40 protein-coding genes, 1 tRNA gene and 2 pseudogenes are annotated in these 45,946 nt (G+C 65.2%); 28 read left to right on the forward strand and 15 right to left on the reverse strand.

Going from position 1 to position 45,946, the window contains the following annotated elements; all coding sequences use genetic code 11:
• Positions 1–679 precede the first annotated feature (679 nt).
• The gene (locus AB4Y63_RS18715) at positions 680–3,253 is read left to right on the forward strand and encodes an ATP-dependent Clp protease ATP-binding subunit (protein WP_441792578.1); all 2,574 of its coding nucleotides are present in this window, start codon (positions 680–682) and stop codon (positions 3,251–3,253) included.
• Between the two features lie 138 nt (positions 3,254–3,391).
• Here the strand turns inward: AB4Y63_RS18715 and AB4Y63_RS18720 are convergent, their stop codons facing one another.
• Entirely contained in the window at positions 3,392–4,210 is an 819-nt protein-coding gene (locus AB4Y63_RS18720) for an inositol monophosphatase family protein (RefSeq protein ID WP_441792579.1), read from the reverse strand.
• A 121-nt stretch (positions 4,211–4,331) separates the two neighbouring features.
• Between AB4Y63_RS18720 and AB4Y63_RS18725 the strand changes: the two genes are divergently transcribed.
• From AB4Y63_RS18725 to AB4Y63_RS18755, 7 genes and pseudogenes are all read left to right on the forward strand, one after another.
• Positions 4,332–4,407, forward strand: a tRNA-Lys gene (locus AB4Y63_RS18725).
• Between the two features lie 48 nt (positions 4,408–4,455).
• Positions 4,456–4,779, forward strand: a complete 324-nt coding sequence (locus AB4Y63_RS18730) for a DUF1206 domain-containing protein (protein WP_441792580.1) — start codon at positions 4,456–4,458, stop codon at positions 4,777–4,779.
• Positions 4,780–4,868: 89 nt separating this feature from the next.
• Entirely contained in the window at positions 4,869–6,329 is a 1,461-nt protein-coding gene (locus tag AB4Y63_RS18735; RefSeq protein ID WP_441792581.1) for an NAD-dependent epimerase/dehydratase family protein, read from the forward strand.
• Positions 6,330–6,378: 49 nt separating this feature from the next.
• Positions 6,379–6,684, forward strand: coding sequence for a hypothetical protein (locus AB4Y63_RS18740; RefSeq protein WP_441792582.1), 306 nt, complete (start codon positions 6,379–6,381; stop codon positions 6,682–6,684).
• Positions 6,685–6,950: 266 nt separating this feature from the next.
• Positions 6,951–8,318: a quaternary amine ABC transporter ATP-binding protein gene (locus AB4Y63_RS18745; protein ID WP_441792583.1), complete on the forward strand. Its 1,368-nt coding sequence runs from the start codon at positions 6,951–6,953 to the stop codon at positions 8,316–8,318.
• Positions 8,315–9,133 (forward strand): annotated as a pseudogene (locus AB4Y63_RS18750) (ABC transporter permease); the annotation flags it as partial. The gene AB4Y63_RS18745 and the pseudogene AB4Y63_RS18750, both read left to right, overlap by 4 nt.
• Positions 9,125–10,111, forward strand: coding sequence for a glycine betaine ABC transporter substrate-binding protein (locus AB4Y63_RS18755; RefSeq protein WP_441792614.1), 987 nt, complete (start codon positions 9,125–9,127; stop codon positions 10,109–10,111). The pseudogene AB4Y63_RS18750 and the gene AB4Y63_RS18755, both read left to right, overlap by 9 nt.
• A 145-nt stretch (positions 10,112–10,256) precedes the next feature.
• On the opposite strand, the gene AB4Y63_RS18760 is transcribed toward AB4Y63_RS18755, so the two are convergent.
• The 7 genes from AB4Y63_RS18760 to AB4Y63_RS18790 form a co-directional block, all read right to left on the reverse strand.
• Entirely contained in the window at positions 10,257–10,481 is a 225-nt protein-coding gene (locus tag AB4Y63_RS18760) for a hypothetical protein (protein ID WP_441792584.1), read from the reverse strand.
• A gap of 104 nt (positions 10,482–10,585) precedes the next feature.
• A complete protein-coding gene (locus AB4Y63_RS18765) occupies positions 10,586–10,957 on the reverse strand; it encodes a VOC family protein (protein ID WP_441792585.1) in 372 nt (123 codons plus the stop codon).
• Positions 10,958–11,140: 183 nt separating this feature from the next.
• On the reverse strand, positions 11,141–12,145 hold the full coding sequence (locus AB4Y63_RS18770; RefSeq protein WP_441792586.1) for an FKBP-type peptidyl-prolyl cis-trans isomerase: 1,005 nt from the start codon (positions 12,143–12,145) through the stop codon (positions 11,141–11,143).
• 161 nt (positions 12,146–12,306) lie between these two features.
• Positions 12,307–12,900, reverse strand: coding sequence for an energy-coupling factor transporter transmembrane component T family protein (locus tag AB4Y63_RS18775; RefSeq protein WP_441792587.1), 594 nt, complete (start codon positions 12,898–12,900; stop codon positions 12,307–12,309).
• 10 nt (positions 12,901–12,910) lie between these two features.
• Positions 12,911–13,591 carry an energy-coupling factor ABC transporter ATP-binding protein gene (locus tag AB4Y63_RS18780; protein ID WP_441792588.1) on the reverse strand — a complete coding sequence of 227 codons (681 nt, stop codon included), beginning with the start codon at positions 13,589–13,591 and terminating at the stop codon, positions 12,911–12,913.
• A 3-nt stretch (positions 13,592–13,594) separates the two neighbouring features.
• Positions 13,595–14,299: a biotin transporter BioY gene (locus tag AB4Y63_RS18785; protein WP_441792589.1), complete on the reverse strand. Its 705-nt coding sequence runs from the start codon at positions 14,297–14,299 to the stop codon at positions 13,595–13,597.
• Positions 14,300–14,392: 93 nt separating this feature from the next.
• Positions 14,393–16,180, reverse strand: a complete 1,788-nt coding sequence (locus AB4Y63_RS18790; RefSeq protein WP_441792590.1) for a glycoside hydrolase family 15 protein — start codon at positions 16,178–16,180, stop codon at positions 14,393–14,395.
• A gap of 29 nt (positions 16,181–16,209) precedes the next feature.
• On the opposite strand from AB4Y63_RS18790, the gene AB4Y63_RS18795 reads away from it, so the two are divergent.
• Positions 16,210–17,586 carry a glucose-6-phosphate dehydrogenase gene (locus AB4Y63_RS18795; protein WP_441792591.1) on the forward strand — a complete coding sequence of 459 codons (1,377 nt, stop codon included), beginning with the start codon at positions 16,210–16,212 and terminating at the stop codon, positions 17,584–17,586.
• Between the two features lie 34 nt (positions 17,587–17,620).
• Here the strand turns inward: AB4Y63_RS18795 and AB4Y63_RS18800 are convergent, their stop codons facing one another.
• Positions 17,621–18,052 carry a hypothetical protein gene (locus tag AB4Y63_RS18800; protein ID WP_441792592.1) on the reverse strand — a complete coding sequence of 144 codons (432 nt, stop codon included), beginning with the start codon at positions 18,050–18,052 and terminating at the stop codon, positions 17,621–17,623.
• 86 nt (positions 18,053–18,138) lie between these two features.
• Positions 18,139–18,327 (reverse strand): hypothetical protein, encoded by a 189-nt coding sequence (locus AB4Y63_RS18805; protein ID WP_441792593.1) that lies wholly within the window; start codon positions 18,325–18,327, stop codon positions 18,139–18,141.
• Between the two features lie 162 nt (positions 18,328–18,489).
• On the opposite strand from AB4Y63_RS18805, the gene AB4Y63_RS18810 reads away from it, so the two are divergent.
• The 5 genes from AB4Y63_RS18810 to ilvC all read left to right on the forward strand — a co-directional run bounded on the left by AB4Y63_RS18810 (position 18,490) and on the right by ilvC (position 25,974).
• A complete protein-coding gene (locus AB4Y63_RS18810; RefSeq protein WP_441792615.1) occupies positions 18,490–20,730 on the forward strand; it encodes a bifunctional alpha,alpha-trehalose-phosphate synthase (UDP-forming)/trehalose-phosphatase in 2,241 nt (746 codons plus the stop codon).
• A 54-nt stretch (positions 20,731–20,784) separates the two neighbouring features.
• Entirely contained in the window at positions 20,785–22,479 is a 1,695-nt protein-coding gene (ilvD, locus tag AB4Y63_RS18815; RefSeq protein WP_441792594.1) for a dihydroxy-acid dehydratase, read from the forward strand.
• A gap of 43 nt (positions 22,480–22,522) precedes the next feature.
• Positions 22,523–24,337, forward strand: a complete 1,815-nt coding sequence (locus tag AB4Y63_RS18820; RefSeq protein WP_441792595.1) for an acetolactate synthase large subunit — start codon at positions 22,523–22,525, stop codon at positions 24,335–24,337.
• A gap of 2 nt (positions 24,338–24,339) precedes the next feature.
• Positions 24,340–24,849 carry an acetolactate synthase small subunit gene (ilvN, locus tag AB4Y63_RS18825; RefSeq protein WP_441792596.1) on the forward strand — a complete coding sequence of 170 codons (510 nt, stop codon included), beginning with the start codon at positions 24,340–24,342 and terminating at the stop codon, positions 24,847–24,849.
• A 96-nt stretch (positions 24,850–24,945) separates the two neighbouring features.
• Entirely contained in the window at positions 24,946–25,974 is a 1,029-nt protein-coding gene (ilvC, locus tag AB4Y63_RS18830; protein ID WP_441792597.1) for a ketol-acid reductoisomerase, read from the forward strand.
• 151 nt (positions 25,975–26,125) lie between these two features.
• On the opposite strand, the gene AB4Y63_RS18835 is transcribed toward ilvC, so the two are convergent.
• Genes AB4Y63_RS18835 through AB4Y63_RS18845 form a run of 3 tightly spaced genes read right to left on the reverse strand, consistent with a single transcriptional unit; the run spans position 26,126 to position 28,827 of the window.
• The gene (locus AB4Y63_RS18835) at positions 26,126–27,034 is read right to left on the reverse strand and encodes a cytochrome b/b6 domain-containing protein (RefSeq protein WP_441792598.1); all 909 of its coding nucleotides are present in this window, start codon (positions 27,032–27,034) and stop codon (positions 26,126–26,128) included.
• Positions 27,034–28,029, reverse strand: a complete 996-nt coding sequence (locus AB4Y63_RS18840; RefSeq protein ID WP_441792599.1) for an electron transfer flavoprotein subunit alpha/FixB family protein — start codon at positions 28,027–28,029, stop codon at positions 27,034–27,036. The genes AB4Y63_RS18835 and AB4Y63_RS18840 overlap by 1 nt, the downstream gene beginning before the upstream one ends.
• A 3-nt stretch (positions 28,030–28,032) precedes the next feature.
• Positions 28,033–28,827 carry an electron transfer flavoprotein subunit beta/FixA family protein gene (locus tag AB4Y63_RS18845; protein WP_441792600.1) on the reverse strand — a complete coding sequence of 265 codons (795 nt, stop codon included), beginning with the start codon at positions 28,825–28,827 and terminating at the stop codon, positions 28,033–28,035.
• Between the two features lie 167 nt (positions 28,828–28,994).
• On the opposite strand from AB4Y63_RS18845, the gene AB4Y63_RS18850 reads away from it, so the two are divergent.
• The 5 genes from AB4Y63_RS18850 (at position 28,995) to serA (ending at position 34,132) form a co-directional block, all read left to right on the forward strand.
• On the forward strand, positions 28,995–30,590 hold the full coding sequence (locus AB4Y63_RS18850) for a M81 family metallopeptidase (RefSeq protein ID WP_441792601.1): 1,596 nt from the start codon (positions 28,995–28,997) through the stop codon (positions 30,588–30,590).
• A 64-nt stretch (positions 30,591–30,654) separates the two neighbouring features.
• Positions 30,655–31,404, forward strand: a complete 750-nt coding sequence (locus AB4Y63_RS18855) for a copper homeostasis protein CutC (protein ID WP_441792602.1) — start codon at positions 30,655–30,657, stop codon at positions 31,402–31,404.
• Complete coding sequence (locus tag AB4Y63_RS18860; RefSeq protein WP_441792603.1) at positions 31,401–31,949, forward strand: DNA polymerase III subunit gamma/tau; 549 nt, start codon at positions 31,401–31,403, stop codon at positions 31,947–31,949. Before AB4Y63_RS18855 ends, AB4Y63_RS18860 begins: the two co-directional genes overlap by 4 nt.
• Positions 31,949–32,329 carry a bacitracin resistance protein gene (locus AB4Y63_RS18865; protein ID WP_441792604.1) on the forward strand — a complete coding sequence of 127 codons (381 nt, stop codon included), beginning with the start codon at positions 31,949–31,951 and terminating at the stop codon, positions 32,327–32,329. The genes AB4Y63_RS18860 and AB4Y63_RS18865 overlap by 1 nt, the downstream gene beginning before the upstream one ends.
• A 210-nt stretch (positions 32,330–32,539) precedes the next feature.
• Positions 32,540–34,132 (forward strand): phosphoglycerate dehydrogenase, encoded by a 1,593-nt coding sequence (gene serA, locus AB4Y63_RS18870; protein ID WP_441792616.1) that lies wholly within the window; start codon positions 32,540–32,542, stop codon positions 34,130–34,132.
• A 69-nt stretch (positions 34,133–34,201) separates the two neighbouring features.
• Here serA and AB4Y63_RS18875 read toward each other — a convergent pair whose 3' ends face one another.
• Entirely contained in the window at positions 34,202–34,756 is a 555-nt protein-coding gene (locus AB4Y63_RS18875) for a TetR/AcrR family transcriptional regulator (protein ID WP_441792605.1), read from the reverse strand.
• 98 nt (positions 34,757–34,854) lie between these two features.
• Here AB4Y63_RS18875 and AB4Y63_RS18880 point away from each other — a divergent pair, with 98 nt between their 5' ends.
• From AB4Y63_RS18880 to AB4Y63_RS18895, 4 genes are all read left to right on the forward strand, one after another.
• Positions 34,855–36,402, forward strand: a complete 1,548-nt coding sequence (locus AB4Y63_RS18880) for an MFS transporter (RefSeq protein WP_441792606.1) — start codon at positions 34,855–34,857, stop codon at positions 36,400–36,402.
• Between the two features lie 56 nt (positions 36,403–36,458).
• On the forward strand, positions 36,459–37,529 hold the full coding sequence (locus AB4Y63_RS18885; RefSeq protein WP_441792607.1) for a 3-isopropylmalate dehydrogenase: 1,071 nt from the start codon (positions 36,459–36,461) through the stop codon (positions 37,527–37,529).
• Between the two features lie 74 nt (positions 37,530–37,603).
• On the forward strand, positions 37,604–38,731 hold the full coding sequence (locus AB4Y63_RS18890; RefSeq protein ID WP_441792608.1) for a branched-chain amino acid aminotransferase: 1,128 nt from the start codon (positions 37,604–37,606) through the stop codon (positions 38,729–38,731).
• 91 nt (positions 38,732–38,822) lie between these two features.
• On the forward strand, positions 38,823–39,587 hold the full coding sequence (locus AB4Y63_RS18895; RefSeq protein WP_441792609.1) for a fumarylacetoacetate hydrolase family protein: 765 nt from the start codon (positions 38,823–38,825) through the stop codon (positions 39,585–39,587).
• A 140-nt stretch (positions 39,588–39,727) separates the two neighbouring features.
• On the opposite strand, the gene AB4Y63_RS18900 is transcribed toward AB4Y63_RS18895, so the two are convergent.
• Positions 39,728–40,801 (reverse strand): aminotransferase class V-fold PLP-dependent enzyme, encoded by a 1,074-nt coding sequence (locus AB4Y63_RS18900; RefSeq protein ID WP_441792610.1) that lies wholly within the window; start codon positions 40,799–40,801, stop codon positions 39,728–39,730.
• 219 nt (positions 40,802–41,020) lie between these two features.
• Here AB4Y63_RS18900 and AB4Y63_RS18905 point away from each other — a divergent pair, with 219 nt between their 5' ends.
• The 5 genes and pseudogenes from AB4Y63_RS18905 to AB4Y63_RS18925 form a co-directional block, all read left to right on the forward strand.
• On the forward strand, positions 41,021–41,926 hold the full coding sequence (locus AB4Y63_RS18905) for a LysR family transcriptional regulator (protein WP_441792617.1): 906 nt from the start codon (positions 41,021–41,023) through the stop codon (positions 41,924–41,926).
• 95 nt (positions 41,927–42,021) lie between these two features.
• Positions 42,022–42,597, forward strand: coding sequence for a DUF2510 domain-containing protein (locus AB4Y63_RS18910; protein ID WP_441792611.1), 576 nt, complete (start codon positions 42,022–42,024; stop codon positions 42,595–42,597).
• Positions 42,598–42,647: 50 nt separating this feature from the next.
• A complete protein-coding gene (gene gltX, locus AB4Y63_RS18915) occupies positions 42,648–44,162 on the forward strand; it encodes a glutamate--tRNA ligase (protein WP_441792612.1) in 1,515 nt (504 codons plus the stop codon).
• 2 nt (positions 44,163–44,164) lie between these two features.
• On the forward strand, positions 44,165–45,169 hold the full coding sequence (locus AB4Y63_RS18920) for an NAD(P)/FAD-dependent oxidoreductase (protein ID WP_441792613.1): 1,005 nt from the start codon (positions 44,165–44,167) through the stop codon (positions 45,167–45,169).
• Between the two features lie 334 nt (positions 45,170–45,503).
• Positions 45,504–45,946, forward strand: a pseudogene (locus AB4Y63_RS18925) (hypothetical protein); the annotation flags it as partial.

Below are 45,946 nucleotides of genomic sequence, written 5' to 3' on the forward strand. Positions count from 1 at the left end.
GCCCAGCGCTGCCGCAGGGTCGACTCGGTGACCGGGAGCGTGGTCAGGTTCTCACTGAGCTGCCGCGCCCGGTCGATGGCGACGGCGGTCTCGGCGGCCAGCACGGCCTGCCTGCGGTGCAATTCGGCGACGAGATCGACCTGTTCGCCGAGACGATCCAACAGCGGGTTCATACCTGAAGTCTTCCAGGCACCACCGACATCGCACTGACACGAAAGGCCTGTTGACCAGGGGTTGTGGACAACTCTGCGGACCGGCGCCTGTGGAGGGCGGGTCGGCGAGAGGGCCGAGTCTGAAGGCTGGGTCACGGGGTCTCGACAGGCTCGACCACCGTCACGGCACGTGCTTGAAAGGGCCGCGCGGTCGTGATGTCGGCGTGGGAAATCCCGCTGGGCGTGGGGAATGGCGCACGCCGACCGGGATTCCCCACGCCCGGGTCGAGTCGCGGCGCCGAGGCTCCGCGCCGCCGAGGCTCCGCGCCGCTCCAAGGGCACTACCCGGACAACACGCCGCCACTCCTGATGTCGGTAGCGCGGAACTCGGCACGGTACGGGATCCCGATGGTTTCGCCAACCGCGAAATGATCGCGAAGCGACAGGGCCATCTGAACGGACCGGGAATGAAATGGGCACACCGACGTTAACTTGAGTCGAAGGCACTCAAGTTTCTAGGAGGACAGATGCCCACTTTCTTCGGCGCAGATGGTTCCGGCAGCGGTTCGTTCGACGAATTTCTTGCTCGCTACCTGAAGAGCCAGCGCGCGGCCCAGCCCGTGCGACCCATTGATCTCACCCGGATGCTCAGTCGCCGCACGCACGAAGTGCTCGCGCAAGCTGCCGAGTTCGCCGTCAGCCACGGCCATTCCCACGTTGACGCGCTGCACATTCTGCGCGTGATGCTGACGCTTCCGGCCGCGACCGCAGCGCTCACCAACGCAGGACTCGACCCCGAAGCGATCGTGAAGGCTGTCGAACAGCGGCTTCCGGAATCCTCGGAGGAGCGCGCCACGACACCGCCGGCCTTCACGCCGTCGGCTCAGCGCGCTCTGCTTGACGCCCACCAGGTGGCACGCTCGTTCGGCTCGACCTACGTCGACCCCGAGCACCTCTTCTTCGCCTTCATGGTGAATCAGGATGCCCCCACCGGCCAGATACTCGCCGCCGCCGGTGTCACCCCGGCTGCGTTGCAGGCCGGGGCGGAAAGCGCGGCGCAGGCAGCCGCGACCGCGGCGGCGAACCCGGGCCAGGCATCCGCTGATTCTGACACCCCGATGCTGGACCTCTACGGAACCGACCTGACCGAGAGTGCCCGAGCGGGCCGGCTCGACCCCGTGATCGGGCGTGCCGAGGAGATCGATCAGACGGTCGAGATCTTGTCGCGGCGCACCAAGAACAACCCGGTTCTGATCGGTGAGCCCGGCGTCGGAAAGACGGCGATTGTCGACGGCCTCGCGCAGGCGATCGTCGACGGTCACGTGCCCGAGCAGCTGCGAGGCAAGCGTGTGATCTCGCTCGATCTGGCCGCCATGCTCGCCGGAACCCGTTTCCGCGGCGACTTCGAAGAGCGGTTGACCAAGACGATGGATGAAATCAGTGCGCGCTCGAGCGAATTGATCATCTTCATCGACGAACTTCACTCCGTGGTCGGTGCCGGTGCGGCCGGTGACGGCGGCATGGACGCCGGAAACATTCTCAAGCCGCGCCTCGCGCGCGGCGAGCTGCACCTCGTCGGCGCGACCACACTCAAGGAGTACCGCAAGGTCGAGAAGGACCCCGCTCTCGAGCGCCGTTTCCAGCCGGTGACGGTGGGGGAGCCGAGCATCGAAGATGCCGTGCAGATTCTCGACGGATTGAAAGACCGCTACGAAGAGCACCACAACGTGACCTACACCGACGCGGCGATTCGCACCGCCGTCGAGATGTCGGCGCGGTACATCACCGACCGGTTCCTTCCCGATAAGGCGATCGACCTGATCGACCAGGCAGGTGCACGAATGCGCCTGAAACTGGGCTCTGTTGTCGACTTGAGTGCGTTGCGCGAGCAGATTGCCGCTCTCGAGGGGCAGAAGTCCGCCGCAGTCGACGCCGAGCAGTATGAGGAGGCGTCGCGTCTGCGCGACGAGATCGACGCCGTTGAGGCGCAGATCGCGTCGGCCACCACAGCACCGGGTGCGGAATCCACGTCGGCCACGTCGGCCGTCATCGACGAACCCGAAATCGCCGAGATCATCGCGCGAGCGACGGGCATCCCTGCCAGTCGTGTGACCGCTACCGACCGTGACCGGCTCGCGCGGCTAGAAGACGACCTGCACCAGCGTCTTGTTGGCCAGAATGACGCGGTGAACGTGATCGCCAAGGCCGTGAGGCGCAACCGCACCGGCATGGGTGACGCTGGTCGACCGGTCGGAAGCTTCCTGTTCCTCGGCCCGACCGGTGTCGGCAAGACCGAACTGGCGAAAGCTCTGGCCGAGTCGCTCTTCGGCGATGAGAAGGCCATGCTGCGCTTCGACATGAGCGAGTTCAGCGAACGGCACACCGCCAGCCGACTCGTCGGAGCCCCTCCCGGCTACGTCGGCTACGACGAGGCCGGACAGCTCACGGAGCGGGTGCGGCGCAATCCGTACTCCGTCATCCTGCTCGACGAGATCGAGAAGGCCCACCCCGACGTCTTCAACCTGCTGCTGCAGGTGCTCGACGACGGACGCCTGACCGACGGTCAGGGGCGCACGGTCGACTTCCGCAACACGGTGATCATCATGACCTCGAACCTCGGCTCGGAGTTTCTGGCCAGCCGCAGCGGAGCGTTGGGCTTCATCGCTGAAACGGATGGCGCCGGTAACGGGTTCGGGTCGGAGAAGGCTCTCCGCGACCGGGTGATGGGCAAACTGCGTGAGGCGATGCGACCGGAGTTCCTCAACCGTATCGATGAGATCGTGCTCTTCCAGAAGCTGGACCAGGTGGAGCTCCGCCAGATCGTGCGACTGCTACTGAACCAGACCGAGCGTCGACTGCACGCGCAGGACATGACCCTCGTCATCAGCGAGGATGCGATCGACTGGATCGTCCAGCGTGGCTACGAGCCTGAGTATGGGGCTCGGCCGCTGCGCCGCGTCATTCAGCGGGAGGTCGATGACCGTATCGCAGACCTGCTGGTGGCGTCGTCGGTGCTGCCCGGTGGGGTGGTCTCGGTGTCGGTCGACGGCGACGCGCTCGTCGTCGGCCCGGCTCAAGCCGAAGTGCCGATGGCCGCCTAGCAGCGGCGACTGCGCGCTGGCGCGGAGCACTGTGGCGTGGGGAATCCCGGTGGGCGTGCGCGATGGTGCACGCCCACCGGGATTTCGCACGCCCAAGTGTCGGGCGCCAGTGAGACCCGGCGGGTCGGCCCGCGCGAGCTAGTGTGTCGTCGCAGTGCCGAGCGCGGCGAGAGTTGCGTCGTGGAGCAAGCCGTTGGTGGCCAGCGCGCTGCCGTGCCACGGGCCATCCTGGCCATCGACCGACGTGAAACGTCCGCCGGCCTCCTGGATGATCGGCACGAGCGCAGCCATGTCGTACGGTTTGAGGTCGAACTCACCGGCTATGTCGAGCAGGCCCTCGGCGAGCATCATGTACGACCACATCTCGCCGTAGGCGCGTGTGCGCCAGACCTGGCGGGAGAGGGCGATGAGCGGTTCCAAGTGACCGGCGACATCCCACTGCTGGATGCTGTTGTAGCTGAGCGAGGCGTCGGCGAGATCGGAGACGGCCGACACCTGCAGGCGTACGGGAGCGGCATCCGGTGTGCGCTCGTCGGTCATCCACGCGCCACCGCCGGTCGTCGCCCACCAGCGCTTGCCGAGAGCCGGCGCGCTGACGACGCCGACCACGGGCACGCCGTCGACGGCGAGTGAGATCAGTGAGGCCCAGATCGGCACACCGCGCAAGAAGTTGGCTGTGCCGTCGATCGGGTCGATGATCCACTGGCGCTGCGTCGAGCCCTCTGCGCCATATTCCTCACCGAGAATGCCATCCTCGGGGCGCGCTTCGGCGAGGCCTTCACGGATGGCCCGCTCGACGGCCTGGTCGGCATCCGTCACCGGCGTGCGGTCGGGCTTGGTCGTGACGACCAAATCCATCGCGGTGAAGCGCGAACGCGAGATCGCATCTGCTGCATCCGCCAGCTTCAGTGCAAGCGCGAGGTCGTCGGACAGGGAGAAATTGGTGGGTTCAGTCACACCCACCACGATAGTGATTCAGGCGTGACGCGCCCGGCATTTCGCCGATTTGGTATCTGACGTATGCCTGATGTTATTGTTGATCTCGGTTCGGACAGCGCAAGCTGAAAGAAACCAACACGCACCTCTAGCTCAATTGGCAGAGCAACTGACTCTTAATCAGTGGGTTCCCGGTTCAAGTCCGGGGGGGTGCACCACAAACCCCCGGCAGATGCAAATCTGGCCGGGGGTTCTTTCGTTTCCGGGTGTCTTTCCCGAACTCTCACTCAAGCACGGGGTTGCTGCCGGCCCCGTGTCGACGACGCGGCCCGGGAGTCATCGGCACGATCATCACGACCGTGGGGATGCTGGGCTACATCGCCAAGGGGGTCGCCCTCGGCATGGTCGGAATACTCTTTGTCGCCGCGGCGGTGACCTTCGATCCCAGCAAGGCCACCGGGCTTGACGGGGCACTGAAATCACTCGTCGCGTTGCCGTACGGCGCCGTGATTCTGACGCTCGTCGGTATCGGGCTTATTGCCTATGGGGCCTATTGCTGTGCGCGGGCGCGCTTCGCTCGATTGTCCTGAATTCGAGCGCGCCAGAATGGTGGAATTAGAAACCGAATGCCGTAAGCTTTTCGCAGTTTCGAACTCTCCCTCGCAACGAACGGAAAGCAATGACGATCTCCGAGCCACAGTCACGCACGACCGTGTTTCTCACCGGCGCCACGGGCAACTGGGGCCGCGCCACGCTGCGAGAGTTCCGGTCCCGGGCCGACCGCATTGACGTCGTTGCTCTTGTACTGCCGACCGAGCGGGACCGCGAAGCCCTCGTCGAGTTCGCGGACATGCAGAACCTGGAGGTCGTGTTCGGCGACCTCACCGACTACGCCGCCGTCGAGTCGTGCGTGCGACGCGCTGACATTGTGCTCCACGTCGGCGCTATCGTGTCGCCGCTGGCGGACGAGAACCCGGTGCTCGCGCACAAAGTGAATATCGGCAGCATGGAGAACATCATCCGCGCTGTCGCCGCGCAGCCTGACCCGAGCCGCATCGGCGTGGTCGGCATCGGCTCCGTCGCTGAAACCGGCGATCGCAACCCTCCGCACCACTGGGGGCGTATCGGAGATCCCATCCGCGTCTCGCAATTCGACGAATACGGCCAGAGCAAAGTCATCGCCGAGAAGCTGCTTGTCGACTCCGGACTGCCCAAGTGGGCCTGGTTGCGTCAGACCGGCATCTTCCACCCGGGCCTCTTCGAAATGCACGACCCGATCATGACCCACACCCCCTTCGCCGGGGTTCTGGAGTGGGTGTCGGCCGAAGATGCCGCCCGCCTGCTCGCTCATCTCTGCGACCCGCAGGTGCCCGCGGAGTTCTGGGGCGGCATCTACAACATCGGCGGCGGCGAGGGATGGCGCATCACCAATTGGGAGCTTCAGACCAGAATCAGCGCCGCAGTCGGCGTGAAGGATGTGCGGGGCTGGTACGACCGCAACTGGTTTGCGCTCAAGAATTTCCACGGTCAGTGGTACACCGACAGTGATCGACTGGAGCAACTCGTGCCGTTCCGACGCGACACCATCGATGCGGCGCTTGCGCGCGCCGTCGAGGCGCTCCCGAAATCGGCACGCTCTGCGGGCCGCGTGCCCGCATGGATCGTGCGGAACTTCGTGATGAAGCCGGTCACCCGCAAGCCGCGCGGAACGATGGCGGCCATTCGATCGGGAAACACGACCGAGATCAACGCTCACTTCGGCTCGAAAGAGAAATGGGAGGCGATCGGGGGCTGGTCGACCTTCGAAGTTCCCCGGCCCAGCCGCATCCCCACCCAGCTCAACCACGGTTATGACGAATCGAAAGACCCGTCAGAGTGGTCAACAGCCGACTACGTGGATGCTGCATCCTTCCGAGGCGGGCGTCTCATCACCGACGACGTGGTCGTCGGCGATGTCGCCACACCGTTGACCTGGGAGTGCGCGTTTGGGCATGAGTTCACCGGCAGCCCCCGGCTGATTCTCACCGGCGGACACTGGTGCCCCGAGTGCGTAAAGACTCCGGCGGACTACCCGCTGCAAGCCGTGCACAACCCGTTTCTCGCCCAACTCGAACAGGTTCCCACGCGCCAAGCCGTCTGAGGCAGGCAGGCCGGGCTCTGAGCTCGCCTGGCCGCCATAGGCTGTGGAGGTGAACCCATCGACACCCTTGCCGCGCAACCGATTCGAGCTCGTACTCGTCAAGCCCGCACTGGGCTGGTTCCCGAAGCCCACCGTCGTGCTCAATGGACGCGGTCAGCCCGCGCAGTGGGGGAGTGGCACCTGGCAGATTGGCGGCGGGGGGTCGGCAACGATCCAGGTCTTTCTCTTCAACCGGTTGTGGAAGTACGGCGTAGCAGACTTCACGATCGGTGCTGAGCCGCCGGCAGCGCTCGTCTACTCGGCGCCCTGGCTGCCTTTTCTCCCGGGAAAACTGCGCGGTCGAGCTGCGGGCTAGGGCGCTCACTTTCACGCACAATCTGCTGCGCCGACCCACTCACAGTCTTTGCAAAATTACGGTCTGCTAGGCTGAATCTCGGTCTACTGACCCTCACCCAGGACGCGACCACGCTGATTCATTGATGTTTCGGGCGTGTGCGTAAGGTGAGGCCCTGACGGAAGCGATCCCATGATCGCCCCAGCCGGCGCCGATTAAGGTGCTGCAGTCATGGCCTACCCGTCTGCAAGTTACGAGCGCATGCCGCCTCGGTTCTTAGCAGAATTATGCGCGCATGCGCCGGAGAATCCGTGACTGAAACCATTGCCGTCAAGGCAGAACATTTGTACAAAGCGTTTGGCCGCCGGCCGAACGAGATCGTCAAAAAACTCGAAGCAGGCGCATCACGCGCCGACCTGGCAGCATTCGGTACCGCCGCTGTCATTGACGCTTCGTTCGAAGTGAAAACCGGCGAGATCTTCGTCGTGATGGGACTGTCGGGCTCCGGCAAGTCGACGCTCATCCGAATGCTGAACGGCCTCCATGAGGCGACCAGCGGCACTGTCACCGTCGGTGGCGTCCCGATCACCGGGGTTCCCGCTGCCCAGCTGCGCGACGTGCGCCGCACCAAAATCTCGATGGTCTTTCAGCACTTCGCCCTGCTGCCGCACCGCACGGTGATCGACAACGTGGCGTACGGACTTGAAGTGCAGGGTGTGCCGCGCGCCGAACGGTTGGAGCGCGCCCGCACCATCATTCGCCTCGTCGGTCTCGACGGCTGGGCAGACAGCTTGCCGTCAGAGCTCTCGGGCGGGATGCAGCAGCGTGTGGGTCTCGGACGGGCCTTGGCCGCCGACACTGACGTGTTGTTGATGGACGAGGCGTTCTCAGCGCTTGACCCGCTCATCCGCCGCGAAATGCAAGAGCAGCTCCGTGAGCTGCAAGCTGAACTCGGCAAGACGATCATCTTCATCACCCACGACCTCAACGAGGCCATGTTCCTCGGCGACCGCATTGCCGTGATGCGCGACGGTCGCATCGTGCAGATCGGTACCCCAGACGAAATTCTCACCGACCCGGCGAATGACTATGTCGCCCAGTTCGTTCAGGATGTCGACCGGGCTCGCGTTCTCACCGCATCCGGTGTCATGGAGCCGGCGAAGTCCGTCGTCTCGGCGTCCGCCGGCCCGCGTGCCGCGCTTCGCACCATGCGCGACCTGCAGACCTCTGCCGCGTTCGTGGTCGGCACCGGCCGCAAGCTCATCGGCGTTGTCCACGACAAGGACGTCATGCGCCAGGTGAAGGCCGGCGAGACCGACCTGGGCCGCATCGTACGCAACGATGTGGCGACCATCGAACCCGACGCCCACCTCAGCGACTTGTTCGAACTCTCCGTCGAGAGCCCCCTCCCGGTTGCTGTTGTCGATGATAAGCAGCGCCTGCTCGGTGTCATTCCCCGCGTCACGCTGCTTGCCGCGTTGGGGAACGTGCCGGCGAACACGGGTGAGCTCGAGATCGTCCAGCCTCCCGCCACGTATTCGATGGACGTGATCACCGAAACGCTGCGCGAGACGGCACCTGCCGCCGCTGCGGCTGCCGCGGAGGTAGCCGCCAACACCCCGGCGTTGGCCGGAACTGAAGGAGGTTCGCGATGAACGACATCCGTCTTCCCATCGGCACCTGGGCTGAGGCCTTTGTGCAATTCATCACCGACGTCTTTCAGCCGGTGTTCAACGTGATCAGCGCCATCTTCGGCGGCTTCTACGAGGGCGTCGATCTGCTCCTGCAGACCCCGCCGTTCTGGGTGCTCGTCGTGTTGATCGCCGCACTGGGAGTCTGGGCGCGAGGCTGGGTCTTCGGAGCCGGAACCGCCGTTGGACTCCTTCTGATCGCTGGGGTCGACCAGTGGGCAAACGCCATGGACACGCTGGCGCTGGTACTCGTTGCCGCGATCATCGCGATCATCATCAGCGTGCCGCTCGGTATCTTGGCTGCACGATCGAGCACGGCGTCGAAGATCTTGAAGCCCGCGCTCGACTTCATGCAGACCATGCCGGCGTTCGTCTACCTGATTCCCGCGCTGATCCTGTTCCGCGTCGGTGTCGTTCCCGGCATTGTGGCGACGATCATCTTCTCGCTGGCTCCCGGCGTTCGAATGACCGAGCTCGGCATCCGCGGCGTTGACAAGGAAGTTGTCGAGGCCGGTCACGCCTTCGGGGCCTCGCCCCGTCGCATCCTGCGCCAGATTCAGCTTCCCCTTGCGGCTCCGACCATCATGGCCGGCGTCAACCAGGTGATCATGCTGTCGCTCTCGATGGTCGTCATCGCCGGCATGGTCGGCGCTGGTGGTTTGGGTGGCCAGATCGTGCAGGCTCTGAGCCGAATCGACGTGGGCCTGGGCTTCGAAGCAGGTCTCTCTGTCGTGATCCTCGCCATCCTGCTCGACCGCCTCACCGCGTCTCTGGGAACGCCCAGCCCGAAGCGTCTCTTTGCTCGGTCCGCGGCGAAAGCACAGGCGAAGTCCGGTGCGCCGGCCAGTCGGCTGCGCAAGGGGCTCATCGCGACCGGCGCTGCGGTGGTTGTTGTCGCACTGGCCGTCACCGGAGTGACCGCTGCAAACTCGAGTTCCGACTCGGCCGGCCCCGGGAACGGCGACAAGAAAGACCTCAAGATCGCCGTCTTCAACGGCTGGCCGGAAGGCGAGGCTGCGTCCTATCTCTGGAAGAACATCCTGGAGGATCAGGGCTACAACGTCGACCTCGAATACGCGGATGCCGGCACGGCGTACATCGGCCTCAGCGCCGGAGATTACGACCTGGTCCTTGACTCCTGGCTGCCGACCACGCACCAGGCGTACATGGAGAAGTACGGCGACAAGCTTGTTGACCTGGGTTCGTGGAATGAAGATGCTGCCAACTTCATCGCCGTGAACGCGGATGCCCCGATCGATTCGCTTGAGGAGCTCGCGGCCAATGCCGACCTGTTCGACAATCGCATTGTGGGTATCGAGCCGGGCGCCGGTCTGACCGACGCCACCGAGCAGAACGCGATTCCGCAGTACGGACTCGGCGGTATGGACTTCGTCACATCGTCGACACCGGCGATGCTGTCTGAGCTGAAGGCCGCCATGGACTCCGGCGAGAACATCGCCGTCACGCTGTGGGCGCCGCACTGGGCCTACGACGAGTTCGACCTGAAGAACCTCGCAGACCCGAAGGGGGCGCTGGGTACGACCGAGTCGATTCACTCGATCGGCAGCCTGTCGTTTGAGAAGGACTTCCCGGTTCTCTCCGGTTGGATCAAGGACTTCAAGCTCGACTCCGACAAGCTGTACGGACTGGAGAACGTCATGTTCAACGGTGACGCAGCGGGAGCCGGTGACTACGATCCCATCGTGAAAAAGTGGATGGTCGAGAACAAGGATTATGTCGCTGAGCTGACGGACTAGGCCTCTCAGGCCCTGTCGGCGACAGGACGAAAGAACGGCGTTCGGGATTCGTATCCCGGACGCCGTTTTTACGTGCCCTGTCGATGAAACCGTGCCGTTTCACCGAAACAGTGAGCGGCACATTCCTGTCAGGGGTGCTTCGGTCTTAGCGCTGGCGCGTTTCGACCCACCGGTAGACGGCGCCGGCCACCGAGCGGGGCGCAGCGTCGAGAATCCAGAGTCCTTCGATCCGGCGTCCACGACTGTCGATCGGGTCGACGAGCAACGCCGGCAAGTCTCCGTGACGGTCGGGCGTGAGCTCGATCCGTGGCGCGAATCGCGGGATGTGCGGGCCGGTGAGCGATGCGGCGATCGAGCGCGTAGGTGTCATGATGCGTAGTTCGTCCTCCGATAGGGGCCTTTACGAGCACTATCGTCTGCCGTGCCAAAGCGGTTAGCTACGCCGGTAAGGTCCGCCTTGGTCGGGTACCGAGCTCAGGGGCGCGGCGGGAGCTCTTGCAGCGCCCAGGTGTTGCCATCGGGGTCAGAGAAGCCGACGAAACTTCCCCAGTCCAGCACCTGGACCTCGCTTGCCTCGACGCCGTTCGCCACCAGGTGCGCGCGGGCTTCTTCGGCATTCGGCACGACAATCTGAATACCGAGCTGGCTGCCCGGCTTCATCTCAGTGATGCCCGTGCCCAGCACGATCGAACAGGCCGAACCCGGCGGCGTCAACTGAACAAAACGCAGATTCTCATTCACTTGCACGTCAAAATCGTCGTGAAAGCCGACTTGGTCGACGTAGAACGCCTTGGCACGGTCGACATCGCTGACCGGCACGGCGACGAGCTCGATTTTCCAGTCCATGATTCGTTCTCCTCCCTCTGCAGTGATGAGCACGGCCAGTGCCGCATTCGCCCTGCATGCTACTCACGCTTGTGAGCGGCCAGAAGGGCAAGCTCCGGAAGCGGGCAGAAGAAAAGGCGGCCCGACATCGAACGAAATCGTTCGAGTGTCGGGCCGCCTGTTGTGCTGCTGAGGCCTCGAGGCCTACTTCGCGGCGGGAGTCGTGCCCAGGATGTCGACGACGAACACGAGCGTGTCAGTGCCGCCGATTCCGGCGTTCGGAACTCCGGCAGCGCCGTAGCCGTCACCCGGGGGAATCACGGCCATGACCTGCGAGCCGACGGTCTGACCGACGAGTGCCTTGCCGAAGCCGGGAATGACACCCGAGGTCGGGAACGAGGTGGCGCCCTCCGTCTTCCACGACGAGTCGAAGGTCTTGCCGCTGGCCCAGATCACTCCGGTGTACTCGACCGAGACGGTGTCGCCCTCGCCGACGACGGCTCCGTCACCCTTTTTGAGTGGGGCGATCTTCAGCTCGGCGGGGGGATCGGTCTTCGGGATGGTGATCGTGGGCGCGCCATCCTTGGCCAACTTGACCGTCGGCAGGCCGGCTTCCGGCTTCACATCGGCGCCATTCGCCTTCGCCAGTACGACAGGGGGAGCGGAGACCTTGTTGACGTCGATCACGAAGATCATTGAATCCTTCGCGCCGATGCCGAAGCCGCTCGAGCCCTCGGTGCCGAAGCCGTCGGCCGGAGGCATCACTGCGACGACGCGGTCACCGCTGACCGAGCAGTTCACCGCGGCAACCAGGCCGGCGATGTACTTCGTCTTGTCAACGCTGAGCTGGGTGGCCTTCGCGTCGGCACCGTACTCCGTCGTGTCGATGGTCTTGCCGGTCGTGGCGTTGTAGGCGGTGTACGAGACGTCGAGCACCGAACCGGTCTTGGCGACCTCTTTGCCCTTGCCTTCGACGACGACGGAACGCTCAGTCGACTTCGGCGACGCGAGCGGGGTCTTGAACGTCACCTTGGGGCTGGTGCCGAAGTCGCCGGTCACTTTGACCGAATCCGAGATCTTGCCCGGTGCGGTGCATTCTGCCGACGAGGCAGTTTTAGAATCGGCCGAGGGGTTCGACACGGTGCTGCTGCAGCCGGTCAGCGCCAGGGCGGCGCCGGCAATGACGAGGAGTACTGGAAGTTTGCGCACGAAAAATCTCTCTATAGGTCAACGTTACGGATGCAGACGTATCGATCAAGGATGCCGTCTCCGTCTATGCAGAACCTGAGTGCAGCCTGAGCGGACGCCCAGCATGGTCGACGTCATGCTCTCACACGACGGTGCGAACCTGACGGATGTCGATGGTCGGGTCAGTCGTCGAAGCCGCGAGCGATCAGCGCCTCACCGAGCGCGTCGGCGGCGTAGAGGGAACGCACGACAACCGGCACCGCGAGCGCCAACAGCGAGCCGCGGGTTCCTCTGGCCTTCCGCGCTTCGAGCACCTCCGTGACGATGTCGGCGAGGAGTGGGATGCAGCGGATGGTGAGCGCGACGAGCAGCCCAACCCGGTCGCCGTCGATCCATCGGTTGAACGGGCGCAGCATCCGCTCGAACGTCTCCAACACCGAGGAGACCGGCGTGGTGAGGGTGAAGAGTGCGGCGAGTGCCACGGCAATGAGAAGTCGCGCCGCCATGAGCCCGGCGACGAGCCACCCGGCGAGCAAGCCCTGAATGGGAACCACGATCACCAGCATCCAGAGAATGGGAGTGATCTGGCGGGCGGCCGCGCCGGCCGGCACCCGGGCGATGACGAAGAGCGCTGCGACGAGAAGGGCGGCTCCGCCGAGGAGCAGCGGATCCTGAATCGTGCTCACTACGATCGCGCCGACCGAGAGCAGAAGCAGCTTCAATCCGGTCGGTGCCCGGTGAATCACCGAGGTGCCCGGAGAGTAGAGGCCGATCATGCCAGGCCGCTCATGCAAGAAGCTCGCGGTAGGCGTCGAGGGCGACGGCAGGAGTTCCGTCGGCGGCGACCCGGCCGTCTTCGATCACGATGACGCGGTCGAAGTCGGCAAGGAGGTCGAGCTGATGGGTGACGACGATGAGCTGCTGAGGGAGCGATCGCAACAACTCGCCGATCTGACGGGTGTTGCGCGCATCCAACAGCGTCGTCGGCTCATCGGCGATGACCACATCGGGTTCGGCAACGAGCACGGCGGCCAGGGCCAAGAGCTGTTTCTGTCCGCCCGACAAACGATGCGCCGGATGCGAGGCGTGTGCGGCAAGGCCGAATCGCTCGAGTGTCAGGGCGGTGCGGGTCGCAATCTCATCCTTGGTCAGCCCGCGTCGGCGCAGTGTGAAAGCCACATCTTCCTCGACCGTCGGCATCACAATTTGATTGTCAGGATTCGTGAAAACGAACCCGACGCGGCGCCGTACCTCCCGGGCGTGACGGGAAACGTCGACGCCGTCGACGCTCACCCGTCCCTGCTGCGGCGTGATGAGACCATTGATCAGGCGCACCAAGGTGGACTTGCCCGAACCGTTGGCTCCGACGATGCCAATCCGGTGTTCGGCAAGCGTCAGGCTGACGTCCTGCAGCACGCGGCGCTCCCCGAACGCCTGGGAGATCCCGTCAAAGGCGATGAGTGCCATCGGTTAGCCAACGGCCGGCGCGGATGGCGCGTCGACGTCCGCGTGGACAGCAGGGGCATCCGTCAGAGCATCCGTCCCGCGACGACGCACCGGGATGAGCCCGGGGTAGGCCTTGTGCACTTGACGGGCCACGAGCACGGTGACCACGACCTTGAGAAGGTCGCCGGGAAGGAACTTGAGGCTGTCGGTGAGCGCCACCCAGATGGGGATGTTCAGGTTCCACGCCGTGACGGGAACGCCGATCAGGTAGACGGCGACGATTCCACCGAGCGCGGTGGCGCCGAGTGCCGGCCACAGCGGGTATTTCGGCAGCAGCCGCGCCGTGAGGTAACCGATGACTGCGGCGGCAAGAAGCCAGCCGTACAGGTAGCCGGCTGACGGCGAGGTCGTGAACCAGACCAGACCACCGCGACCACCCGAGAGCAGGGGAAGACCTGCGGCCGTCAGCACGAGCAACAGCAACACGGCGAGAAAGCCTTTTCGTGCGCCGAGCAGGGCGCCGGCCAGCATCACTCCGAGAGTCTGGAAGGTCAGCGGCACCGCGACGGCGCCCAGGCTGATCGCGCCCGGCAGGCCCAGCGCGGCAATCAGCGCAGCAAAGATCGCGATCTGTGCGAGATCGCGGGCGGTCAGGGTGCTCCGGCGTCGCGGAGTGCGGCCTTCACGAGGGGCGGGCGGTGTGGCTGTGGAGTCAAGCGAGGAGGGCATGTTCATCAATCTAGAATTCGCCGGAGTGCCGGTGGCGGCGAAGGTCTACAAAGAATCCTTCGAATCTCTAGAACGGGCGCGGCGGATGCTGCGTCAACGGCAGGGCGAATCGGTGCCGCCTACGATCGCATCGGCCGCGCGCACCAGCGCCAGGTGCGACAGCGCCTGCGGGGTGTTGCCGGCCTGATGCCCGTTCGTCACGTCGTATTGCTCAGACAGCAACCCGACGTCATTGACACAGCCGACGAGTCGATCCATCAATGTCGTCGCATCCTTGTGTCGCCCCGAAGCCGCATACTGCTCGACCAACCAGAACGAGCAGGCGAGAAACGGGTTTTCGCCCGGGGTGAGCCCATCGACCGATTGCTCGTCGCGGTAGCGCATGACGAGTCCGTCCCGCAGCAAATCAGACTCAATCGCTGCGACGGTGCCGAGCATGCGCGGATCGTCGGCGGAGCAGAACCCGACCTGGGGGAGAGCAAGCAGCGACGCATCGACTTGTTCACTGCCGAAGAACTGGGTGTAACTGTTTCGGGCTCTGCTGAAACCGCGCTCTTCGATGTCGCGCCGGAGTTGATCGCGGAGTGCCGTCCACCGCACCAGCGGACCTTCCATCCCATGCTCGGTGATCGCCCGCACCGCACGATCGAACGCCGCCCAGACCATCACCCGAGAGTGGGTGAACTCGCGAGCCGGCCCCCGTGTCTCCCAGATGCCGTGGTCTAACCGACGCCAGTTCTTCTCCAGAAATGCCATCAACGCACGCTGGAGCGGCCAGGAGAACGCTGACTCCGTCACCCCGGCGTTGCGTGCGGCGTGAAGCGCCACCATCACCTCCCCGATCACATCAAGCTGGAACTGATCGACCGCGGCATTGCCGACCCGCACCGGCGACGACTCGCGATAGCCGGGCAGGCTGCTCAGCTCGCGCTCGGGCAGGAAGCGCTCGCCGGCGAGCCCGTACATGATCTGGACATCGTTGGGATCACCGGCGACGGCGCGCAGCAACCAGCCACGCCACCCTTCCGCCTCATCGGCGTAGCCGTGCGAGAGCAGCACCTCCAGCGTCAGGGAGGCATCCCGCAGCCAGACATAGCGGTAGTCCCAATTGCGGTTGCCGCCGAAACTCTCGGGGAGGGACGTCGTGGCGGCGGCGGCGATGCCTCCGGTGTCCACGTGGGTGAGGGCCCGCAACACCAGCATCGAGCGCACGACTTCGGCGTGATAGTCCCCTTCGTGCCGGCACGAACGCGCCCAGCCATCCCACCAGTCGGCGGTGCGGGCGAGAGCTCCGGCCACGTCGATCTGCTCCGGCGTGCGATGATGCGAGGGGTACCAGGTCATCTGCAGGTCGACTGACTCACCCGCATCCACTCTGAACTCGGACACATGCCGATGGTCAGAGGCGTGAAGCAGGGGACCGCGCACGACGATCGCGTCGGGCCCGGCGATGGCGATGAGCCCATGCCCGATTTCGCCGCGCAGCTGGCGCACCCAGGGCACGGTCGAGGCATAGCCGAAACGGATGCGCAGGTCCTGGTGCATCTCGACGGTGCCGTTCAGGCCGCGCACCCACCTCACGATATCGGCGCGGCGATCCGCGGATGGCATGAAGTCGATGACCTCGACCTGGCCGGTCGCGGTCGTCCAGAGCGTTCTCAGGATGAACGAGTCGCCCACGTACGAGCGGGAACAGGTGGCATCCGGATCGCTGGGGGCAAGCAGCCAGCGGCCGTGCTCCTCATTGCCGAGGAGGGCGCCGAACATCGAAGCGGAGTCGAACCGCGGCAGACAGAGCCAATCGATACTGCCGGTGCGGCCCACCAACGCCGCAGAACGGGAATCGCTCAGCAGTGCATAGTCCTCAATATTGAGTGCCATAACGCCATCCTGACAGCTACGGTGGGTCAATGGTGCAGTCAATTTCGACTCTTCTGATCCTGGGCGCGAGCGGCGATCTTTCGGCCCGGCTCCTGCTGCCGGCACTCGGCCAGGTGTTGACCCGGAACCCCGAGCGGCGATTGCACGTGATCGGCGCCGCGAGCGATGCGCTCTCGACTGCCGAGTGGCGGCAACTCCTCCGCAAGTCATTCGCCTCGGCCGAGGCTTCAGGCGCCGCCGTTGACGCCGTGGTGGCGACGTCGACGTATCACCAGGCCGACGTCACCGACCCCGAGTCGCTCGCCACACTTCTCGCCGAGTGTGAGGGCGTTCCGGCGATCTACTTCGCCCTGCCGCCCGCCGTGACCTCGCTGGTCTGTGCTGCGCTTGCCGCGATCGACCTGCCGGCCGGTACCGAATTGGCTCTCGAGAAGCCGTTCGGCGTTGACGAGGCCGGCGCTGTGGCCTTGAACGCACAACTGGCGGCCCTGGTGCCAGAGGAACAGACATTTCGGGTCGACCATTTTCTCGGCCGGTCGACGGTGTTCAATCTGCTCGGCCTGCGGTTCGCCAATCGCATCTTCGAACCGCTCTGGAACAACGAGCACATTGCGAGAGTCGACATCGTCTACGACGAGCAGTTGGGTCTCGAGGGGCGGGCCGGCTACTACGACAAGGCCGGTGCACTCGTAGACATGATTCAGAGCCACCTTCTGCAGGTGATGGCCGTGATCGCGATGGAGCCGCCGTCAACCCTCGGGGCCGCCGACCTGCGCGATGCCAAGGGAATCGTGTTGCGCGCGACCCGGGTGCGTGGCGGGAGCCCGAGGCGAGCAAGCAGGCGAGCGAGATATGGAGCGGGAGTCGTCGAGGGGCATCCGCTTGCGGCTTACGTCGACGAGCCGGGCGTCGTGCCCTCCCGCGCGACGGAGACGTTGGCCGAAGTGACATTCGAGATCAATACGTGGCGCTGGGCGGGAGTGCCGTTCACGCTGCGATCCGGCAAAGCCCTGGGGGAGCACCGCCGCGAGATCGTGGTGACCTTCAAACCGGCCTCGCACCTTCCGGTGGGTCTCCGGGGGAGGGACGACCCGACGGTGCTGCGCATTGCCCTGGCTCCCGACGAGATGTCTCTTGAAATCAACGTCAACGGCTCACGCGACCCTCATGAGCTCGAGCGAGCACTGCTCGCCGTGACGTTCGGGCCGGGCGAACTTCTCGCCTACGGTGAGGTGCTCGAAGGCCTTCTCGACGGCGACCCCGCGTTGTCGGTGCGTGGTGACGCCGCGGTGGAATGCTGGCGTATCGTCGCCCCCGTTCTGGCCGCGTGGCGTGACAGCACCGTGCCGCTGGAGGAGTATCCGGCGGGAACCGCCGGTCCGGCCGAATGGGCGCCGCTCGGCTGAGGTGGGGCGAGTCGACGAGGGATCAGGCTGCGGGTCAGGCCGCGACGAAGCTGCGTGCTTCAGCGGATGCGACGGCCGGGGCCGCTGTGCCGACATCCGCTGTGCCGGCATCCGCTGTGCCGGCAGCTGCAGTGGTGGCGGGCGCATCGGCCCACACCGTGATCGGCGCAGGAGACCAGGGCAGAGCAGTCGGTTGTGCTTCGACTTCTCCACGTAGCGCGGCGGTGTTCACACGCAAGATCGTGGCGAGCGTCGCAGCGATCTCTTCGGCCTTGAGGCCATGGAAGATGGCATCGGTGTCCGTCGTTGATCGAGGAACCAGGGTCCACTCGCCGTCGGTGCCGAGAATCTGTGCGATTCGTTCGTGCAGCAGCTCGTAAACGCGTTCACTGCTCAGCTCGGGTACCGGCGTTTGGATGACGGGAGTGTGAATCACGGGTGCGACACGACGTCGACGACCGAACATGATAAGCCCCTTTCCCAAGAACCAGCCACCCTTAGTTTCGCTGGTTGGGTGCCGTTTGGGGGGTTGACACGCCGGGAAACAGTGAGTTAGTGCTCGATCTGGCGCTCATCGGCGTCTTTGATCACGGTGCCGATGGCGATCGCTGCGCCCAGTCCCCAGCTGATCCAGATCAGGATCAAACGCCAGTCGCGAGGCCCGTGACGTGTGGCTTGCACAGCACTCCAGCCGCTGCTGAGCACGCCGATCATGGCTCCGCTGAAAATAAATCGTCGCATTGTGGCCTCCGAGAGACAGGCTACCCGTCGGGAGCGCATCGGTGGCCGCAGACTTTCATGCCACGGATCGAATGTCACATTCAAAGTCCATGCTGAGCAGTGGCTGGTAGCCTCGGGGTGATCAATGGTGTGTCCTTCTCGATACACCGGAATGGATGCGTTATCTCACATTCTGCCGATTCTCCAGTTCTGAGCGAGCGAGCTGACACCTTCTCCCTTGTCGTCGTCTCGAATCGTCTTCCGGTCGACCATGAGGTCGCACCGGACGGAACCGAGTCCTGGCGAAAGTCTCCCGGTGGCCTGGTGACGGCGCTTGAACCCTTGATGCGTGAATCAGAAGGTGCCTGGGTGGGCTGGCCCGGGGTGGCAGACCGTGATTTTGAGCCGTTCTCCAACGACGGAATCTCGATTGTGCCGGTGCGGCTGAGTCCCCAGGACGTGGAGTTCTACTACGAAGGATTCTCGAACGACACCCTGTGGCCCCTCTATCACGACGTCATCTCCCCGCCGAGTTTTCACCGCGAATGGTGGGACTCCTACGTCACGGTGAACAGGCGCTTCGCCGCAGCCGCTGCTGCGGTGGCCGCTCCCGGCGCAACGGTGTGGGTTCAGGACTACCAACTGCAACTCGTTCCGCGGATGCTGCGCGACGCACGGCCAGACCTCGTGATCGGCTTCTTCAACCACATCCCCTTTCCGCCCTATGGAATTTATTCGCAGCTGCCCTGGCGCAAGCAAATTCTCGACGGACTGCTCGGCGCCGACCTGATCGGCTTCCAACGGGTGGCGGATGCCGGCAACTTCTCCCGCGCCGTGCGTCGCCTCTTCGGCTACCCCACCCGCGGCACCGCCATCGACGTCCCCGACTCGGCCCAGCATTCCCGCCGGGTCATCGCCCGCCATTTCCCGATCTCCATCGACTCCGCCAGCTTCGAGGAACTGGCTAAGCGTCCGGACATTCAGGAGCGGTCCCGTCAGATCCGTGAGGAACTCGGCAACCCGAAGACGATCATGCTCGGCGTCGACCGGCTCGACTACACCAAGGGAATCGGTCATCGGATCAAGGCCTATGGCGAACTCCTGGCGGAGGGAAGCCTGTCCGCCGAGGACGTGACTCTTGTTCAGGTGGCGAGCCCCTCCCGGGAGCGGGTTGCCGCCTATATGGATTTGCGCGACGAGATCGAGCTGGCTGTCGGACGCTTGAACGGCGACCACTCCACCATCGGTCACCCCGCGATCAGCTATCACCACCACGGCTATCCCCGCGAGGAGATGGTGGCCCTCTACCTGTCGGCCGACGTCATGCTCGTGACCGCGCTCCGCGATGGCATGAACCTCGTGGCCAAAGAATACGTCGCGGTGCGTTTCGACAACGACGGCGTGCTGGTGCTGAGCGAGTTTGCCGGGGCATCGGATGAGCTGAAACAGGCCATCCTGATCAATCCGCACGACATCGAAGGCGTCAAGGCGGCAATCTTGACGGCCGTGAACATGCCGAAGCGTGAGCGCACGCGACGGATGCGCGCCCTGCGCCGCAAAGTGTTCGACAACGATGTCGCAGCGTGGTCTGCGTCGTTCCTGGAAACCCTGACCGGTGGCGCCAAGGTGGCGGCCGGGGTTCCGGAAAACCTGGTCGCCGGGCTGAGAGAGTTGGCGACAACGCCGAACCTGCTTGTGGCGCTCGACTTCGACGGCACCCTGGCGCCGCTGGTCGATGAACCGGAGAACGCCCGCGCCGCCGACGGCGTCGCCGAAGCCGTCCAGCGTCTGCTTCAGCTTGACGGTGTGCGAGTGGCATTCGTGTCGGGTCGGGCGCTGGTCAGCCTCCAGCATGTCGCAAACCCGCCAGAGGCCGTGCTGCTCACCGGATCGCACGGTATCGAGGTGAAACTCGACACTCCGACCATCGAGCTGAGTCTGGTTGCCGCGGAACTCGAACAGCTGGAGACGCTGTCACGTGTGCTCGAACGCATCGCCGGATCCGTCGCCGGTGCCTGGGTGGAGAGCAAGCCGGCCGGCATGGTTCTGCACACTCGACTCACCGCTCTCGGTGAGGGAGATGCTGCACAGCGCGAGGCGCGCGCCCAGCTCAGCGAGATTTTGCCGACCCTGACCGTACGCGAGGGCAAGAACGTTCTCGAGTTCTCGGTGCGTTCACGCACCAAGGGGGATGCCATCGAACAGCTGCGCGCCCACACCGGTGCCGACCGCGTGATGTACGCCGGCGACGACGTGACTGACGAAGATGCGTTCGCGGTGCTGCGAAGTGACGACCTGGGATTGAAGATCGGGCCGGGGGCCTCCCTGGCCGGCTACCGGGTGCAGGGGCCGGATGAGATGGCCCAAGTTCTCGCGCTGCTGGCCGATTTTCGGGCGGCGGCGGTCGCGGCGCGCAACCTCTGAGCGGCCGATTCCGGGTGCGACAGCGGGCCGTCGGGGAGGTTCTAGACTCTTTGCATGCCTGAGTTCGATCTGAAACCGAGAAGCCGCGTCGTCACCGACGGAATCGAAGCCACTACGTCACGCGGAATGCTCCGCGCTGTCGGTATGGGAGATGCTGACTGGGAGAAGCCCCAGATCGGTATTGCGAGCTCGTGGAACGAGATCACTCCGTGCAACCTGTCGCTCGACCGCCTCGCGCAGGCGTCAAAGGAAGGCGTGCACTCCGGCGGCGGTTACCCGCTGCAGTTCGGCACGATCTCCGTCTCCGACGGCATCTCCATGGGCCACGAAGGCATGCACTTCTCGCTCGTCTCCCGCGAAGTCATCGCCGACTCCGTTGAGACCGTGATGATGGCCGAGCGCCTCGACGGGTCCGTGCTGCTCGCGGGCTGCGACAAGTCGCTGCCCGGCATGCTGATGGCTGCCGCTCGCCTCGACCTGGCCAGCGTTTTCCTCTACGCCGGATCGATCGCACCCGGCTGGGTGAAGCTCTCCGACGGCACCGAAAAAGACATCACCATCATCGACTCCTTCGAAGCAGTCGGCGCCGTGAAGGCCGGCCGGATGAGCGTTGAAGACGCCAAGCGCATCGAATGTGCGTTTGCCCCTGGCGAAGGCGCCTGTGGCGGCATGTACACCGCCAACACCATGGCGAGCGTCGCCGAGGCTCTCGGCATGAGCCTGCCGGGCTCGGCCTCGCCGGCCTCCGCCGACCGTCGCCGTGACTACTACGCGCACCGCTCGGGTGAGGCCGTCGTGAACATGCTGCGTCTCGGCATCACCGCCCGCGACATCCTGACCAAGAAGGCGTTCGAGAACGCCATCGCCGTGGCCATGGCGTTCGGCGGTTCGACCAACGTCGTGCTGCACCTGCTCGCCATTGCCCGTGAGGCCGAGGTCGACCTGACCCTCGACGACTTCAACCGCATCGGCGACACGGTTCCGCACATCGGTGACCTCAAGCCGTTCGGCAAGTACGTGATGAACGACGTCGACCGTCACGGCGGAGTCCCGGCCGTCATGGCCGCGCTGCTCGAGGCCGGTCTCATCCACGGCGACGCGCTCACCGTCACCGGCAAGACCGTGGCCGAGAACCTCGCCGAGATCAACCCGCCGGAGCTCGACGGCGAGGTCATCCGCACCCTCGACAACCCGATCCACGCCACCGGCGGCCTGACGATCCTCAAGGGCACCTTCGCTCCCGAGGGCGCCGTCGTGAAGACGGCCGGCTTCGACGCCTCCATTTTCGAGGGGCCGGCGCGCGTGTTCGAACGCGAGCGCGGAGCGATGGATGCTCTGACCGAAGGCAAGATTCAGAAGGGCGACGTCGTCGTCATCCGCTACGAAGGCCCCAAGGGCGGCCCCGGCATGCGCGAGATGCTGGCCATCACCGCGGCCATCAAGGGCGCAGGCCTCGGCAGCGATGTACTACTATTGACTGACGGTCGATTCTCAGGCGGCAYAACCGGACTGTGCATCGGCCACATAGCACCCGAAGCGGTGGACGCAGGTCCAATCGCATTCGTGCGCGATGGTGATCTCATACGGGTCGATATCGCAGCTCGCACGCTCGACCTACTTGTCGACCCTTCCGAGCTGGCCACCCGCCGAGAAGGCTGGGCTCCACTTCCCCCGCGTTACACCCGCGGTGTTCTCGCCAAGTACGCCAAGCTTGTTCACTCAGCTGCCGAAGGCGCAATCACCGGGTAATTCGCACCCACCATCCGTCACCGAAGTTGGGACATCACCCCTCATGACCACGGAATCTTCGCCCGTGCCATCCCCATCCACCCCGCACCCGCCGACTGTCGGCGCGACGGAACCAGAGATCATCTCCGGTTCCGACGCGATTCTGCGCAGCCTGTCGAAGCTCGGCGTCACTGACGTCTTCGGCATCCCCGGCGGCGCCGTCATCCCGTTCTACGACGCGCTCATGGCCCAGGATGCGATCCGTCACATCCTGGTTCGCCACGAGCAGGGCGCCGGTCACGCTGCAGAAGGCTACGCCTCGGCCAGCGGACGCGTCGGTGTGGCCATCGCCACGTCCGGCCCTGGTGCCACCAACCTGGTCACCGCCATCGCGGATGCCTACATGGACTCGGTTCCGCTGCTCGCGATCACCGGTCAGGTGTTCTCGACGCTGATGGGAACCGACGCCTTCCAGGAAGCGGACATCGTCGGCATCACCATGCCGATCACCAAGCACTCCTTCCTGGTGCGTCGTGCCGAGGACATCCCGGCCGCCGTCGCATCCGCGTACCACATCGCCTCGACCGGTCGCCCGGGCCCCGTGCTCGTCGACATCACGAAGGACGCGCAGCAGAACATGGCGCCGTTCATTTGGCCGCCGAAGCTCGACCTGCCCGGCTACCGCCCCATCACCAAGGCGCACGGCAAGCAGGTGCAGGCTGCGGCTCAGCTGCTCCTCGACGCCAAGAAGCCCGTGCTGTATGTCGGTGGCGGCGTCATCCGTGCCGGCGCATCGGCCGAGCTGCTCGAGCTGGCCGAGGCGACGGGGGTTCCCGTCGTCACCACGCTGATGGCGCGCGGCGCATTCCCCGACTCGCACACGCAGCACCTCGGCATGCCGGGCATGCACGGCACGGTTCCGGCCGTGCTCGCGCTGCAGGAAAGCGATCTGATCATCTCGCTCGGCGCGCGGTTCGACGACCGCGTCACCGGCAAGGCGTCGGAGTTCGCACCGAACGCGACAATCGTTCACGTCGATGTTGATCCTGCGGAGATCTCGAAGATCCGCATGGCTGACGTGCCCATCGTTGGCGATGCCAAGGACGTCATCGCTGACCTCACCGTTGCATTCGCACAGGCGAAGGGTGACGCCGCCACCGACTACGCCGACTGGTGGACCTACCTGAACAACCTCAGGGAGAAGTTCCCGCTCGGCTATTCGGAGCCGGCCGACGGCCTGCTCGCGCCGCAGTACGTGATCAAGCGCATCGGTGAGCTGACCGGACCGGAGGGCGTCTACGCTGCCGGCGTCGGCCAGCACCAGATGTGGGCTGCCCAGTTCATCAAGTACGAGCGCCCGAACTCCTGGCTCAACTCCGGTGGCGCCGGAACCATGGGCTACTCCGTTCCCGCAGCCATGGGCGCCAAGGTGGCTGAGCCTGACCGCGTGGTCTGGTCGATCGACGGCGACGGATGCTTCCAGATGACGAATCAGGAACTCGCCACCTGCACCATCAACGACATCCCGATCAAGGTGGCGATCATCAACAACTCGTCACTCGGAATGGTGCGCCAGTGGCAGACGCTGTTCTATGACGGACGTCACTCGTTCACCGATCTGAACACCGGGCACGACACGGCGATGGTTCCCGACTTTGTGAAGATGGCTGACGCGTACGGTGCCCTCGGCATCCGGGTCACCCGTGCCGACCAGGTCGACGACGCGATCAAGCTGGCCCTGGCGACGAACGACCGCCCGGTCGTCATCGACTTCGTGGTCAGCCGCGATGCGATGGTCTGGCCGATGGTGCCGCAGGGCGTCAGCAACAGCCAAGTCCAGTACGCCAAAGACCACGCACCCACCTGGGAAGAGGAGTAACCATGAGCACCCACGTTCTGAGCCTCCTCGTTGAGGACAAACCCGGTCTGCTGACTCGTGTCGCCGGCCTGTTCGCCCGCCGTGGCTTCAACATTGAAAGCCTGGCCGTCGGTCACAGCGAGATCGAGGGTTTGTCCCGGATCACGATTGTGGTTGACGTCGAAGACCAGCCGCTCGAGCAGGTCACCAAGCAGCTGAACAAGCTGATCAACGTGATCAAGATCGTCGAGCTCGACCCGGCACAGTCGGTGCAGCGCGAACACCTCTTGATCAAGGTGCGCGTGGACAACTCGACGCGTTCCCAGGTGCTCGAAGCCGTCACCCTGTTCCGCGCGCGGGTCGTCGACGTGGCAACGGATGCCGTTGTCATCGAGGTCACCGGCGACACCGGAAAGACCCAGGCGCTGCTTCGCGTGCTTGAGCCCTACGGAATCAAGGAGATGGCGCAGTCGGGCCTGCTCGCCATCGGTCGCGGCTCCAAGTCGATCACCGAACGCGTTTTCAAAAACTAAAACAAACCCCCGGAGATCGAGCTTGTCGAGATCCGGGTCTCGACCGGTTATCGAGCCCGTCGAGATACGACCAACGATAAACAAGGAGAACTACTCGTGTCTGAGATTTACTACGACAAAGACGCTGACCTGTCGATCATCCAGGGCAAGAAGGTTGCCGTCATCGGCTACGGCTCGCAGGGACACGCCCACGCGCAGAACCTGCGCGACTCGGGTGTCGAGGTCGTCATCGGTCTGAAGGCCGGCTCGAAGTCGATCGTCAAGGCTGAGGAAGCCGGCTTCACCGTGCTCTCCGCCGCCGAGGCATCCGCCTGGGCTGACGTCATCGTCATCCTCGCACCCGACCAGGTGCAGCGTCACCTCTACGCCGACGACGTCAAGCCGAACCTGGCCGACGGCAAGGCCCTCGTCTTCGGACACGGCTTCAACATCCGTTTCGGCTACATCGAAGCGCCCGAGGGCGTCGACGTGGTCATGGTTGCTCCGAAGGGCCCGGGTCACACCGTGCGTCGCGAGTACGAAGCAGGCCGTGGCGTTCCCGTCATCGTCGCTGTCGAGAAGGACGCGACTGGCAACGCTTGGCCTCTCACCCTCAGCTACGCCAAGGCGATCGGTGGCCTGCGTGCCGGCGGCATCAAGACCACGTTCACCGAAGAGACCGAGACCGACCTGTTCGGTGAGCAGGCTGTTCTCTGTGGTGGCGCTTCGYAGCTCATCCAGTACGGCTTCGAGGTTCTGACCGAGGCCGGCTACCAGCCGCAGGTTGCGTACTTCGAGGTTCTGCACGAGCTCAAGCTCATCGTTGACCTGATGTGGGAGGGTGGCATCGCCAAGCAGCGTTGGAGCGTCTCCGACACCGCTGAGTACGGCGACTACGTCTCCGGCCCGCGCGTCATCGACCCGAGCGTCAAGGAGAACATGAAGGCCGTTCTCGCCGACATCCAGAACGGTGCATTCGCTGACCGCTTCATCAAGGACCAGGACGCCGGAGCTCCCGAGTTCCTGGCACTCCGCAAGAAGGGCGAAGAGCACCCGATCGAGGCCACCGGCCGCGAGCTGCGCAAGCTGTTCGCCTGGAACGCCTCGAACGACGACGACTACGTTGACGGCGAAGCTGCTCGCTAACTCTGAGTCATGAAAATGCCCGTCCCGACCTTGTCGGGACGGGCATTTTCGCGCGTTGCCCGAGTCGACTCACGAATGCTGGGCGTGGGGAATCCCGCTGGGCGTGGGGGATGGCGCACGCCCACGGGGATTCCCCACGCCAGGGTGGCGCTTAGCGCGTGACCGTTCCGAACGGGGCGGCGATCGCACGGATGACGAGGGGCCGCACCGCAGCCCACGCTGCGACCATCAGCACCGCCGAGAGCGCGAAGATGATCGCACCGACCCAGCCGTCGCCATCCTGGGCCGCGTACATATGGTTGAGGTTGCGCAGTGCCCCGGTGGCCAGTACCAGCGTCACGTGTACGACCACGAACGCGACGAAGAACAGCATCACCGGAAAATGCACGGCACGGGCGAGTTGAATCGGGTACAGCCTGTTGAGGGTGGCGGACTCTTGGGGCCAAAACAGCGACATCCGGATGCCGGTCAGAATGGCCAGGGGAGCGGCGACAAACACGACGGTGAAGTAGGCGAGCAATTGCAGGCTGTTGTAGTTGATCCAGCCGTTCTCTGTCGGCCAGTCCAGCGACGCGTACTGCAGAGCGACCGAGACCGCGTTCGGGAAGACATCCCAGCTCGTCGGAACGATGCGCGCCCACTGGCCGGTGACCAGGATGAGCACGACGAAGACGAGGCCGTTTAGCAGCCAGAGCGCGTCGACCACGAGGTGCAGCCACAGGTAGAGTCGCAGTTTCTTGGGCGGGGCCCCCGGCCGGCGGCGGCGTGGGGCCCAGAATCCTTCCGGCCGTCGATTCGTGCGCACCAACCAGCCTGAGCGAACGATCAGCACGAGAAAGAGGGCGTTCAGAAAATGCTGCCAGCCGAGCCAGGCGGGAAATCCGACGGGTGTGCCGGCCGGGAGCGGCGTCTCCCCGGGATAGCGCGTCATGAAGTCCTCCACCGCGGGAAGGGTGCGCAGCCCCTTCGCAGCAAGAATGATCAGCGCCATCAGGGCGAGGGCAGCGGGAATCTGCCAGCGGAGCCTGGTCCAGCGTTGTCGGTCCACCGCAGCAGCCATCACTCGCGCGCCCGCTGCTGAATCGCAGCGATCAGTCGCGGCACGATGACGTTGATATCGCCGACGACGCCGAAGTCGGCGATCTCGAAAATCGGGGCGCTCGAGTCTGTGTTGATGGCGACGATCGTCTTGGCCGTCTGCATTCCGGCCCGGTGCTGGATGGCTCCCGAGATTCCGAGGGCGATGTACAGCTGCGGCGACACGGTCGTGCCGGTCTGCCCGACCTGGCTCGACGCCGGCACATAGCCGGCGTCGACGGCGGCCCGTGAGGCGCCGACGGCGGCGCCCAGCGCATCGGCGAGCTGTTCGACAAGCACGAAGTTCTGCTGTGAGCCGAGGCCGCGACCACCGGAGACGACGATTGACGCTCCGGCGAGTTCGGGGCGGCCCGGCGTCGACGGCAGCGGCGCGACAGCGGTGACGGATGCCGCCGGTACAGTGACCGTCGCCGTCGCGCGGGTGATCTCCGGGTTCGAGGGGGTGAGGGATCCGTCGAATGCGCCGACGCGCACGGTGATGACCGGGGGGCCGGCGGAGACCACCGAATCGACGGAATAGGCGCCGCCGAAAACCGAGTGTTCAACGACGATTTGGTCGTCTTCCCAGCGCACCCCGACGGCGTCGACGGCGATGCCGGAACCCACTCGAATCGCAAGCCGGGCCGCCGCCTCTCGGCTGTCGACGGAGTGTGAGGTGAGAACAGCGACGGGGGAGTACTCGGCGACGCCGGAGAGCAGCGCCTCGACCTGCGGCGCCACCAGACGTGACAGGTCGGTTTCGACGAGGTGCACGGTTTCTGCGCCCATGCGGCCGAGCGCGGCGACAAGGGCAGACTCGGGGTCCGCCCCGGAGTCTGCCCCCGCGGTTCCTGAGGGAGCGACGGCCACGACGGCAACGGGAGTCCCCAGCAGCGCTGCGGCGGCGAGAAGCCCGGCGGCAGTGGAGGCGACCTCACCGCTCGGGGTGAGATCAATCAGAACCAACACAGTGGGCATGGGCTACGTCCGATCAATCAGCTTGCCGTCAAACAGAAAGGTGGCGAGCTGGTCGCCGGCCGTGCCGTCGTCGACGATCGTGACTCCGGCCGCTTTCGTCGCTCGCTCAGCGACCGTCAGCACGCGGGTCGAGGCCTGTGCACCGGTCGCACCGCYGCCGGCCTCGGTGAGACCCACGTCGGCCGCGGTCAGGGTGTCAATTTTTTTCTTCTTGGCTTTCATGATTCCGCGAAATGTCGGGAAGCCGGGTTCGGCGGCCCGCTCGGTCACCGAGGCGACGGCGGGGAGCGGGGACGTCACGCTGACCACACTCTGCCCGGTGTTGCGTTCGCCGCTGACGCGGTCGACGCCAACAGTAACGGAATCGAGAAAGGTGAGATGGGGGATTCCGAGAAGTTCGGCAACCATCGCCGGCACGACGCCGCCTCGGCCGTCGGTCGACTCATTTCCGGCGATGACGAGATCGAAACCAGATGTGGTCAGAGCCGCGGCGATCGCCCGTGCCGTTTGTACGACATCCGCGCCGATCAGGAGATCGGCCTGAACGTGGATCGCTGAATCGGCACCGAGCGCGAGCGCCTTGCGCAGCGTCGCGGTGGCCGAATCCGGTCCGACCGTCAGCGCAACCACCTCGGAGCCGGTCGTCTCCTGATGAAGCAGCGCAACGGCCAGGGCGCGCTCATCGATCTCGTCGATGACCGTCTCACTGGCCGCACGATCGAGCCGGCCGGTCGCGGGGTCGAGCCGTCGCTCACCCCACGTGTCAGGGACTTGCTTGACGAGAACAACAATCTTCATTGACAGCTCCTTCGAGCCGACGTCGTGTTGTCAGATGCTCACTCGACTCGGTCGGCGGTCTCCTCCGCTTCGAGGATCGCTCACGTTGAACCCACGGTAGCGCACGACCGGCAGCTGAATCGCGCAACGCGCACGACCACAATCTCAAACACGAAAGAATAGATGCGATGAATACCGATGCGAACGAACAGCCAGGGGAGAGCCGGACCATGACAGTCGAGGCGTCAGAAGTGTGGTCTGGTCCACTTGATCCCGTCGAGGACGGTGGCCTGACGCGCCCCCGGATCGGCATCGCCGGAATCGCGATCGAGTCGAGCACCTTCTCTCCGCACATCAGCGGTGATGAGGCGTTCACCGTTCGCCGCGGCGAGACACTGATGAGCTACTACCCGTTTTTGACGCCGGGAAGCGAGCTGCGCTCCGCCGCCGATTGGGTGCCGCTGATGCAGAGCCGTTCGATTCCTGGTGGTGCTGTTGCCGCCGAGACCTACGCGTGGATGAAGCAGGAGATTCTCGACGGCATCCGGGCCAACGCCCCATTCGACGGTTTCTATCTGGACATCCACGGCGCCATGAGCGTGGTCGGCATGACCGACGTCGAAGCCGACCTCGCCCACGCTGTGCGCGAAGCTCTCGGCTCCGACGTGCTCGTGTCGACGGCGATGGACTTGCACGGCAACGTGTCGCGTGAGTTGCTCGACGAAGTCGATCTGATCACCGCGTACCGGATGGCCCCGCACGAAGACGAGTGGAACACCAAAGAGCGTGCCGTCTTCAACCTGCTCGGTCAGCTGCGGTCCTCGGTCGGAAACGACCCCCAGGCTCGCCGGCCATTCACAGCCTGGCTGCAGGTGCCGGTCTTGCTTCCCGGCGAAAAGACGAGCACCCGGATCGAGCCCGCGGCGAGCCTCTACGCCGAGGTTCCGAAAATCGAAGCCCTCGACGGTGTGCTCGACGCCGCACTGTGGGTCGGCTACGCCTGGGCCGACGAACCGCGCTGTCAAGCTGCAGTCGTCGTCACCGGCTACGACCGCGCCTTGATCCAAGCCGAGGCCTCCCGGCTGGGCCGACTTTACTGGGATGCCCGCGACGCCTTCGAGTTCGTCGCCGATGCTCTTCCGCTCGACGAGTCGATCGCTGCCGCCCTGGCCGCGCCCGACGCGCGCCCGTTCCTCATCTCAGACTCCGGTGACAACCCGACCGCCGGGGGCGCCGGCGACGTCTCCTGGACGCTTGGCCGGCTGCTGGCCCGCCCCGAGTTTCACGACGGCAGCATCAGCGTCATCCACGCCTCGATCTTCGACGAGGCTGCAGTTGAACAGGCTGTCGCGGCCGGCGTCGGCGCGCACGTCGACCTGTTGGTCGGTGGCCGGGTCGACCCGGGTCCCTCCGGCCCCGTCGCACTCTCCGGCACGGTCTTCTCGATCACAGAGGGCGACCCGGATGCGGGTACCCAGGTCGTCATCGTGGCCGGCGGCGTGCAAGCGATCATCACTGCGAAGCGCAAGCCGTTCCACCACATTGCGGACTTCACAATGTTGGGCCTCGATCCGCACGCCGCGGACATCGTCGTGGTGAAGATCGGCTACCTCGAACCGGAGCTCTACGACCTGGCTGCCGGCTGGAAACTCGCCCTCACGCCCGGAGGCGTCGACCAAGACCTGCTGCGTCTCGGCCACCATCACCTCGTGCCCGGCGTTTTTCCGTTCGACACGACGGGGACCCCGTCCCTGGACGCGATCGTGGTGCGCCGCGGAGACTGACCGGCTCGCAATCGAGATAGCGTAATCACACGGGGTGAACCCCACCCGAACCTCAAGGAGAACAATGCCGTCATCTGCACCAGCCATTGAAATCGCAGTTCAGGATGTCGATGGCCTCGGCATCGCACTGCGGGCCGGCGCCGATCGTGTTGAACTCTGCAGCGCCCTGGGGCTCGGCGGCCTCACCCCGTCGATCGGAACGATCGAGATGGCCGTCGAGGCGGCGTCAGCGGCCGGCCACCCGAATTATGTGAACGTGTTGGTGCGCCCGCGCGCCGGCGGATTCGTCTACTCGGCGAGCGAAGTCGCGACGACGGTGCGGGACATCCGTGCGGCGTCAGCGGCGGGTGTCGGCGGCATCGTTGTGGGGGCATTGAACGCTGACGGAACCGTCGACACGGCTGCGACCCGCGAGTTCATCGCGGCCGCCGAAGGCCTGACCGTCACCTTTCACCGCGCGATCGACATCGGCACTCGGCAGCTGCAGATTCTCGACCAGCTGATCGACCTCGGCGTCGCGCGGGTGCTGACCTCCGGGGGAGCGCCGCGCAGCTTGGACGGTGGGGACATGCTGCGCCAGATGGCGCAGCTTGCCGACGGACGACTCCAGATCATGGCCGGCGGTGGTGTCACCCTGGAGAGCATCCCGGCATTGCTCGCAACGGGAATCGATGCCATCCACCTCTCCGCCAAGAAGGCCGCCCTGTCGCTCGCGCCGAGCGGCCCCGGCGGGGGAGCTGCTGACTTCGACGTGACCGACGAAGAACTTGCCCGTGCCGCAGTCAACGCGGTGCGCAGTACTCTGGAGAAATGAGCGCGAAGCAGGACAACGACGCACTGAGCTGGGCCGGCGACGACGATCCGACCCTCGTCGCCAGTGACGCGGACGGTCACGCTGGCCCGGCCCCTGACGAGTCGATGACGTCGGCAGCGGCTGTCGATGAATTGCCGGAAGGCTGGACCGCTGTGGGAACCCCCGCGGGGGCCGGCAGCACGACGGCAGCGGATGCCGACGCCGGGACCACCCACATTGCGACGCAGCACCTCGGTGCCGCGGACGACGCTCCACCGCCGAGTTCGGTCGCCCTGGTCGGGATGGGAGTGCTCGGCGGCATTTACATGCTGTACACCGTCGGCTGGTTCATTGGAACGTCTCGCGTCGGAAACCCGATCGTCGACCCGGTCGGTCAATTCATGTTCTCGCTCGGTGCCTGGCTGGCCGTCATCGCCCCACTCGTCTGGTTCGGTGCCGTGTACTGGCTGACCAACGACCGCCCACGGCTTCGGATGCTCTGGCTGCTCATCGGGGTTGTGCTGCTCGCACCGCTTCCCTTCATTTTCGGCGTAGGGACAGTCTGATGAGCGATACCGCGTCACACACCGGCGACCACGACATCGTTCAGGCCGAGTCAAGAACTCGCGCTCCGCTCTGGATCACTATTGCCCTCGCCGTGCCATTCGGGCTCTTCTACGTCTACGACGTCTGGGAGGCGATCGGCAACCTCGTCGGGCTCAATCTGACCGCCCAGAGCCTCGACACGCAGCTCAGCGGTTTTGGCTGGACGGTGCTGATCTTCGCGGTGCTGATGCCGCTTCTCGTGTTCGGCATTGCCCTCGTGATCGGGCGCCGTCGAAGTGCGGGTGCCCAGGCAGTGATCTTCTTCGCCGGGCTGTGCCTCGTCGCGGTGCTCTCCATCGACATCATCGTGATGTTCGGCCTCGGGCGTCTGATCGTCTGAGGCGCCTGATCGTCTGAGACGCCTGATCGTCGAGGCAAGACGAACAGTGCGGCGGGGCGCACACCCCGGACAGATTGCCGGTCACAGGACGTCACCGTGCTCATTCGAGCATTCGGCAGCCGATAGAGTATTTCCATATCTGGCGCCCCATGGTCGCGGCGCAAGCTCCCGTACGCAATCGAAGGATCTATTGTCGTGTCAAACGAAGCCGTGTCGAAACCAGTTGTACTGATCGCTGAAGAACTTTCGCCCGCCACAGTCGATGCTCTCGGCCCCGATTTCGACGTGCGCAACGTCGACGGAGCCGACCGCAGTGCACTTCTCGCCGCGTTGCCCGCCGCATCCGCCGTCTTGGTGCGTTCCGCCACCAAAATGGATGCCGAAGCCATCGCCGCAGCACCGCTGCTGAAGGTCATCGCGCGTGCCGGTGTCGGCCTCGACAACGTCGACATCAAGGCGGCTACCGCTGCCGGCGTCATGGTCGTCAACGCCCCGACGTCGAACATCATCTCCGCGGCCGAACTGACCGTTGGTCACATTCTCAGCCTGGCCCGCCACATCCCCGCCGCCCACGGCGCACTGGCCGAGGGTCAGTGGAAGCGCTCGAAGTACACCGGTATCGAGCTGTACGAAAAGACCGTCGGCATCGTCGGCCTCGGTCGCATCGGCGCCCTCATCACCGCACGCCTGCAGGCGTTCGGCGTGAACGTGATCGCCTACGACCCCTACATCACCTCCGCGCGTGCGCAGCAGCTCGGCGTGACCCCGGTGAGCCTCGACGAACTGCTCGAGCAGTCTGACTTCATCACCATCCACATGCCGAAGACCCCGGAGACCACCGGAATGATCGGTGCCGAGCAGCTCGCCAAGATGAAGCCGACCGCGTTTGTCGTGAACGTCGCCCGCGGTGGACTCATCGACGAGGATGCGCTGCACGACGCGCTCGTCGCCCGCACCATCGGCGGCGCCGGCCTCGACGTCTTCGTGAGCGAGCCGCCCACCGGCTCGCCGCTGCTCGGCCTCGACAACATCATCGTCACCCCGCACCTCGGTGCCTCCACCGATGAAGCTCAGGAGAAGGCGGGCGTCTCGGTGGCCAAGTCGGTGCGCCTCGCGCTCTCCGGCGAGCTCGTTCCCGACGCGGTGAACGTGGCCGGCGGCGTCATCGACCCGTACGTGCGCCCCGGCATCCCGCTGGTCGAGAAGCTCGGCCAGGTCTTCTCCGGGCTCGCTTCGCACAGCCCGCTCACCAGTGTCGACATCGAGGTTCACGGCGAACTGGCCGCCTACGACGTGAGCGTGTACCGGCTGGCTGCGCTCAAGGGCATCTTCACCAACGTGGTCAGCGAGACCGTCTCCTACGTCAATGCGCCGCTCCTGGCTGAGCAGCGCGGTATCGCGGTGCGGCAGATCACCGATGCGGATTCCCCGGAATACCGCAACGTGATCACCCTGCGCGGCGCCCTCGCTGATGGCTCGCAGGTGTCGGTCTCCGGCACGCTGACCGGCACCAAGCAGATCGAGAAGATCGTCGAGATCAACGGCTATGAGGTGGAGGTTCCCTTTGCGAAGAACCTCATCGTGATGCTCTACACCGATCGCCCGGGCATCGTCGCCGTCTACGGCAGCGTCTTCGGCGACGCAGAGATCAACATCGCCGGCATGCAGATCGCGCGCCACGTCGCTGGTGGAAAGGCGCTCAGCGTGCTGACCGTCGACTCCCCGGTGCCGGCCGGCCTGCTCGCATCCGTGCGCGATGCGATCGCTRCAGACCTGATGGTTGAGATTGACCTGACCGACTAGGTTTCAGATCGCGAAGGGAGGGCGGGCCGTGATGGCTCGCCCTCCTTTGTGTATGCCCGACGCGCTGACTCAGTCGCGCTTCGGGATGACGCGCGCAATCACCGCGAGCAGGCCGTCGAGCCCGGCGGGTGAGAGGTAGTCGACCGTGCTGTCTTTCGCATCGGAGACCGTCGACTCGTAGAAGAGACCGTCGCTGATCAGCGCGATCATCTGGGCGACGTCGCGGTCGCCAACGGCCTCCTCGATGACCGCGACCCAGTCGCGACGAAAACCGGCCAGCATGTCTTTGGCCTGCTGGTGCGACCCCTGAGCGAGCCGGGTGACCGCGACGAAAGTGCGGTCGAACGGCGTGCCGGCGCTGGCTGAGGTGCGGATCAGGAAGTCGACGGCACCGGCCGACGCCGAACGGATGTCTGCAATGTCTTCGGCGACCAGGTCGCTGAGTCGAGCGAGCAGGCCGTCGATCAGCGCCGCCTTCGATCCGAAGTGGTAGAGCAATCCTCCCTTGGAGACACCGGCGGCTGCGGCAACGCCCTCAAGGGTTGCCGCACGCTCTCCGTGCTCGATCAGGAGCTCCTCAAAAGCATCGAGGAGTCGATCGCGCGTGGGGGTGATGCTGGCCATCTGGCCATCGTAGCGAGAAGATTGTGGAGGCATGTTTACTACTGTACCGGCTGGACGGTATAGTGGCTCTGTCCACTCGAACAAGAAAGCAGCTTTCCGTGTCCTCCCACACCGGCTCACACCCCACTACGAAGTCCGTCCCGGTCGAAATCGACGGCCCGCGCGCCGGTCGCCGTGGATGGTGGGCGCTTGCCGTTCTGATGCTTCCGGTGCTGCTGATCTCCATCGACAACACCGTGCTGAACCTTGCGCTGCCGTCGATCTCGGAAGACCTCACGCCGAGCGGCACCGAGTTGCTGTGGATGATCGACATCTACCYGCTCGTGCTCGCCGCGCTTCTCGTCTCGATGGGTAGCCTCGGTGACCGGGTCGGACGCCGCAAGCTCCTTCTGATCGGTTCGGCCGGATTCGGCGTCGTCTCGGTTCTGGCCTCGTTCGCGACAAGCATTGAGATGCTCATCGCTGCGCGTGCCGCCCTCGGTTTCTTCGGCGCCATGCTAATGCCGTCGACGATGTCGCTGCTGCGCTCCGTTTTCACCAACCGTGACCAGCGCCGCCTGGCGATCGCCGTCTGGGCGAGCGGATTCGCGGCGGGTAGCGCGTTCGGACCGGTCATCGGCGGATTCTTGCTCGAGCACTACTCCTGGGGCTCGGTCTTCTTGCTTGCCGTGCCGTTCCTGGTGCCGCTGTTCATTTTTGCGCCGATCCTGGTGCCGGAATCGAAAGACCCGGATCCGGGCCGCATCGACGTCATCAGCATCCTGCTGTCGCTTGCCGCGATGGCTCCGATCGTGTTCGGGATCAAGACCTTCGCCGAGCGCGGGTTCGAAACAGTTCCCGTTGTGTCGGTGCTGATCGGACTCGTGGCCGGCTACCTGTTCGTGCGTCGCCAGAAGCGCCTCAGCCACCCGATGCTTGATCTGCGTCTCTTTCAGAAGGGTGCCTTCAGTGGCGCCATCGGCGTGAACCTGCTGAGCGTCGTTGCGCTCGTCGGCGGGCTCTTCTTCATCTCGCAGTACTTGCAGCTCGTGTTGGGGCTGTCGCCACTCGTGGCCGGGCTCGTGCTCGTGCCGGGTCTGCTCGTGATGATCATCGCGGGACTTGTCGTCGTGCCGATTGCGCGCCGCGTGCGCCCGTCGGTTCTGATCCCCATCGGTTTGCTGATTACTGCCTCGGGGTATGTGTCGGTCGCGCTTCTCGGCGACGGGATCACTGCGCTCGGAATTGCCATCGTCTTCGTGGCGTTCGGCATCGGAATCGGCGCCGCCGAGACCGTGTCGAACGAACTCGTGATCGCGAACGCTCCTGCCGAGAAGATGGGTGCGGCATCCGCCGTCAGCGAGACCGCCTACGAGCTCGGTGCCGTGCTCGGAACGGCGATTCTGGGCACGATCATGACCGCGGCCTACCGCAACACGGTCGTGATCCCGGAGGGACTGACCCCCGAACAGCAGCACGCGGCTCACGAGACGCTGGGCGGTGCCGTAGCGGTGGCCGAACAGCTGCCCGCCGGACCCGCTGAGGCCCTGCTCGAATCGGCACAGCACGCCTTTGCCAGTGGCATCGGCCCGACGGCCTGGATCGGTGCGGCACTCGTGCTCTCAGCCGCTGTCGTGGCGGTGACCACACTGCGGAAGGCGCGATAGGGCTGCAGCTCGCAGTAGGGTTTAGCTACCGAAATCATCACAACCCACGGAGCCCTATGTCTCGCCGAATCACACTCGCTCTCATTCCCGGTGACGGGATCGGCCCGGAGGTCGTCTCCGAAGCCGTCAAGGTGCTCGACGCTGTCGTGCACGGAGAAGACGTGGTTTTCGAGAAGACTCACTTCTCGCTCGGCGCGGCACGGTTCCTCGAAACGGGCGATGTGCTCACGGACGACGACCTAGCGGCAATCGCCTCGCACGATGCGATCCTGTTGGGTGCCGTCGGCGGCGTTCCCGGAGACCCGCGTCTGGCCAACGCCAACATCGAACGTGGCCTGCTGCTCAAGCTGCGCTTCTCGCTCGACCACTACGTGAACTTGCGCCCGAGCGTGCTGTTCCCCGGTGTGGCGAGCCCCCTCGCCGCACCCGGCGACGTCGACTTCCTTGTCGTGCGTGAGGGAACCGAGGGTCCGTATGTCGGAAACGGCGGCGCCATCCGTCAAGGCACCCCGCATGAGGTGGCCAATGAAGTGTCGGTGAACACGGCGTTCGGCGTCGAGCGCGTCGTGCGCTATGCCTTCGAGGCAGCTCGTGCTCGTTCGCGCAAGAAGCTCACCCTCGTGCACAAGACGAACGTGCTCGTCTTCTCGGGCAGCCTCTGGCAGCGCACCGTGAACGCGGTTGCCGCCGAATACCCCGACATTGCCGTCGACTACCTGCACGTCGACGCGGCGACGATTTTTCTCGTCACAAATCCGAGTAGATTTGACGTCATCGTCACCGACAACCTCTTTGGCGACATCCTGACCGATCTGGCTGCCGCGATCAGCGGAGGCATCGGACTTGCGGCCTCCGGGAATATCAACCCGGACGGTCGCTTCCCCAGCATGTTCGAGCCGGTACACGGTTCGGCTCCCGACATTGCGGGCATGCAGCTGGCCGACCCGACGGCGGCCATCCTCTCCGTGTCGCTGCTTCTCGATCACCTCGGTCTGACTGAAGCGGCTTCCCGCGTGAGAGACGCCGTCACGGCCGACATCGCAGCTCGCTCCGAGGGCGCTGCCGCTGGGGTGCCCCGCAGCACGGCGGCGATCGGCGATGCAATCGTGACCAGGCTCAGCACCTAGCCGCACGAGCAGCTGACCCGCAGACGACGCTGATGAACAGACGATAGAGATTCGGAAAGAGCAAAGGGACTCCCATGAGCCAGACAGACTCCGCTACAGCACCCACCACCACGTTTCCCCTCAGCTTCGCGCTGACGCCGTCAACGACGGCTCGCGCTGACGCGGAACGTGATGCGGTGCTGGCCGACCCCGGGTTCGGCAAGCATTTCTCCGACCACATGGTCACCATCGACTGGAGCATCGGTGAGGGATGGCACGACGCTCGTGTCACGCCCTACGGCCCGCTGCAGATTGACCCGGCCTCGGCGGTGCTGCACTACGCCCAGGAGATCTTCGAAGGGCTGAAGGCCTACCGTCATGCCGATGGTTCGATCTGGACGTTCCGCCCCGAGAAGAACGCCGAGCGTCTGCAGCGTTCAGCGCGTCGTCTCGCACTGCCGGAACTCTCGGTCGCCGACTTCATCGAATCGGTCAAGCAGCTCGTTGCCGTTGACGGCCAGTGGGTTCCGTCGGGTTCCGAGTCGAGCCTGTACCTGCGCCCGTTCATGATCGCCAATGAGAACTTCCTCGGTGTGCGTGCGGCACAGACCGTTGCCTACTACGTCATCGCCAGCCCGGCCGGCGCCTACTTCGCCAACGGTGTCTCACCGGTGAAGATCTGGCTGTCAACCGAGTACTCCCGCGCCGGTCGCGGTGGTACCGGTGCGGCCAAGTGCGGCGGAAACTACGCCGCCTCGCTGCTGCCGCAGATGGAAGCGGCCGAAAACGGATGCGCCCAGGTGCTGTTCCTCGACGGCGAAACCGGCACTCACATCGATGAGCTCGGCGGCATGAACATCTTCTTCGTGCATGGCACCGACCGCCTGGTCACCCCGCGCCTGACCGGAACGATCCTCGAAGGCGTCACCCGAGCGAGCATCATCCAGCTTGCCGAGGACCGCGGCATGACCGTTGAAGAGCGCGACGTGTCGATCGAGGAATGGCGCGATGGCGTCGCATCCGGATCGATCACCGAGGTCTTCGCCTGCGGCACCGCCGCAGTCGTCACGCCGATCTCGCAGCTCAAGGCTGCTGACTTCACCATCGGTGACGCCGACGCGGCCGCCGGTGAGATCACGATGGCGCTCCGCGAGGAGCTCACCGACATTCAGCACGGCCGTCGCCCCGACCGTCACGGCTGGCTCACCCGCCTCGACGCGTAGGGTGCACTGCGAGCGGCGGCCCGGTCGCCGCTCGCATCATCACCCCTGCACTACTTCGCTTTTTGCTCCACCCCTCACTGACTGGATTCACATGAAGATCGCACGCTTCTCGCACCTGGGCGGCATCGCCTTCGGAATCATCGACGATGACGCTCTTGTCGTGTTGAAGGGCGACCCGATGTTCGCGGGCTTCGAGCCGACCGGGGAGCGCGTCGCCTTGTCGGGTGCCAAGCTTCTGGCTCCGGTGATTCCGCGCTCGAAGGTCGTTGCGGTTGGCAAGAACTACCACGATCACGCGGCGGAGATGGGCGGCGACGCCCCGGCCGACCCTCTGCTGTTCCTCAAGCCGAACACCTCGGTCGTCGGCCCCGATGACGCGATCGTGCTGCCGCCGCAGTCGAACCAGGTCGAGCACGAGGGTGAACTGGCCATCGTCATCGGCAAGATCGCCAAGAACGTGAGCGCGGCGAACGCGGACGCCTACGTTTTCGGCTACACCGTCGCCAACGATGTGACGGCGCGTGACCTGCAGAAGTCCGACGGCCAGTGGGCCCGGGCGAAGGGCTTTGACACCTTCTGCCCGATCGGTCCGGTGATCGAGACCGAGTTCGACCTCGACGACGCAACTCTCGAGACCCGCGTCAACGGAGACATCCGCCAGTCAGGTGCGCTCACCGACATGGTTCACGACGTCGCGAAGATCGTCGAGTATGCGTCGAGTGTGTGGACGCTGCTGCCCGGCGACATCATCCTGACCGGCACCCCGGCCGGAGTCGGTCCGCTCGTCAACGGCGACACCGTTGAGGTCTCAATCAGTGGCATCGGCACCTTGCGCAACACCGTCGTTCGTCCGTAGCGCGACTCGTTGGTCGAGCTTGACGTCTCTCGCTGGTCGAGCTTGTCGAGACCTCGTGAGCCAGTCTCGAGACACGGTCATGGGATCTCGACAGGCTCGATCACCGGAGCGGCTCGATCAGCCGTGCGCTCGATCAGCGGTCAGCGTCCGAGCGCCGTCAGGACATCGGCGACATCGTCGGCACTGTTCCAGAGGTGGAAGGCGACTCGTGCCCGACCGGCGCGCGCCGACGCGGTGATTCCCGCCGCGGCGAGCCGGGCGACATCGCCGCCGTCGGCATCCGGCCAGGTGACGATCGCTTGACCGGTGCGAGCGATGCCGAGGCCGTCGCAGAGTGCGTCGCCGAGTCCGACCGAGTGATCGCGAACTTCTGCGATGTCGAGTCGGCGAAAGAGGTCGATCGCCGGGCGGGCACCGACCCAGGCCTGCCAAGCGGGGGAGACGTCGAATTGGCGGGCATCGTCGGCCAGGTTCATCTCGGGGCCGTAGCAGGATGCCCAGGGGTCGCGTCCGGCATACCAGCCGACCTGGTTGGGGCGCAGTTCGGTTTGAAACTCGGGGGAGACGGTGAGAAAGGCGACGCCGCGCGGCGAACACAGCCACTTGTAGGCGTGGCAGGTGGTCGCGTCGAACTGGGAGGCATCCACCGGCAGCCAGCCGGTCGCCTGGGTGGTGTCGCAGAACGTGCGGGCGCCGTGCGCTCGCGCTGCGGCGGTGATGGCGGTGGCATCGGCGATGGCGCCCGTCGCCGACTGCACGAGCGAGAACGCGACGAGCCAGGTGGCCGGGCCGATGCTCCCGGCGAGATCGGCGAGCGGGGCGTGCCGCACGGTGACTCCGCGGTGTGCGTGGGCGAGGAAGGGGAAGACCATCGAGCTGAAGTCGCCGTCGACGCAGAGCACTTCGGCTCCGTCGGGTACCGAGGCGGCGACCATTCCGGCCATTACTGAGACCTGGGAGCCGATCGCGACGCGGTCGCGGTCGATACTGACCAGTTCGGCAAAACTGCCGCGCACCTCTTCGACGATGTCGCCGTAGCCGGCGGCACTCACGCGGGCGTGCGCCCAATCGGTTGCGTCGGCGGTCATCGCCGCAACGGTGTCGCGACTCGGGAGGCCGAGGGTGCAGGCGGCGAGGTACCCGTGCCCGGCGCTGAAACGGGACTGGGCTTCGGCCAAGGTCAGTGCGGGGATGGCGGTGGTGCTGGAGGACATGCTTCAAGCATGTTCCGGGTGGATTCATTCGACAACCGCAGCATTGCGATGCAAAGCATAAGCAACGGTTATCCTGTGGGGATGACCGTGCTCCCGACTGCACCCCTGACTATGCTCCAGACCCCGGCTTCGGCTGCGCCTGTTTCAGCGCCCCTGGCGCCGGCGTCCGCTGCACTTCCCCTGACCGGACTCGATCTGGACGCCCACTCCTTGCGCGCGATGCGTGCGGTGTCTGAGCTCGGCTCGATCACCGCAGCCGCGACGGCACTGGAATACAGCCAGCCGGCGATCAGCCAGGTGCTGAAACGTCTCGAGCAGCGTCTGGGGATGCCGGTCGTCGAACGTGTCGGCCGCGGGGTGCGACTGACCGAGGCAGGCCGGGTTCTTGCACGCCATGCCGTGGCGGTGACGACGGCGCTCGACGCTGCGGCGGGGGAGCTGGCCGAGCTGCAGGGATTGCGTGCGGGCCGGGTGCGGATCGCGGCGTTCCCGTCGGCGTCGGCGACCCTCGTTCCCCAATTGTTGGCCCGTATGGCGGCCGGCCACCCGGAGATCGGATTCACGTATCTGGAGGCGGAACCGCCGGAGGCGGTTGCCGCGGTGCGCGACGACCGCGTCGACCTGGCGATCACGTTCAGCTATCCCGGGGATCGTGACGACCCGCATCCGGGCAGCGCACAGGGGCTCCGTCACGTTGCGCTCTGCACAGACGAGATGCTTCTCGTGCTGCCGACCGGGCATCCGGCGGCTGTGGCCGAGCAGGTCGATCTGGCCGGACTCGCCGACGAGAACTGGATCGGCGGCTGCCCACGCTGCCGCGGTCATCTGCTGCAACTCTGCGATCAGAGCGGTTTCGTGCCGCGCATCTCGTATGAGACGGACAACGTTGCTGCGGTGCTCGGGCTGGTTTCGGCCGGGATCGGCGTCGCGATGCTGCCGCGGATGGCGCTCGGGTCGGCGTTCGGGTCGGCGTCGGCGCTGGCCGGAGTCGAAATCCGGTCGACGGGAGCTCGCGAACACCGCACGGTGCATGCGGTCACGGCGGTTGGAGGCGAGCGGATGCCGGCTCTCGCGGCAGCGCTGGCTCAGCTCGTTGCGCTGACCGGATGTGGTTCGGCCGGCTGAACATGCCGCGTCTGGGTGCTGCGACGACGGGTCCGAAGAGACCGATAGTGTGATCGTGACGGGCGCGACGCCGAACGTCTCTCAGAGGGGGAACAATGACTGCTGCACCGGGTTGGTATGCCGAACCAGATGGATCGACTCGCCAACGTTGGTGGGACGGCACCCGGTGGACTGAGCATGTCCAGGATCCGGCATCGAACGTTTACGGTGCTGTAGCCCGCCCGGCCGTCGACGCCACGACTCCTGTCTACGGGCCATGGATCTGGCTGATCACTCTGCTGCCGCTCACCACGCTTCCCGTGCTTCTGGCCTGGGACACCAAGGCCTACATGCTGGCCTCGATTTCGGGAGAGCTGGTTCTCGACGGAGGCTACATCGCCCTTCAGTTCGTCAGCTGGGTGTTGTATGCCGGGACCGTGGTCTGTGCCTTGTTCGACCACCGGCGGCTCGTCGCCCTCGGCTATGCACGTCCATTTCACTGGGCGTGGACGTTTCTCTCCAGCATCGTCTACATCATCGGCCGTTCGGTGGTTGTCAAAAAGCAGGCCGGCCGTGGATTCGCACCGATCTGGGCGATGATCGCAGTCTTCGTTGTGGAGATCGTGGTTGCGATCGTGAAGATGTTCGACGCCATGATGCTCGTGCTCGAGATGGCCCCGACCTTCTCCTAGAGAGAGCACGCCGCACGACCGTCGTGCCCACTCGTCTAGAATTGTCAGTGATGTCTGAGACAACTGCACACCCATTTTCCGCTGCGACCGGCGCCGATGTGCGCGTTCGCTTCTGCCCGTCGCCCACCGGAACGCCGCACGTCGGTCTGATCCGCACGGCCCTCTTCAACTGGGCGTACGCCCGGCACACCGGCGGCAAGCTGATCTTCCGCATTGAAGACACGGATGCCGCGCGCGACAGCGAGGAAAGCTTCGGCCAGATCATCGACGGTCTGCGTTGGCTCAAGCTCGATTGGGACGAAGGCGTCGACGCCGGCGGCCCGCACGGCCCGTATCGCCAGTCCGAGCGATACGACATCTACCGCGACGTCATCGCACAGCTCGTCGAGTCCGGCCACATCTACGAGAGCTTCGCAACCGGTGAGGAGATCGAGGCGCGCAACGTCTCGCTCGGCCGCGACCCGAAGATGGGTTACGACAACTTCGAGCGCGACCTCTCCGACGAGCAGAAGGCTGCCTTCCGTGCCGAGGGCCGTTCGCCGGCGCTCCGTCTGCGCGTGCCCGACGACGACCTCTCCTTCGACGATCTGGTTCGTGGCGAGATCACGTTCCCGGCTGGCTCGTTCAGCGACTTCGTCGTCGTGCGTCCGAACGGACATCCGCTCTACCCGTTCGTGAACCCAGTCGACGACGCTCTGATGGGCGTCACGCACGTGCTGCGTGGCGAGGACCTGCTCTCGTCGACCCCGCGCCAGATCGCGCTGTACCACGCGCTGATCGACATCGGACTGACGACCTTCGTGCCGCGTTTCGGTCACCTGCCCTACGTGATGGGCGACGGAAACAAGAAGCTCTCGAAGCGTGACCCCGCCTCGAACCTGTTCCACCACCGTGACCGCGGCTTCATTCCCGAGGGCCTGGTCAACTACCTGGCTCTGCTTGGCTGGTCGCTCACGCACGACCGCGACGTGTTCTCGATCGACGAGATGATCGCCGCGTTCGACGTGGAAGACGTCAACCCGAACCCGGCCCGCTTCGATGTGAAGAAGGCCGAGTCAATCAACGGTGACCACATCCGTCTGCTCGAAGTCTCCGACTTCGCCGCGCGCACCGTGCCGTACCTCGTGGCGGCCGGTGTGCTCAGCGAGCCGCTCACCGACGCCCAGCAGGCCATCTTGGCTGCCGCCGCCCCGCTCGTGCAGGAGCGCATTGCGCTGCTCGGCGAGGCACCTGCCATGCTGGGCTTCCTGTTCACGACCTCCGACGCGCTGGTGCACGAGACGGATGCCCTCGGCTCGCTCCCGCAGAACGCCGCCGAGATCCTCGCAGCATCGACAGCTGCCCTCGGAGATATTCCCGAAACGGAATGGACCACCGAGCGCGTGCACACCGTGCTGACTGCGACGCTGATCGAGACGCTGGCCTTGAAGCCGCGCGTCGCCTTCGGACCGTTGCGTGTCGCAATTTCGGGGCGTCGTGTGTCACCGCCCTTGTTCGAATCGATGGAGATCCTCGGCAAGTCCGAATCGCTCGCTCGCCTCGCGCGTCTGTCGGCCACGCTGTAGGCATGACCGCACAGTACGACGTCGTTATTGTCGGCGCGGGCCCGGCGGGGCTCGCCGCCGGGCTCAGCCTGGTGCGAGCCCGCCGACGCACGCTTCTGATTGACAGCAATCGGCCGCGCAATGCGGCGACGCTGCATTCGCACGGTTTCATCACTCGTGATGGGGCGTCGCCGCTGGAGCTGCGACGACTCGGTCGGGAGGAATTCGAGGCCTACCCGGCTGCGGAGTTTCATTCGGGGCTGGTGCGGTCGGTGACGTTGCTCGATGTGGACCGTGAAGGTGAAGCGGGTCAAGGTTCGGCGGCTGCCGTCGGAGCCTGGGATTCCGTTGATCTGTCCAACGGTCAGCCACGATTCCGAATCACGACGCGCGGCTTGCGCGGCGCGCCGAACCTTGATGTCACGGCGCGCACCGTCGTGATCGCCACCGGGCTCACCGAGACGCTGCCGGCGCTGCCGAGCATCCGTGCCTGGTACGGAACGAACCTGCACAGCTGCATCGACTGCGACGGGTACGAGAAGGCGGATGCTGCCCTCGCTCTGGTCGGCGAATCGAACGACCTCGCGGAGAGGGCTGTGCTGATCTCGCAGTGGACCAACGATCTCATGGTCTTCACGAACGGCATCGGCGAAGTGAGTGACGCTGACGAGGCGAGGCTTCTGGGGCGGGGCATCCGCGTCGACCGCCGCCGGATCGTCGACATCGTGGGGGAGCGCGGTGCCATGACCGGGATCGAACTCGAAGACGGCGAGATTGTGGCGCGCGAAGCGGGTTTCGTGCGACCTCACTGGACGCCGACGATCGACTATCTCGAGCCGCTGATCACCCAGCTGCACACCGACGACGAGGGTCTCATCGTCGTGGACGAGCATGGTCGCACCTCGATCCCGGGCCTCTACGCGGCGGGGGACTCGACGCCTCCCGGTCCGGAGCAACTCATGGTTGCGGCCGGGAGCGGGGCGCACGCGGCGGCGATGCTCAACCGGGACTTGCTCGGTCCGTTCTAGCCGGACTTCGGCGTTTGCTTTCGGTGATCGAGGAGCGCCCGACGGAGTCGGCCGTGTCTCGAGATTTCGCGAGCCGACCTCTGAACTCGGCCGTCCTCGGTGGTCGAGCCTGTCGAGACCTCGCGAGCCGACCTCCGAAACTCGGGTTGTGCGGCCCCGCCTCGTTGATCGAGGAGCGCGCGAGCTTGCGAGCACGTGTCTCGAGATCTCGCGAGCCGACCTCTGAACGTATTTCGCGCCGGTCTGGAAAAAGATTCCGAGAATGTTTTCACCACCCGTCGGTTCGGGGTCTTTTCGGCCGTCGAATGTCAGTGGTCACCGGTTGACTAAGTGTATGAACCTCAACGACGAGTTCTCCCAATCGCCCTACGCGAAACCGCCCGATCCGGTTCCGCCGGATGCATCCCAGATGTCCCCGGCGGCCATGGCCGACCACCTCGGCTCCCTGATCGACTTGGTGCTGGATTCCGAACAGGCGCGCGCCGCGGCGGATGCCGACCGGGCCCGCCGCATCGACGCCGCCCGCCTCTTCTCCGAGCTGACCGTCAACACCAGTGCCCTGGTCGCCCCGGCCTATGTCAGCTTCGGCGGGGACGCCTACCAGCGGGACCTCGTCTCCCGGGTGCTGGTCAGCGAACTGGCCGCCCTGCTCCGGTTGCCGGACCGCACCGTGCAAACGTTGATCGCTGAAAGCCAGGCGTTGGTGCATGACTTCCCGGACACCCTCGCCGCGCTCGGTGCCGGGCAGATCAGCTACCGGCACGCGCACGCTCTCCT

Source organism: Leifsonia sp. YAF41 (genome assembly GCF_052113185.1).
Taxonomy (GTDB): Bacteria; Actinomycetota; Actinomycetes; order Actinomycetales; family Microbacteriaceae; genus Cryobacterium.

Excerpts from the sequence above, each read along its gene's own strand:
- AB4Y63_RS18715 (WP_441792578.1), top strand. The coding sequence starts at position 680 with ATGCCCACTTTCTTCGGCGCAGATGGTTCCGGCAGCGGTTCGTTCGAC.
- AB4Y63_RS18735 (WP_441792581.1), top strand. The coding sequence starts at position 4,869 with ATGACGATCTCCGAGCCACAGTCACGCACGACCGTGTTTCTCACCGGC.
- AB4Y63_RS18745 (WP_441792583.1), top strand. The coding sequence starts at position 6,951 with ATGCGCGCATGCGCCGGAGAATCCGTGACTGAAACCATTGCCGTCAAG.
- AB4Y63_RS18760 (WP_441792584.1), bottom strand. The coding sequence starts at position 10,481 with ATGACACCTACGCGCTCGATCGCCGCATCGCTCACCGGCCCGCACATC.
- AB4Y63_RS18765 (WP_441792585.1), bottom strand. The coding sequence starts at position 10,957 with ATGGACTGGAAAATCGAGCTCGTCGCCGTGCCGGTCAGCGATGTCGAC.
- AB4Y63_RS18775 (WP_441792587.1), bottom strand. The coding sequence starts at position 12,900 with ATGATCGGCCTCTACTCTCCGGGCACCTCGGTGATTCACCGGGCACCG.
- AB4Y63_RS18780 (WP_441792588.1), bottom strand. The coding sequence starts at position 13,591 with ATGGCACTCATCGCCTTTGACGGGATCTCCCAGGCGTTCGGGGAGCGC.
- AB4Y63_RS18785 (WP_441792589.1), bottom strand. The coding sequence starts at position 14,299 with ATGCCCTCCTCGCTTGACTCCACAGCCACACCGCCCGCCCCTCGTGAA.
- AB4Y63_RS18790 (WP_441792590.1), bottom strand. The coding sequence starts at position 16,180 with ATGGCACTCAATATTGAGGACTATGCACTGCTGAGCGATTCCCGTTCT.
- AB4Y63_RS18795 (WP_441792591.1), top strand. The coding sequence starts at position 16,210 with ATGGTGCAGTCAATTTCGACTCTTCTGATCCTGGGCGCGAGCGGCGAT.
- AB4Y63_RS18800 (WP_441792592.1), bottom strand. The coding sequence starts at position 18,052 with ATGTTCGGTCGTCGACGTCGTGTCGCACCCGTGATTCACACTCCCGTC.
- AB4Y63_RS18805 (WP_441792593.1), bottom strand. The coding sequence starts at position 18,327 with ATGCGACGATTTATTTTCAGCGGAGCCATGATCGGCGTGCTCAGCAGC.
- AB4Y63_RS18820 (WP_441792595.1), top strand. The coding sequence starts at position 22,523 with ATGACCACGGAATCTTCGCCCGTGCCATCCCCATCCACCCCGCACCCG.
- ilvN (WP_441792596.1), top strand. The coding sequence starts at position 24,340 with ATGAGCACCCACGTTCTGAGCCTCCTCGTTGAGGACAAACCCGGTCTG.
- AB4Y63_RS18835 (WP_441792598.1), bottom strand. The coding sequence starts at position 27,034 with ATGGCTGCTGCGGTGGACCGACAACGCTGGACCAGGCTCCGCTGGCAG.
- AB4Y63_RS18840 (WP_441792599.1), bottom strand. The coding sequence starts at position 28,029 with ATGCCCACTGTGTTGGTTCTGATTGATCTCACCCCGAGCGGTGAGGTC.
- AB4Y63_RS18850 (WP_441792601.1), top strand. The coding sequence starts at position 28,995 with ATGAATACCGATGCGAACGAACAGCCAGGGGAGAGCCGGACCATGACA.
- AB4Y63_RS18855 (WP_441792602.1), top strand. The coding sequence starts at position 30,655 with ATGCCGTCATCTGCACCAGCCATTGAAATCGCAGTTCAGGATGTCGAT.
- AB4Y63_RS18860 (WP_441792603.1), top strand. The coding sequence starts at position 31,401 with ATGAGCGCGAAGCAGGACAACGACGCACTGAGCTGGGCCGGCGACGAC.
- AB4Y63_RS18865 (WP_441792604.1), top strand. The coding sequence starts at position 31,949 with ATGAGCGATACCGCGTCACACACCGGCGACCACGACATCGTTCAGGCC.
- AB4Y63_RS18875 (WP_441792605.1), bottom strand. The coding sequence starts at position 34,756 with ATGGCCAGCATCACCCCCACGCGCGATCGACTCCTCGATGCTTTTGAG.
- AB4Y63_RS18885 (WP_441792607.1), top strand. The coding sequence starts at position 36,459 with ATGTCTCGCCGAATCACACTCGCTCTCATTCCCGGTGACGGGATCGGC.
- AB4Y63_RS18890 (WP_441792608.1), top strand. The coding sequence starts at position 37,604 with ATGAGCCAGACAGACTCCGCTACAGCACCCACCACCACGTTTCCCCTC.
- AB4Y63_RS18895 (WP_441792609.1), top strand. The coding sequence starts at position 38,823 with ATGAAGATCGCACGCTTCTCGCACCTGGGCGGCATCGCCTTCGGAATC.
- AB4Y63_RS18900 (WP_441792610.1), bottom strand. The coding sequence starts at position 40,801 with ATGTCCTCCAGCACCACCGCCATCCCCGCACTGACCTTGGCCGAAGCC.
- AB4Y63_RS18905 (WP_441792617.1), top strand. The coding sequence starts at position 41,021 with ATGCGTGCGGTGTCTGAGCTCGGCTCGATCACCGCAGCCGCGACGGCA.
- AB4Y63_RS18910 (WP_441792611.1), top strand. The coding sequence starts at position 42,022 with ATGACTGCTGCACCGGGTTGGTATGCCGAACCAGATGGATCGACTCGC.
- gltX (WP_441792612.1), top strand. The coding sequence starts at position 42,648 with ATGTCTGAGACAACTGCACACCCATTTTCCGCTGCGACCGGCGCCGAT.
- AB4Y63_RS18920 (WP_441792613.1), top strand. The coding sequence starts at position 44,165 with ATGACCGCACAGTACGACGTCGTTATTGTCGGCGCGGGCCCGGCGGGG.